Origin of the sequence: Streptomyces sp. NPDC006879 (genome assembly GCF_042869595.1) — a bacterium.
Lineage (GTDB): Bacteria > Actinomycetota > Actinomycetes > Streptomycetales > Streptomycetaceae > Streptomyces.
Map to the genome: position 1 here is coordinate 145,188 of NZ_JBIAGC010000008.1, position 51,307 is coordinate 196,494.

The 51,307-nt window shown below is 68.3% G+C and carries 45 protein-coding genes and 2 pseudogenes (1 of these 47 running past the window's edge); 22 read left to right on the plus strand and 25 right to left on the minus strand.

Annotation, left to right across the window (positions count from 1 at the left end):
- From ACFYMC_RS09385 to ACFYMC_RS09400, 4 genes are all read left to right on the plus strand, one after another.
- Window positions 1–401, plus strand: the 3' portion of a protein-coding gene (locus ACFYMC_RS09385; protein ID WP_388521266.1) for a hypothetical protein. Its footprint begins 58 nt before the window's first position; only the last 401 of its 459 coding nucleotides appear in the window; its start codon lies beyond the left edge, outside the window; the stop codon is at window positions 399–401.
- A gap of 272 nt (window positions 402–673) precedes the next feature.
- Window positions 674–1,243, plus strand: a complete 570-nt coding sequence (locus ACFYMC_RS09390; protein WP_388521269.1) for a class F sortase — start codon at window positions 674–676, stop codon at window positions 1,241–1,243.
- A gap of 146 nt (window positions 1,244–1,389) precedes the next feature.
- Window positions 1,390–2,214 carry an inositol monophosphatase family protein gene (locus tag ACFYMC_RS09395; protein WP_388521272.1) on the plus strand — a complete coding sequence of 275 codons (825 nt, stop codon included), beginning with the start codon at window positions 1,390–1,392 and terminating at the stop codon, window positions 2,212–2,214.
- Window positions 2,215–2,530: 316 nt separating this feature from the next.
- Entirely contained in the window at window positions 2,531–6,043 is a 3,513-nt protein-coding gene (locus ACFYMC_RS09400) for a M28 family peptidase (protein WP_388521274.1), read from the plus strand.
- Between the two features lie 82 nt (window positions 6,044–6,125).
- Here the strand turns inward: ACFYMC_RS09400 and ACFYMC_RS09405 are convergent, their stop codons facing one another.
- Entirely contained in the window at window positions 6,126–7,691 is a 1,566-nt protein-coding gene (locus ACFYMC_RS09405; protein ID WP_388521277.1) for a hypothetical protein, read from the minus strand.
- A 386-nt stretch (window positions 7,692–8,077) separates the two neighbouring features.
- Here ACFYMC_RS09405 and ACFYMC_RS09410 point away from each other — a divergent pair, with 386 nt between their 5' ends.
- The gene (locus ACFYMC_RS09410; protein WP_388521280.1) at window positions 8,078–8,977 is read left to right on the plus strand and encodes an aminoglycoside phosphotransferase family protein; all 900 of its coding nucleotides are present in this window, start codon (window positions 8,078–8,080) and stop codon (window positions 8,975–8,977) included.
- A gap of 22 nt (window positions 8,978–8,999) precedes the next feature.
- Here the strand turns inward: ACFYMC_RS09410 and ACFYMC_RS09415 are convergent, their stop codons facing one another.
- Window positions 9,000–9,194: a hypothetical protein gene (locus ACFYMC_RS09415; protein ID WP_388521283.1), complete on the minus strand. Its 195-nt coding sequence runs from the start codon at window positions 9,192–9,194 to the stop codon at window positions 9,000–9,002.
- A gap of 278 nt (window positions 9,195–9,472) precedes the next feature.
- Between ACFYMC_RS09415 and ACFYMC_RS09420 the strand changes: the two genes are divergently transcribed.
- Window positions 9,473–10,711, plus strand: a complete 1,239-nt coding sequence (locus ACFYMC_RS09420) for an IS256 family transposase (RefSeq protein WP_388521286.1) — start codon at window positions 9,473–9,475, stop codon at window positions 10,709–10,711.
- A 57-nt stretch (window positions 10,712–10,768) separates the two neighbouring features.
- On the opposite strand, the gene ACFYMC_RS09425 is transcribed toward ACFYMC_RS09420, so the two are convergent.
- The 14 genes and pseudogenes from ACFYMC_RS09425 to ACFYMC_RS09490 form a co-directional block, all read right to left on the minus strand.
- Window positions 10,769–11,428, minus strand: coding sequence for an ABC transporter ATP-binding protein (locus tag ACFYMC_RS09425; RefSeq protein WP_388521289.1), 660 nt, complete (start codon window positions 11,426–11,428; stop codon window positions 10,769–10,771).
- Window positions 11,421–12,353: an ABC transporter ATP-binding protein gene (locus ACFYMC_RS09430; protein WP_388521400.1), complete on the minus strand. Its 933-nt coding sequence runs from the start codon at window positions 12,351–12,353 to the stop codon at window positions 11,421–11,423. The genes ACFYMC_RS09425 and ACFYMC_RS09430 overlap by 8 nt, the downstream gene beginning before the upstream one ends.
- A gap of 122 nt (window positions 12,354–12,475) precedes the next feature.
- On the minus strand, window positions 12,476–13,342 hold the full coding sequence (locus ACFYMC_RS09435; RefSeq protein WP_388521292.1) for an ABC transporter permease: 867 nt from the start codon (window positions 13,340–13,342) through the stop codon (window positions 12,476–12,478).
- Complete coding sequence (locus ACFYMC_RS09440; RefSeq protein WP_388521295.1) at window positions 13,335–14,327, minus strand: ABC transporter permease; 993 nt, start codon at window positions 14,325–14,327, stop codon at window positions 13,335–13,337. The genes ACFYMC_RS09435 and ACFYMC_RS09440 overlap by 8 nt, the downstream gene beginning before the upstream one ends.
- Window positions 14,324–14,539, minus strand: a pseudogene (locus ACFYMC_RS09445) (ABC transporter substrate-binding protein); the annotation flags it as partial. The pseudogene ACFYMC_RS09445 and the gene ACFYMC_RS09440, both read right to left, overlap by 4 nt.
- Window positions 14,461–15,846, minus strand: coding sequence for an ABC transporter substrate-binding protein (locus tag ACFYMC_RS09450; protein ID WP_388521297.1), 1,386 nt, complete (start codon window positions 15,844–15,846; stop codon window positions 14,461–14,463). The gene ACFYMC_RS09450 and the pseudogene ACFYMC_RS09445, both read right to left, overlap by 79 nt.
- A 113-nt stretch (window positions 15,847–15,959) precedes the next feature.
- A pseudogene (locus tag ACFYMC_RS09455) lies at window positions 15,960–16,118 on the minus strand (transcriptional regulator); the annotation flags it as partial.
- Between the two features lie 517 nt (window positions 16,119–16,635).
- Window positions 16,636–17,766: an acyl-CoA dehydrogenase family protein gene (locus tag ACFYMC_RS09460; RefSeq protein WP_388521403.1), complete on the minus strand. Its 1,131-nt coding sequence runs from the start codon at window positions 17,764–17,766 to the stop codon at window positions 16,636–16,638.
- An 11-nt stretch (window positions 17,767–17,777) separates the two neighbouring features.
- The gene (locus ACFYMC_RS09465) at window positions 17,778–18,986 is read right to left on the minus strand and encodes an acyl-CoA dehydrogenase family protein (RefSeq protein ID WP_388521300.1); all 1,209 of its coding nucleotides are present in this window, start codon (window positions 18,984–18,986) and stop codon (window positions 17,778–17,780) included.
- Window positions 18,983–19,954, minus strand: a complete 972-nt coding sequence (locus tag ACFYMC_RS09470) for an NADPH:quinone oxidoreductase family protein (RefSeq protein ID WP_388521303.1) — start codon at window positions 19,952–19,954, stop codon at window positions 18,983–18,985. The genes ACFYMC_RS09465 and ACFYMC_RS09470 overlap by 4 nt, the downstream gene beginning before the upstream one ends.
- Window positions 19,955–20,233: 279 nt before the next feature.
- The gene (locus ACFYMC_RS09475; protein ID WP_388521305.1) at window positions 20,234–20,968 is read right to left on the minus strand and encodes a PIG-L deacetylase family protein; all 735 of its coding nucleotides are present in this window, start codon (window positions 20,966–20,968) and stop codon (window positions 20,234–20,236) included.
- 218 nt (window positions 20,969–21,186) lie between these two features.
- Window positions 21,187–22,491, minus strand: a complete 1,305-nt coding sequence (locus ACFYMC_RS09480; protein ID WP_388521308.1) for an alpha/beta fold hydrolase — start codon at window positions 22,489–22,491, stop codon at window positions 21,187–21,189.
- Between the two features lie 167 nt (window positions 22,492–22,658).
- The gene (locus ACFYMC_RS09485; RefSeq protein ID WP_388521310.1) at window positions 22,659–23,744 is read right to left on the minus strand and encodes an S-(hydroxymethyl)mycothiol dehydrogenase; all 1,086 of its coding nucleotides are present in this window, start codon (window positions 23,742–23,744) and stop codon (window positions 22,659–22,661) included.
- 222 nt (window positions 23,745–23,966) lie between these two features.
- Window positions 23,967–24,389 carry a DUF350 domain-containing protein gene (locus ACFYMC_RS09490; RefSeq protein WP_388521313.1) on the minus strand — a complete coding sequence of 141 codons (423 nt, stop codon included), beginning with the start codon at window positions 24,387–24,389 and terminating at the stop codon, window positions 23,967–23,969.
- Between the two features lie 46 nt (window positions 24,390–24,435).
- On the opposite strand from ACFYMC_RS09490, the gene ACFYMC_RS09495 reads away from it, so the two are divergent.
- From ACFYMC_RS09495 to ACFYMC_RS09505, 3 genes are all read left to right on the plus strand, one after another.
- Window positions 24,436–24,696 (plus strand): hypothetical protein, encoded by a 261-nt coding sequence (locus ACFYMC_RS09495; RefSeq protein WP_388521315.1) that lies wholly within the window; start codon window positions 24,436–24,438, stop codon window positions 24,694–24,696.
- An 11-nt stretch (window positions 24,697–24,707) separates the two neighbouring features.
- Window positions 24,708–25,139, plus strand: a complete 432-nt coding sequence (locus tag ACFYMC_RS09500; RefSeq protein WP_388521318.1) for an ankyrin repeat domain-containing protein — start codon at window positions 24,708–24,710, stop codon at window positions 25,137–25,139.
- Between the two features lie 255 nt (window positions 25,140–25,394).
- Window positions 25,395–26,360, plus strand: a complete 966-nt coding sequence (locus ACFYMC_RS09505; RefSeq protein WP_388521321.1) for a pirin family protein — start codon at window positions 25,395–25,397, stop codon at window positions 26,358–26,360.
- Between the two features lie 67 nt (window positions 26,361–26,427).
- On the opposite strand, the gene ACFYMC_RS09510 is transcribed toward ACFYMC_RS09505, so the two are convergent.
- From ACFYMC_RS09510 to ACFYMC_RS09530, 5 genes are all read right to left on the minus strand, one after another.
- Window positions 26,428–27,540: a M14 family metallopeptidase gene (locus ACFYMC_RS09510; protein WP_388521324.1), complete on the minus strand. Its 1,113-nt coding sequence runs from the start codon at window positions 27,538–27,540 to the stop codon at window positions 26,428–26,430.
- A 241-nt stretch (window positions 27,541–27,781) separates the two neighbouring features.
- Window positions 27,782–28,492, minus strand: coding sequence for a hypothetical protein (locus ACFYMC_RS09515; protein WP_388521327.1), 711 nt, complete (start codon window positions 28,490–28,492; stop codon window positions 27,782–27,784).
- Window positions 28,493–28,557: 65 nt separating this feature from the next.
- On the minus strand, window positions 28,558–29,286 hold the full coding sequence (locus ACFYMC_RS09520) for a hypothetical protein (protein WP_388521330.1): 729 nt from the start codon (window positions 29,284–29,286) through the stop codon (window positions 28,558–28,560).
- Between the two features lie 52 nt (window positions 29,287–29,338).
- Window positions 29,339–30,439: a hypothetical protein gene (locus ACFYMC_RS09525; protein ID WP_388521332.1), complete on the minus strand. Its 1,101-nt coding sequence runs from the start codon at window positions 30,437–30,439 to the stop codon at window positions 29,339–29,341.
- Between the two features lie 216 nt (window positions 30,440–30,655).
- Window positions 30,656–31,744, minus strand: coding sequence for a hypothetical protein (locus ACFYMC_RS09530; RefSeq protein ID WP_388521335.1), 1,089 nt, complete (start codon window positions 31,742–31,744; stop codon window positions 30,656–30,658).
- A 454-nt stretch (window positions 31,745–32,198) separates the two neighbouring features.
- Here ACFYMC_RS09530 and ACFYMC_RS09535 point away from each other — a divergent pair, with 454 nt between their 5' ends.
- The 11 genes from ACFYMC_RS09535 to ACFYMC_RS09585 all read left to right on the plus strand — a co-directional run bounded on the left by ACFYMC_RS09535 (window position 32,199) and on the right by ACFYMC_RS09585 (window position 44,283).
- Entirely contained in the window at window positions 32,199–33,551 is a 1,353-nt protein-coding gene (locus ACFYMC_RS09535; protein ID WP_388521338.1) for an MFS transporter, read from the plus strand.
- Window positions 33,552–33,602: 51 nt separating this feature from the next.
- Window positions 33,603–34,838: an ATP-grasp domain-containing protein gene (locus ACFYMC_RS09540; protein ID WP_388521340.1), complete on the plus strand. Its 1,236-nt coding sequence runs from the start codon at window positions 33,603–33,605 to the stop codon at window positions 34,836–34,838.
- A gap of 252 nt (window positions 34,839–35,090) precedes the next feature.
- The gene (locus tag ACFYMC_RS09545) at window positions 35,091–36,371 is read left to right on the plus strand and encodes a hydroxyacid-oxoacid transhydrogenase (protein ID WP_388521343.1); all 1,281 of its coding nucleotides are present in this window, start codon (window positions 35,091–35,093) and stop codon (window positions 36,369–36,371) included.
- A 134-nt stretch (window positions 36,372–36,505) separates the two neighbouring features.
- On the plus strand, window positions 36,506–37,963 hold the full coding sequence (locus ACFYMC_RS09550; RefSeq protein WP_388521346.1) for an aldehyde dehydrogenase family protein: 1,458 nt from the start codon (window positions 36,506–36,508) through the stop codon (window positions 37,961–37,963).
- Between the two features lie 4 nt (window positions 37,964–37,967).
- Entirely contained in the window at window positions 37,968–38,546 is a 579-nt protein-coding gene (locus tag ACFYMC_RS09555) for a response regulator transcription factor (protein ID WP_388521349.1), read from the plus strand.
- 87 nt (window positions 38,547–38,633) lie between these two features.
- Complete coding sequence (locus ACFYMC_RS09560; RefSeq protein ID WP_388521352.1) at window positions 38,634–39,596, plus strand: GlxA family transcriptional regulator; 963 nt, start codon at window positions 38,634–38,636, stop codon at window positions 39,594–39,596.
- A 47-nt stretch (window positions 39,597–39,643) separates the two neighbouring features.
- Window positions 39,644–40,696, plus strand: a complete 1,053-nt coding sequence (locus tag ACFYMC_RS09565; protein WP_388521355.1) for an aspartate-semialdehyde dehydrogenase — start codon at window positions 39,644–39,646, stop codon at window positions 40,694–40,696.
- Window positions 40,693–41,874: a hypothetical protein gene (locus tag ACFYMC_RS09570; RefSeq protein WP_388521358.1), complete on the plus strand. Its 1,182-nt coding sequence runs from the start codon at window positions 40,693–40,695 to the stop codon at window positions 41,872–41,874. The genes ACFYMC_RS09565 and ACFYMC_RS09570 overlap by 4 nt, the downstream gene beginning before the upstream one ends.
- A 205-nt stretch (window positions 41,875–42,079) precedes the next feature.
- A complete protein-coding gene (locus ACFYMC_RS09575; protein WP_388521361.1) occupies window positions 42,080–42,418 on the plus strand; it encodes a TfoX/Sxy family protein in 339 nt (112 codons plus the stop codon).
- A 131-nt stretch (window positions 42,419–42,549) separates the two neighbouring features.
- Complete coding sequence (locus ACFYMC_RS09580) at window positions 42,550–42,939, plus strand: tetratricopeptide repeat protein (protein WP_388521364.1); 390 nt, start codon at window positions 42,550–42,552, stop codon at window positions 42,937–42,939.
- Window positions 42,940–43,050: 111 nt separating this feature from the next.
- Entirely contained in the window at window positions 43,051–44,283 is a 1,233-nt protein-coding gene (locus ACFYMC_RS09585) for a methyltransferase (RefSeq protein WP_388521367.1), read from the plus strand.
- Window positions 44,284–44,415: 132 nt separating this feature from the next.
- Here the strand turns inward: ACFYMC_RS09585 and ACFYMC_RS09590 are convergent, their stop codons facing one another.
- The 4 genes from ACFYMC_RS09590 to ACFYMC_RS09605 all read right to left on the minus strand — a co-directional run bounded on the left by ACFYMC_RS09590 (window position 44,416) and on the right by ACFYMC_RS09605 (window position 48,762).
- Window positions 44,416–45,864: a dihydrolipoyl dehydrogenase family protein gene (locus ACFYMC_RS09590; RefSeq protein ID WP_388521370.1), complete on the minus strand. Its 1,449-nt coding sequence runs from the start codon at window positions 45,862–45,864 to the stop codon at window positions 44,416–44,418.
- Between the two features lie 64 nt (window positions 45,865–45,928).
- Window positions 45,929–46,369 (minus strand): thioredoxin, encoded by a 441-nt coding sequence (gene trxA / locus ACFYMC_RS09595; protein ID WP_388521372.1) that lies wholly within the window; start codon window positions 46,367–46,369, stop codon window positions 45,929–45,931.
- A gap of 51 nt (window positions 46,370–46,420) precedes the next feature.
- The gene (locus ACFYMC_RS09600) at window positions 46,421–47,608 is read right to left on the minus strand and encodes a thiolase family protein (RefSeq protein ID WP_388521374.1); all 1,188 of its coding nucleotides are present in this window, start codon (window positions 47,606–47,608) and stop codon (window positions 46,421–46,423) included.
- Window positions 47,609–47,739: 131 nt separating this feature from the next.
- Window positions 47,740–48,762, minus strand: a complete 1,023-nt coding sequence (locus ACFYMC_RS09605) for a LacI family DNA-binding transcriptional regulator (RefSeq protein WP_388521377.1) — start codon at window positions 48,760–48,762, stop codon at window positions 47,740–47,742.
- A 231-nt stretch (window positions 48,763–48,993) separates the two neighbouring features.
- Here ACFYMC_RS09605 and ACFYMC_RS09610 point away from each other — a divergent pair, with 231 nt between their 5' ends.
- Both ACFYMC_RS09610 and ACFYMC_RS09615 read left to right on the plus strand, forming a co-directional pair.
- On the plus strand, window positions 48,994–50,508 hold the full coding sequence (locus ACFYMC_RS09610) for an amidase (protein WP_388521380.1): 1,515 nt from the start codon (window positions 48,994–48,996) through the stop codon (window positions 50,506–50,508).
- 179 nt (window positions 50,509–50,687) lie between these two features.
- Complete coding sequence (locus ACFYMC_RS09615; RefSeq protein ID WP_388521383.1) at window positions 50,688–51,149, plus strand: type II toxin-antitoxin system PemK/MazF family toxin; 462 nt, start codon at window positions 50,688–50,690, stop codon at window positions 51,147–51,149.
- Window positions 51,150–51,307 lie beyond the last annotated feature (158 nt).

Sequence of the window (51,307 nt, forward strand, 5' to 3'; positions counted from 1 at the left end):
GCTCCCCTGCCGCGATCGCCGTGGAGGTGGCTTCCGACGGGGACAGCCACTCCTCCAGCCGCGACCGCGAGGAGCACGACCGGGGATCCAAGGGCGATCACGACAAGCCGCACGGTGGGGTCCACACCGGCGGCGGAGCCCTCGCGATGACCGCGGACCGGGACGGCGAACACGGCCGGGGCCAGTCCGACCGGGGTGAACACGGCAAGTCGGACCACGAGGACCGCGACTCCTACGGATCCGGAAACTACGACAAGCCGCGAGGTGGCGTTCATACGGGCGGCGGCGCTCTGGCCAGTGGCAGCAGCCTCGCGGCCGGGTCGGTCCTGCTCTTCGGCGGACTCGGCACCATGGCGTACAAGGTGCGCCGCCGCACCGGGGCCGGTGCGGCGGCACTCTGACCGTAGCCGCACCGCCCGGTACGCCCTCGCCGCGGTCGGCTTCCCTTGACGGGATCGACCGCGGCGAGGTGTTTACCCCCGCAGGCCGGTCACCACACGTGCGTCACTTCCCGGATCAGCCGTTGCTCCCGTATGTGAAAGGCGTATGACTCATGGCCGTGCACCATCGGGGCGAAAGCCCCTCGCCTCGCACGTCCTTCGGCCGAACGCTGTTGTGGCCGACCGTCACAGCTGGCGTGGGTCTGTGTCTGGTGCTCAGCAGTCTCGGTGTCATGGGGACGCAGCAGCCGCCCTCTCCCGCGCCGACGCCCACCCCGGTGGCAGCACGGGCGCCACAGGCCTCGCCCTCGGCGGGCCCGGTGCTGCAGCGCTCCGTTCCCAAGCGGCTCAAGATCGCGGCCATCGCGGTGGACGCCCCGTTCGTCCCTCTCGCACTCGGCGTATCCGGCCAGTTGAACGCCCCGCCGTCGGAGGACTCCAATCTGGTCGGCTGGTTCGAGGGTGGCCCCACCCCCGGTGAGCTGGGCACTTCGATCATCGCTGGGCACTTGGACACCAAGCAGGGACCCGCGGTCTTCATGTACCTGTACGCGTTGAAGCCGGGCAGCAAGGTGGAGGTACAACGGACGGACGGCACCACCGCGACGTTCGCGGTCGATTCGGTGGAGACCTTCAGCAAGGAGGAGTTCCCCGACGAACGCGTCTACGCAGATGCGCCGAGCGCACAACTGCGCCTGATCACCTGTGGTGGCGACTACGACACGAAGGCCAAGGACTACAAGTCGAACACGGTGGTCTTCGCCCACCTCGTCTCATCATCCGACACCACGGCCCAGAAGTAGTCGACTTGAACTGACGCACCGTCAGTCATCTTGCGAAGCAGCTGGCTTCAGACGCCCCTATGCACCCTGGGTCCGACTGCGCTGGTCTTCGAAGACTCCGGCCCCTCAGCCCGTTCGACTGTCGCCGCCGTCGCTATGCTGACTTCGTGATCAACTCTCTGACGGGACTTGGCGATGTAGAAGTCGCCACGGCGGCGGCACGCGCCGGCGCGGACGTGGTGCGCGCCATGTACGGACAGCGGCACACCCGCATCAACAAGGGGGCAGGGGACTTCGCCACCCAGGCCGACGTGCGGGCGGAGGAGGCTATCCTCGATGTCATCCGCGCTGCTCGGCCCGGCGACCGCGTACGCGGCGAGGAAGGTGGGCAGCGTGGCGCCGCCGGGACCGGTCGCCAATGGTTGGTGGACCCCTTGTGCGGCACGCTGAACTACGCGGCCCAGAGCAGGTTGGTGGCGGTCAACGTGGCCCTGGTCGGGGCAGCCGCGGCAGTGGCCGACCCCTTCAGCGATGAAGTCTTCTTCACCGACGGCGAGATCGCACGGGTTCGACAGGGCCCCTCCGAGCGCCCGTTGGCTCCCACATCCGACAGCGGATTGGTGGACGTCAACCTCGACCCGCCATTCCCCAGTTCACCCGCGTTCCGGGCGGTGGAACTGCTGGCCCACCCAAGGTTCATCGAGCGGTTCCGCCCCCGGGTCCTGTCCACCACACTGGCGCTGGCCTGGGTCGCTGCGGGCAGGCGCGCCGCCTATGTCAGCGACGGCGGCGACTTGTCCAAGAGCGTGCACTTCGCCGCCGGCATCGCTCTGTGTCGAGCCGCGGGCTGCACGGTCACGGGGATTGACGGGGCGCCGCTCGGGCCGGCCGGCCGAGGACTCCTCGTGACCGCCGACGAGGAGGTCCACGCGCTACTGATGTCGATGATCAGCAGCCAGACCCCCGACCAAACCCGGCGGACTCTCCCCTGAGGGCAGTGGGACTGCCTGCCGACACCCCGTGGGCTCGGTCGCCCACCCTCACGATGAAGCATCCCGCGAGGAGTCCGCGGTCGCAAAGAGGGTTCCTCCCAGCAGTCCGCCGCTGACCGAGCCCGCGCCCTTGGCACCTCTGGCCGCAGCCGAACGGGACGGCGCCTCAACTGGACCACTGCAGCGCGGTCGGGCGCGGACCGGGGCCAGTCCACCATCACATGTGTCTTATGCCCGAACGATATGGGCCCGTTAGTCATGTCCACGCCCATACTCGGCGACGACCCACCCCTCTCCCCCACGATCGGAGTGGACGTTGCACCCCACCAGATTCACCGCGGCGTTAACGGCGTTGGCGCTCACCGCCGGCCTCGCCGTCACCCTCGCCGGACCGGCCTCGGCCGACTCGTCCGACCGACCAGAACCACCCCGCCCCGGCGCCTCCGCCGCACGCGCCGTAGCCGCCGCCGACCGGGCCGTGGACAGCGGCCTCGACTCCCTCGTCAACTCCGCTCAGGAGCAGTACGAAAGGCGCATGGTCACCCCTTGGGTGAAGGACCTCTTCTCCGTCGCCTACGAGCGCAGCTACCGCGGCCTGCCGGTCGTCGGCGGTGACGCCGTCGTCCTCGCGGACGGCGAAGGAAAGGTGCGCGCCGTCCAGTCCGCCTCCGCCAGGCGCATCGACGTGGCTACCGAGCCCAGCGTCAGCGCGAAGCGGGCCAAGGCCGTTGCCCGAGCCGAGCTGAGCAAGGTGGACGAGGTCCTTGAGAACCGACTGGTCATCAAGCTGTCTGCCACCAAACAGGTGCTGGCCTGGGAGACCGTACTCAGCGGACGCACCGGGAAGGCACCGAGCCGCCTCCACGTCTTCGTGGACGCCCGCACCGGCAAGGTGATCGACCGCTACGACGACGTGGTCGCCGGCAGCGGTAACAGCAAGTGGAACGGTCCGAGCCCCCTGAGCATCGACACCACCGGCTCCGGCGGCAGCTACTCCCTGCGCGACCCGTCCAGGCCGGGCCTGAGCTGCGCCGACTACAGCACCGGCGCGGTCTTCACCAAGTCTTCGGACTCCTGGGGCACAGGCAACCCCACCAGCAAGGAAACCGGCTGCGTGGACTTGATGTTCGCCGCCCAGAAGCAGTGGGACATGCTGGACCAGTGGCTCGGCCGCAACGGGGTGGACGGCAACGGTCGCAGTTTCCCGGCCAGTGTCGGCCTGCCCCAACTGAACGCGTACTGGGACGGCAGCCGGGTCACCATCGGACGCAACAGCGCCGGCGAGTGGATCGCGGGCGTCGACGTGGTCGGCCACGAGTACGGACACGCGATCGACAGTTACACGCCCGGCGGCACCGGTGGTCAGGAATCGGGCCTCGGCGAAGCCACAGGCGACATCTTCGGTGCCCTCACCGAGGCCTACGCCAACCAGCAAGCCCCCTACGACACCCCCGACTACACCGTCGGTGAGGTGATAAACCTCCAGGGCCGCGGCCCCATCCGCAACATGTACAACCCGCCGGCGGTAAACAACGACCCGGCCTGCTATAGCTCCGCGATACCCGGCACGGAGGTGCACGCGGCGGCCGGACCGATGAACCACTGGTTCTACCTGTTGGCCGAAGGCACCAACCCAGGAGGCGGCAAACCCAACAGCAGTACCTGCAACGGCACTTCACTGACCGGCGTGGGCATTCAGGACGCCGGCAAGATCTTCTACGGCGGCATGCTGCTGAAGACCAGCAGCATGTCCTACAAGAAGTACCGGACCGCGACGCTCAGCGCCGCCAAATCGCTCGACCCCACCACCTGCACCCTCTTCAACAAGACCAAAGCGGCCTGGGACGCGATCAGCGTGCCTGCCCAGTCAGGTGACCCGTCCTGCACGCCCTCGGGGCAGAACGACGACTTCTCGATGGCCCTGAACCCTTCCGGCGGCACCGTTCAACAGGGCGCCTCCGTGAACACCACGGTGGTCACCAACACCACCACCGGCAGCGCCCAGCAGATCACCCTCAGCGCCAGCGGACTGCCGTCCGGAGTCACCGCCTCCTTCAACCCGACGACCGTTCAATCCGGACAGTCCTCGACCCTGACCCTCTCGGCCACCGGTAACGCGGCTCCCGGCTCCTCCAACGTCGTCATCAGAGGTCAGAGTTCGACGCGCAGCCACACCGTGGACTACGCGTTGAACGTGGGGGGCACGCCTCCGGGCAGCGACCCGCCGGACATCAGCGTCGTCAACGTCCAAGCGCACCTGACCCAGTTGAACGCCATCGCCAGTCAGAACGGCGGCAACCGTCGGGCCGGTAGCGCCGGCTACAACCAGTCACTGGCCTATGTGAAGGGCAAACTCCAGTCCGCCGGCTACACCGTCACCGAACAGTACTGCTCGACCTGCACATACCCGTCGAACAACCTGATCGCGGACTGGCCCGGCGGCCCCGCCGACCAGACCGTCATGTTCGGCGCCCACCTCGACGGCGTCTCGGCCGGACCCGCGATCAACGACAACGGCTCGGGCTCGGCGACACTCCTGGAGAACGCGCTGGTCCTCGCACAGAAGAACCCCACCATGACCAAGCACGTACGCTTCGCCTGGTGGACCGACGAAGAGCAGGGCCTCAACGGCTCCGAGTACTACGTCAGCCAGCTGAACAGCGCCCAACGTGCCGCCATCAAGGGCTACTACAACTTCGATATGGTCGGCTCTCCCAACGGCGGCTACTTCATCAACAACCTCAACTCCACCACGGCGGCACCGCTGAGGGCCTACTGGACCTCACTGAACCTGGCCCCCGAGGAGAACACCGAAGGACGTGGGCGCAGCGACGACGCCTCCTTCCAGTCCGTCGGCATCGCCACGTCCGGGTACGCCGCGGGAGCCAGCGCCCGCAAGACCTCGGCGCAGGCGACCAAATGGGGTGGCACCGCCGGCGCCGCCTATGACTCCTGCTACCACAGCTCCTGCGACACCACGAACAACATCAACACCACCGGGCTCAACCGTAGTGCCGACGGTGTGGCGTACGCCCTGTGGAACCTGGCTGTCGGCAGCGACGTCCCCGCGCGGGACTTCTCCCTCAACACCAGCCCGTCCACTGGCAGCGCGACCCCCGGCGACACCGTCACCTCCACGGTCCGGACCACCACGGTCAGCGGCGACCCGCAGACGGTGTCCCTCACCGTCTCCGGTGCGCCCGCCGGGGTGAGCACCACTGTCACCCCCAGCTCAGTACTCTCCGGCTCCTCCTCCACCCTTTCCGTCCGGGTGGGCGACAACGCCACACCGGGCACCTACACGCTGACGGTCACCGGCACCGGCACCGTCAGCCACAGCACCACCTACACACTGACCGTCGGCGGCGGGAACACCTGCACGCCACGTCAGCTCGTGGTCAACGGCGGTTTCGAGAACGGTTCCAGCCCGTGGTCGGCAACCTCCGGCGTCATCACCAGCCAAGCCGGACAGGCACCGCACAGCGGCAACTACAAGGCGTGGTTGAACGGCTGGGGCTCCCCTCGCGTGGACAGTGCCTCGCAGGCGCTGAACATCCCCGCCGGCTGCTCCACCTACCGGCTCTCCTTCTACCTGCACATCGACACCGACGAGGGCCCGTACGTGGCCTATGACCGCTTCACCGTCTCGGTGGGTGGACAGACCCTGGAGAGCTTCTCCAACCTGGACTCTCGGCCCGGCTACCTACACAAGTCCTACGACCTCGCACGATTCGCGGGTCAGAGCGTCACCCTGAAGTTCAACGGCGTGGAAGACCAGTACCTCCAGACCTCCTTCGTGGTCGACGACGTCACACTCCAGATCAGCTGACTCAACCCTGGGCGCATCGCGCTCAGCGACACCGCCCGGCCCGGGCGAGATCCGGGCCGGGCGCCTCGGCATACCGTCGCGTTCAACGACCGTCGCGGACGGCGACGATGCCGTTGAAGACGCCTACGTATGCGGTGGCGTCGGGACCGATGGTGATGGGAGCCCAGTTGTTGTCGTACGCGTATCCCGTACCGGTCAGCTGGCGCCATCTGCGCTCTCCGGTGCGGAAATCAACGGCAGTCAGGTACCAGGCATCGATGCCGCGGGAGTTGGGTTCCTTCTCATAGAAGTAGAGCAGCCCGTTGGTGGTGGAGAGTTTGGGCACCGTGGAGGGAGATCGGACCTCGCTCTCCCAGACGGTGTCACAACCGCCACCGTCCTCTCGCACATCGATGCGAGTAGCTCCGCCGATCACCGTGCGGCCGAAGAGGAGTGAAAACAGGTTGCGATAGCCATAGTTGTTCTCCACGACGAGGCTGTTGCCCCAACTGACCATCGAGTTGTCGGTGGTCGAAGCCCCGAGGCCGAAAACCGGCACCTTGCACACCAGACGATCTCGCGCGCTCACGTGCACACCCCGTCGCAGGACCAGCACGTTCATCCTCTCGTCGGCGTTGTCGGTGATGGCCACGTAGCCGTCACCGAAGAGATCGGGGGTGGTGCCCGAACCCTGGTTGACCGAACCGGGTTTGGTCCCGGTGCCACGGTCATAGGGGTAGCGCCACAGGATCTCGGGTATCCCCTCGGCGTCGGCACGGAAACTGTAGAGGGCGTGGTCCGTAACGATGGAAACACCGTCCTGCGCCACCGAGAAGGAGTTCTGGATCTCCTCCCCCGCCAACCGCGTGACGCGGATGCGCCCGCTCCTCGGATCCAAGGTGCCCACCCTGCCCTGACGGGTCACCCACCAGATGCGCCCGTCCCAGTCCGGCATGACGGACGTGATGGGATCGCAGGGTCCGGTCGGACGGAGCCGGGTCCACCTCACGCAGTCGTGCGGTACCCGGGAGGTCAGGTCCCAGTCGTCGTCGACGACGAACTCCCACTCCCCTGACCGATCCTGTCGGTGTGCGATACGAAGCACGTGCTGACGGGAGTCGGCGAGGACCACCCGGTCGCGGTCGTCAAGGTAGAAGTAGGCTCCTCCTGAGGTGTCCTTGAAGATCTTCTCCGGGTCGAGCGTGGTGAGCGCTGCGATGGTGGACGCGCGCTGCGGCAAGCGGTACTCCGCGAGCACGGACAGCGAGCGGGGTTCCAACAGTTCGAGCCGGAAGCCGCCGAAGGTTCCGCAGACCGTCAGCAGGAGCCCCTTGCGGTCAAAGGCAGCCGTGGCGCATTCGCCCCCCGCTCTCGCGATGCGGCGACTGGTGACCTGCGGGTCACGTCCGAGCGGGCCCGAGTGGGGATAAGTGCCACTGCCCGCGGCGTCCGCGTGCATCCCGCTACGGCCGTTGGGAGCAAGGTAGGGGTGCTGAGGCGGAGCCTGGCCGGCGAGGGGCGAAGGTGCTACAGACCTCCCCTCGTACGCCCGCACGAGGCGGTGACCAGCCGTCTGCGGGATCGTGGTCGAGCCTGCGAAGCTCGCATGGAGCGCCGCCAGCGCGAGCAGAACCGGCAGAACGGCGCAGTAGGGCGGTCTGGGCAGCATGGACGGTCCCTCCGCAGCCGGTCGGTGCGCACCGCTGCCCGACGTTAGAACCGGTTGCCTGAGGTGTCCATGTACGTGCGTCGGATCTGTGGGCTCAGATGCATGCCGTCCAGGCCGCCCGCAGCAGCCAGCGCCCGCATGAGGCCCCGAGCGGCAGCCCCACGGGAGACCGAACCGTGCTGCAAGTCCCCTCTACCATGCCAGCTTGGAATGAGCGCTGTTGATGTGATCGGGCGAAGTCGACTGCGACAGCGGTTATTTCACCGACTCGACTCCTCACCTCTTCAACAAGCCGCAAACGTACGGTCGTTCGGCAGCGTGTCGCTTGAAGGAGCCCGCTGGAAACTTGTTTGACGCCCCCAGGTGGACGGTGATCAACTGCCGTCATGACCGCTGGGCAGGTTCACGCTGGTATGCCACCGATTGACGACGACCTCGTGCGGCGATTGATCGCAGGGCAGTTCCCCAAGTGGGCTGGGCTCACCGTGGGACGGCGTCCGATCTCCGGCACGGTCAACGCCATGTACCGACTCGGTGAGAACATGGCCGTGCGACTGCCGCTGGTGCCGGGCGGAGCAGCGGACGTGTCGACGGAGCAGCACTGGCTGCCCCGCCTGGCACCGCACCTGCCGACATCCGTCCCGCAGGTTCTCGCAGCCGGGCAGCCGGCCCATGGCTATCCGTGGCGGTGGTCGGTTTACGGATGGCTTACAGGAGCTCACCCCGAAGCTGAAGCACTTGAAGAGCCCCTCCTGCTGGCCAAGGACCTGGCCGCATTCGTGGCGGCCATGCGGAGCATCTCTCTTTCGGATGCGCCCCGGGCCCACCGCGGCGGACCGCTGGCCTCGCTCGACGCGCAGACCCGTGCGGCGATCGAGGAGCTGCGTCAGATCCCTGATGAGGGTGTGGACTGTGACGCCGTGGCCGCGGTGTGGCAGGACGCCCTGCGGGTTCCCGAGTGGGGCGGTCCGCCGGTTTGGTTGCACGCCGACCTGATGCCGGGCAACTTGTTGGTCGTGGGCGGCAGGTTGACGTCGGTGATCGACTTCGGCTGCGCAGGGCGGGGAGATCCGTCCTGCGACCTCTTCCCCGCGTGGAACCTCCTACCGCCCGCCGCCAGGAAAGCCTTCCGTGATGCGCTGGCCGTGGACGAGGCGACCTGGACCCGGGGCCGCGGCCGGACACTCTCGCAGGCATTGGTCGCGCTGGCACACTATCGAAAGACCAATCCCGCGATGGCACACAACGCCCGGCATGTGATCCGGGCGGTGCTGGCCGAGCGCTGAGATAGGCCCCCGGGCCGACCCCTCAGGGGTTGAGGCTTCCCACCACGTGAGCCGTGGCCGCGAGCCCGTCCTCGATGGTCGGAGCCATACTGGAACTGGCGAGGAAGAATCCAAGGAGCATGCACACCAGGGCATGACCGACCTTCAGTCCGCCGCTCCGCAGAAAAACGACCATGAGAATGAGCAGCAGTAGGACCGCTGAAATGGAAAGGGCCATCGGTGTCCTCCTCGTCGGCGCCCCATCCTGACGTGATGCGCGGGCCTTTCGGAGGATCGGCCTGTCCGCCGAACGAGTGTCGAACGGCCCTTCCCCACCTCGCACTGGGTCTGGAGAGCACGAACCGCCCTTGCGCCTCAAGGGGGTTGCGTCCTGGGAAGTGGTGTACGGGCTGAACCTGATCCGGGGGTTTGCTCCGGCGTCGGGGTGAGGCCCGCATAGACGAACGGCCACCGGCTGATCTTCGAAGTGTCGAAGCCTCGAAGGAGATCAGCACGATGACCGCACCAGACAGTCTGCCCCTGCACGCCCTCGCCGAGAACAACCTCGCTGCGGCGAGTCCCGATCTGCTGCGCGCGATGATCAAAACGTTCGCCGACGCGCTCATGTCAGCGGAGGCCGACGCGCTCTGCAACGCCGAATACGGGCAGGTCAGCGAGGAACGCGTCAACCACCGCAACGGCTACCGCCCGCGCGAGTGGGACACCCGCGCCGGGACCGTCGAGCTCGCCGTCCCCAAGCTGCGGCAGGGCAGCTACTTCCCGCACTGGCTCCTGGAGCGCCGCCGCCGAGCCGAACAGGCCCTCATCTCCGTGGTCGCCACCGCCTACCTCCTCGGCGTCTCCACCCGACGCGTCGAGAAACTCGCCGAGTCCCTCGGCGTCACCCAGCTGTCGAAGTCCCAGGTCAGCGCGATGGCCAAGCACCTGGACGAACAGGTCGCAGCCTTCCGCAACCGGCCACTGGACGCCGGCCCGTACTCGTTCGTCTGGGTCGACGCGCTCACCCAGAAGGTCCGCGAAGGCGGCCGCATCATCAACGTCCACGCGCTGATCGCGGTCGGCGTCAACGCCGACGGACACCGCGAGATCCTCGGCCTGGACGTCGCGACCGCCGAGGACGGCGCCGGCTGGCTCGCCTTCCTCCGTTCCCTGATCGCCCGCGGCCTCACGGGCGTCCAGCTCGTCGTCTCCGACGCCCACGCCGGCCTCGTCGACGCGATCGGCGCCACCCTTCCCGGCGCGTCCTGGCAGCGTTGCCGCACCCACTACGCGCGGAATCTGCTCAGCCAGGTCCCCAAATCGGCCCAGCCGTGGGTGGCCACGCTCCTGCGGACCGTGTTCGAACAGCCCGACACCGACGCGGTGAAGGCCCAGATGCGACACGTCCTGGACGCGCTGGAAGCCAAGTTCCCCAAAGCCGCAGCCCACTTGGACGCCGCCCAGCACGACCTGCTGGCCTTCACCGCCTTCCCACGCGAGATCTGGAAGCAGATCTGGTCGAACAACCCGCAGGAACGGCTGAACAAGGAGATCCGCCGCCGCACCGACGTCGTCGGGATCTTCCCCGACCGCACCGCCGTGATCCGCCTGGTCGGAGCGGTCCTGGCCGAGCAGAACGACGAATGGACCGAAGCCCGCCGCTACATGGGCCGCGAACTCCTCGCCAAGGCCCGACTCCACCCGATCGAGTCAGAAACCAACGAAACCACCATCCCGACCGAACTCACCGCATAGCCTCAAAGGCGAGATCACCGAGTGGCCGTCGATACACCACTCCAGCGGACGTGACCCTCAAGGGGTCGTGATCTCGCTCCAATGGGCAGTACGTTCACACCAACGTTGCAACAACACCCGGTCATGGCCGATCGCGAGGAGTGCAGCTCCCGTTTCGCCCCGATACTCCTCGACCACACCGACCAGTGCCGCGGTCGTGGAGGCGTCCAGCATCGCCGTCATCTCGTCACACACCAGCAAACGGGGACGGAGCACCAAAGCCCGGGCCAGGCAGGCTCGCTGCAACTGGCCATCACTGACTTCGTGCGGTCGCCTGTTGAGGAGGTCCGCTCCGAGGCCCACTCGATCGCTCAACTCCGACGTCGCACGGCGGGCTTCGGCGCGTCGTCCGACGGCACGCAGGGGTTCTGCGATCAGGTCCCGTAGCCGAAGCCGGGGGTCCACCGAGGTGCGGGGCTGCTGGAAGACCACTCCAACACAAGTGCGTTGGGAGCGCGGTGCGTGGTGGCGCCAGCGGCTGACGGGGACGCCGTCGAGTACGACCCTGCCGTGCTGGGGCTCATGGAGCAGGCTTGAGACCCGGGCCAGCGTGGACTTTCCACAGCCGCTGGGGCCCAGGAGCCCCAGTGAGGTGCCCGGCGCCAGCCTCAGGTTCGCGCCGCGCACCACCGGGTCCTTGGGGCCGTATCCGGCCGTGACGTCGGTGAGTTCAAGCACGTGGCTGCTCCGGATGGTGACAGGCCAGATCTCCGGCGAACTCGGGTCGCGTGACGCAGCGGGTGTCCGCTCTCGGGCACCGCTCAGCGAAGGCGCAACCGGAAGGGAGTGAGGTGAGCGGCGGCGGGGTTCCGGGTATCGGGGTGAAGGCTCGCTCGGGCAGGGCGTCGAGGAGCGCGCGGGCGTAGGGGTGACGTGGACCGGGGTCACCAAAGAAGCGGTGCGCCTTGGATATCTCCACGATGCGACCGGCGTACATCACCGCCACGTTGTCGGCGATCCGAGCTGCCGCAGCGAGATCGTGGGTGATCATCAGTAGCCCGTGGCCACGGTCCGCGTGCGTACGCAGTTCGTCGACGGTGCGCTCGACCAGATCGCGGTCCAGACCCGTGGTCGGCTCGTCGGCTATGAGCAAGGGCGCCTCGCCGACCAGGGCCAAGGCGGTGGCCGCACGCTGTGCGAGACCACCGGAGAGCTCATGCGGGTAGCGGTCCAGGTGGTCCAGGGGGTAGGCGGCTCGCGTGGCGGCGGCTTCGACGGCAGGCCGAAGTCCCGCCCTGCGAACGCCGGTCAGGGCCCGGACCGTCTCCTTCATGTGGGCGCGCACGGTGCGCACCGGCGTGAGGTGGGTCGCGGGGCTCTGCGGCACCAGTCCGACGCGCCGGCCTCGTACCGTGCGGGCGAGGATGCGCTCCCCTGCGGTGGTCAGGTCAAGGCCGTCCTGGAGCACGGCCCGGCCGGCGACCTCAGCGTTGCGCGGTAGCAGGCCCAGGAGCGCGGAGGCCAGTACCGACTTCCCGCAGCCGCTCTCCCCGACGAGGGCAAGGCACTCGCCGGCGGCCAGATCGAACCGGGCGTCGGTGACGGCAGCGACCTGGCGCCCACCAGCCGCGCGAAAGCGCACGGACAGTCCTTGGACCGACAGGACGCAAGATTGGCCCTCGTGGGTCGGCGACGCCCCTTGAGTGCTCCGCGACTGGGTACGGCGCGGCCCGCTGGAGTGCGGCGGGGCGGCGCCTCGGTGTGTCTGGTCCTGTTCGGGAGGGGTCACAGCATCAGTTCCGATCGGCGTCGCGGGTTGATCCTTTCGCGCCAGGCGCTGGCCAGGCCCGCGAGCGCGAGAGCGGGAAGGATCAGGAGGAGACCGGGGAAGAGGGTGGGCCACCAGTCGCCGGCGAGGAGCGGCCCCCTGGCGTCCTGCACCAGGGTGCCGAGGCTGGGCTGGTGGGCGGGCATGCCGAGGCCGAGGAAGGACAGCGCCGACTCGTGCCACATGGCGTGCGGCACCATGAGCACCGCGGCGAGGCCGGCCTGAGGCAGTACGGCGGGCAGGAAGTGTCGGACGGCCACGCGCGTGCGCGAGGCGCCGCCGGAGATGGCTGCGTCGATGAAGGGGCGCGTCCGCAAGGTCAGCACTTCGGCACGGACGATCCGCGCCGTGGAGAGCCAGTGGGTCACTGCGACGGAGGCCACCACGGGCCACAGGCCGGGGCGGAAGAGAGCCACGATGAAGATGCCGAGCAGCAGGTGGGGAACGGCGGAGAGGCAGTCGACGGCACGCATCAGGAGCCGGTCGGTCCACCCGCCCCGGGCGGCGGCTGCCACTCCCACGGCGGTGCCGAGGAGGGTCGCCACCGCTGCGGCGACCACTCCCACGAGCAGGGAGATCCTCAGACCATGGGTGCTGCGCAGGAGGAGGTCGCGGCCGAGCCCGTCGGTACCGAAGGGATGCACGCAGGAGGGCGGCTGGAGCCTGGCCGCGAGGTCGACGGCTTCAGGGTCGAACGGGACCAGTGGTGGTACCAGCGTCACGGCGAGCACGAGGAGACCCATGACCGCGGCTGACGCGCTGACCCGCAGGGTGTGGGTGCTGCGAAGGCTGCGCCCGGCCGGGCGCCAAGTGGGCTCAGCCATCGAAACCCACTCGCGGGTCCGCGAGGCCGTACAGCAGGTCTGACAGGAGGTTGCCGGCGAGTACGGCAGCGGTGGCCAGTACGGTCAGGGCTGCCAGCAGCGCGAAGTCCACGGAGACCGCGGCCTGGACGGTTGCTGCGGCTATGCCGGGCCAACTGAAGACGGTCTCAACCAACAGGGCCCCCGTGATCAGCTCTGGGACTCGGGAGCCGATGAGCGTCAGCATAGGAAGCATTCCGCAGCGCAGGGCGTGGCGTAGCAGGACGGTCCACTGGTTCAGGCCACGGGCGCGGGCGCCCCGGACAGAGTCCTCTTCGAGGGCGTCGGCCACTCCCTGGCGTACGTAGAAGAAGAACCAGGGCAGTTGGGAGATGCCCAGCACCGAGGCAGGGAGAACAAGGTGGGATGTCACCTGTGCTGTCGTAATGCCATCGCTATCGAGATCGGTGAGCCCGCCTGCGGGCAGTACGTCCATGTGCACTGCGAAGAACCAGATGGCCAGCAGCCCGACCCAGAAGACGGGTGAGGCCTCCAGGGTGTAGGTGACGGCGGAGGTCAGCCGGTCGAGCCAGCCGCCGGGGTTGCGGGCGGCGGTGACGCCAAGGAGCGTCCCGCAGGTGAGGGCGAGGACGAAGGCGGTGGCGGCGAGCAGGGAGGACCAGCCCAGGCGTTCGGCGATGACCTCGGCAACAGGTTGCCTCAGCACGGTGGAGTGACCGAGGTCTCCCGTCGCGGCAGCGTTGACCCAACCCAGCCACCGTCTGATCACGGGCTGGTCCAGGCCGAGGTTGACACGCAGTTGATCGAGGTCGGCTTGTGAGGAGCTGAGCCCTGCGGCTCCTGCGTACGCCTTGACGGGATCGAGGGGGGACAGAGCGGCCAGGGCGAACACGCCGAAGGTGACGACCACGAGGACAGGGGCGGCGAACAGGGTTCGTCGCCCCGCCATCCGTGCCATCGCCCCCCAGGGGAGGCGATGCGTCATGTCCCGGGCGTCCGCATAGTCTTCGCGGCGGCTTCGGGGTCGGGCTGCCAGTCCTCCACGTTCCACCACGGCCCGGTTGCCAGGCCGTGGTCGTGTGGTTCCACCTGGGTGGTCAGGCCCCGCCAGGAGTCGTTCATGACGTAGAGATGGTCGATATGAGTGAGGAAGGTGTACCCGGGGTTCTTCTGGAGCTCGCGTTGGACGATGTCGTAGTGGTCAGCAACTGGTACTGGTCGAAGTCCGGGTCCGCCGGTGATCCCCCGCCGGCCAGCACGGCATCGGTCCTCATCCGCGGTTCGATGGCCTCCCAGGCACCGGCCTCGGTCCTGATCTCGATGCCCACCTTCTTGGCGTCCGAGGCGTAGGCCAGTGCATGGTCCTGACGTAGTTCGTCACCACTGGGGTACCAGAGCGGGAAGGAGGCACGCAGCCCGTCTCGTTCACGCACACCGTCCTTGCCGGGCTGCCAACCGGCGGCGTCCAGAATCCTCTTGGCCGCATCCAGATCACGGGTCCGCTCGGTGCCGGGGGTGAACCACGGGCTGTCGGTGGGAACGGGACCGTACGCGGGCTTGCCCGCTCCTTCGAGGATCGAGTCGACCATCGCCTGGCGGTCCACAGCCACATCCAGCGCCTTTCGCACTGCAATGTCACCAGTGACCTTGTTGTGTGTCGGGAGAGTAACCGTCCGATAGTCGAAGGACTTCGCCGCGTACGTCACCCTGCCGTGCCCACGGAACCCGGACGCCAGATTGGGCGGCAGAACGGCTCCGTCGAGCTCGCCGGAACGCAGTCGGGTGGCACGCACGTCATCGTCCTTGATGACCGCCATGGTGAACTTCCGCACCGCCGGCTCGCCTCGCCAGTAGTGGGGGTTGGCAGTGAAGCCCAGCTTCTCCCCCTTGCTCCAGGTGCTCAGCAGGTAGGGGCCGGTGCCGACCGGTCTGGTGGAGAAATCACCGCTGTTGACGTTCTGCCGTGCGGCGATGTGCTCGGGCGCGATGGGCAGCACGGTCCGCTCGGCGAAGGGTGCGTACGGGTACTTGAGCGTGAAGACCACCTCGCCCTCGCCCCGCGCCTCGACGCGCTCGACGGCGTCGAGTTCCGTCTTCGACGGATTGTTCGTGCCCTTGTCCAAGATGGTGCGGTAGGTGAAGACGACGTCCTTGGCACCGAAGGGCTCGCCGTCGCTGAACTTCACACCGCGACGCAGCGTGAAGGTGTAGGTGAGCCTGTCCGCCGAGACCCGGGGCAACGCCGTCGCCAGGGCCGGCTGGAGCTTCATCTGCGCGTCACGGGTCAACAGGCCGTCGAAGATCTTGGAGTTGCCGTCCTTGCCGTACCCAAGGAGTGGACTCAGGGTTTCCGGTTCATGGGCGATACCCACCACCACCGAGTCCTTGCGACCCCCAACAGCCGCAGCACCGCCCCCATCCGAGCGCGAACACGCCCCCGCGCTCGTGACGAGTGCGAGGACGAGCGCCGTGGCGACCGCCCCTCTTGCCGATCGGGCCGTCATGCAGTGCACATCCTTGGAGCCTGGGGAGCCAGCGGGCTGTCCCGAATCAAACGCTATTGCAAACTAGTCGCAATTAAACCGCATGGATCGGCCTTGCCCTCCATCGGGAGGAATCAGCCCGAGGTCGTCACCAGGAGCTCGCCCACTTCGGTGCGGTGGTAGAGCACCGAACACCCCGCCCTTCGACGCTCGACGAGCCGCGCCTCACGGAGCACCTTCAGATGCCTGCCGACGGACCCCAGCCCCTGACCGTTGAGCGCCACGAGCTGCGTTCCTCTTGTGGCAGGAGCAGCTCCTGGTACGGGTGCCGTACTAATCGGCCGGTCACGCACTCGGGCTGCACGCATCAGGGGAGCAAGCCCCCGGCGGGACAGCCCTGAGGAGCACGTCCTGGCCGGGGTGCTTTCGAGCACGAAGTCCCGCTCCTGCCAGACACCAGCTGCGAGTTGACGAATCGGGACGCGAACCGGGGGACGACTGTTGCCCATCCCCCGTCAGGAGAAGCAACCCGCAGCTGTGCTCGCAGGACAGCCCGAGCCCTCCGGCGCCGTGCACCCGAAGGCGCCGGAGGGCTCGCTCGTCGGTCCTGGATCTGCCGACAGCGCGGCCACGTGCTATTCCAGGCGCGCGGGTCCGGCCGGGACCTGAAGGGACGGCCTGGGCCAGCGAATCAGGCCAGGCCAAGCCCAACTCCTTCGTGCAGGAGGACTGCAGCGGAGCTGAGGGGCGCCTGTCCACGGGACCGGACTAACACCCCGAAGGGCGCGCAGCCCCAAGAGCGTGCCCCGCTCATGGAGCGGGTAGTGCCATCAGGCCCGCCACGGTCTCCCGGTGGCGGCCGGGCGCTCCCAGGGCAAGCACATCGGCCTTCGCCCGCTTGAGGTAGAGGTGGGCAGGGTGCTCCCAGGTCATCGCGATGCCTCCGTGCAGTTGGATGCACTCCTCTGCCGCGTGAACAGCCACCTGTGCGCAGTAGGACTGGGCGACCGCGACCGCGAGCGACGCACCGGGGCTGGCTGTGGCCAGCGCGTCCGCGGCGCTGCGCGCCGCTGCCCGAGCGGAAGCGACCTCAAGCCACAGCTGGGCCAACCGGTGTTTGACCGCCTGGAAGGAACCGACAGGCCGGTTGAACTGATGACGCTGCTTGCTGTAGAGAGCTGTCTCAGCCAAGCACCACTCTGCCAGGCCGAGTTGTTCGGAGGCCAGGAGCCCGGAGCCCGTCAGCAAGGCTCGCGAGACCGCCGAGCGGCCGGTCCGTGGTCCTGCCAGCAGCACACCCCGGGCCCCCTTCAATTGCACGGTGGCGAGCGGTCGGGTCAGGTCAAGGGAGGTCCGCGGGGTGATCACAGCGGCTGAAGCCGCCACCGCGTGGAGCCCGCTGTCCGCGAGGACCAGCAGCACGTCCGCGGCCACCGCATCGGCCACACCCGTGATGGTGCCTTCCAGTACGCCGCCACCGAGGTCCCGCACCACCGGGTTCGGCTCCGCGGTGGGAGCGGTCGTCAGCGGGATGGCCGGGACGTGCACCGACTCGCCTGAGGCCAACTCCCTTAGGTGGCCCACGACGGCCGGGCGGGCGCTGTCGCAGCCGAGGAGCATCTGTGCTGCGAGGACAGCGCAGGTCAGGTACGGCGTGGGAGCAACGGTTCGGCCGAGTTCCTCCAGGACGACAGCGACTTCCCGGTGCGTTGCCCCCTGGCCGCCCCACTGCTCGGGCACCAGGAGACCGGCGGTACCGGTCTCCACAGCGAGGGTTTGCCACAACGCCGGGTCATGCGGGCGATCACCCTCAACGCGGCTGAGGATCTTGGCGGGAGTAGCACGCTCGGACAGCAATGCCCTTACAGCTGCGCGCAGTTCGTTCTCCGTCTCGGAGTAGAGGAGGTCCGGTGCGGCATCGGGCGCGGTGGTGTCGGCCATCGGGTTCCGGTTCAACGAGCCAGGTCCTTCCAGGGAACGTCCTTGTCTTCACGGGGTTCGGACGGCAAGCCGAGGACCCGCTCGGCGACGATGTTGAGGAGGATCTCCGAGGTGCCGCCCTCGATGGAGTTGCCTTTGGCGCGCAGGTAGCGGTAGGCGGGGTCGCGTCCGGTGAAGTCGACGCCCTCAGGCCGGCGCATGGTCCAGTCCTCGTAGAACAGGCCTTCCTGGGCGCACAGTTCCAGCTCCAGTCCGCTGATCTCCTGGTTCAGTCGGGCGAAGGTGAGCTTCATGCCGGAGCCCTCGGGCCCGGGTTGACCGGCCGCGAGCTGCTGGCGCAGCCGCTCGGCGGTCAGGCGTGCGACCTCCGCCTCCACCCAGAGGGTCAGCAAGCGCTGATGCAGATCGTGGCTGCGCAGGTCAGGGCGTTCGCGCCAGGTCCGGGCGACGGAAGCGATCATCCCACCCTCGCGCGGCAGGCGCGCCCCGCCGATGGAGACCCTCTCGTTCATCAAGGTGGTACGAGCGACCTGCCACCCTTGCCCGACTTCGCCCAGTCGATGGGCGTCGGGAATGCGTACGCCGGTGAGGAACACCTCGTTGAACTCTGCCTCACCGGTGATCTGGCGTAGCGGGCGTACTTCCACACCAGGGTCTGACATGTCACATAGGAAGTAGGTGATGCCCTGGTGCTTGGGCAGTTCGGGGTGGGTGCGGGCGACAAGGATGGCCCACTGCGCGGCATGGGCCCCCGAGGTCCAGACCTTCTGCCCGTCCACGATCCAGTCGCCCCCGCAGACGTCCGCTTCCAAGACCGCGCGGGTGCCAAGAGCGGCCAGGTCGGAACCCGCCCCGGGCTCGCTGAAGAGCTGGCACCACACCTCCTCCCCGAGCCAGAGCGGGCGCAGGAAGCGTCGCTTCTGCTCCTCGGTTCCATAGGCCAGGATGGTGGGTGCGGCCATCCCCAACCCGATGCCGATCCGACGGGGGTCATTGTCGGGTGCTCCGGCAGCTTCGAGTTCGGCGTCGACCACCCGCTGGAGGGAGCGGGGGGCGCCGAGGCCCCCGAGACCGCGCGGATAGTGCACCCAGGCGAGTCCGGCGTCGAACCGGGCCTGGAGGAAGGTGGCCCGATCCGTCCTGGCTGGCGGATGAGCGACCAGCAACTCCTTGGTGCGGTGGCGCAGGTCCTGCGCGTCGAGGGTGTTCTGCGCGGTCAACGGGAGCCGCCCAGAGGGGGCAGGACCACGATCCGACCTGTGCTGTGGCCGTCCGCGACCCGCTGTACCGCGTCAGCTGCACCTTCCAACGGCACGCGTTCGCTCACCAGAGGTCGTAGGGCCCCCTGCGCGGCCAGCTTGGTCAACTCCTCGTGGCAGACGCGGACCGCCACGGGGTCGTGGGTGTTGTACAGGCCCCAGTGGAGCCCCAGGATCGAGTAGTTCTTCACCAGGGCGTGGTTGAGGGCAGGGGTGGGCACCGTGCCGCTGGCGAAGCCGACGACCACGATGCGCCCCTCGAAGGCCACGCTCTTCGCCGACTGGGTGTACGCGGCGCCGCCCACGGGGTCGTAGGCCACGTCCACGCCTCGTCCCCCGGTGAACTCCTTCACCCGTGCGACGACGTCTTCGGTGCGCCGGTCGATCACCAGGTCGCAGCCGAGACCAGCTGCGACCGCGGCCTTCTCCGCACCCCCGACCACGCCGATGACCGTCGCCCCGGCGGCTTTGCCCAGTTGCACGGCGGCACTGCCGACGCCGCCGGCCGCGGCATGCACCAGCAAGCTCTCGCCCGCTTCCAGGTGTGCCCGACGGTGCAGTCCGAACCAGCCGGTCTGGTAGCCGATGTGGAGCGCAGCCGCCTCGGCGTCATCGAGGGATTCGGGTGCCGGCAGCAACGCCGCCGCTTCGGCGGTGACGTGTTCGGCGAATCCGCCGAACGGAAGACGGGGGTTGGCGATGACACGCCGACCGTCCTCGGTCTCACCGCAGATCTCCACCCCCGGCGTGAAGGGCAGGGGTGGCCGGAGCTGGTACTGACCACGGCACAGAAGCGCGTCGGGGAAGTTGACGTTGGCGGCCAGGACCCTCAGCCGTACCTCTCCGGCGGCTGGCTCCGGATCTGGTGTCTGTTCGAGCCGCATGACCTCACGCGGTTCGCCGTTCGTGTGCACTCGCCATGCCTGCATCCGGGGGCCTCCAGCCGCCGTCGTCGGACCGTGCCGAGACGCATACTAAGCGGTCGCTTGTCGAGCGCACCAGAGGAGGGCGGCGCCCACCGCACACCCGAGCGGAACAGCCTCGTTCCTTCCCGGGAGCAGCGCCGCGGGGTGCTGCACGCGGCTGAGCGCCCCCTGGACCACATCCGTCCGACAGCACGCACAGCCGCCAGGGCCCACGCCCCTGCCCACACCTGGATCCACCCGCCCCAGGACGGCCCGGCCATGTGACAGGGGCACCGGGTCAGATCAGCGGGGGAAGAGTTCGAAGGGCACCGCCGGCTTGCCTCCGAAGCGATCGGCCACGGAGTGGGCGTTGGACGTCAGGAAGTTCCGTACGTAGGCCTCCGGATCCTCCTTTGTCAGCACCTCGATGTACGCACGGTGCTCCAGCAGGGAGAGCACCGAACGCTCCAGTCCCGCCGTGGCGTCGGCTGCGTGCGTAGGCGAGGAGGAACCGGACACGGCGACCCAGCGCACCCCGTTCCACGGGTCCAGACCCTGCTCGGCCAGTTCGGGGAAGATCCACCGGTTCCCGGCGTCGGCCGCGGCGTCCAGGGTGGCCCGCCCCACGGCCCGGTGGTCCGGGGTGTTCCAGGCGACGCCACCCCAGGTGTCCCGGTGGTTCAGGGTGATCACCAACTCGGGACGGTGCCGCCGGATCGCAGCTGCGATGTCCCGACGCAGGTCCAGACCGTACTCGATCACACCGTCGCGGTAGTCCAGGAACTCGACGGTGTCGACCCCGACAACGGCCGCGCTGGCGCGCTGCTCCGCCTCCCGTACCGGAGCGCAGGTGACCGGGTCCATGGTGTCGATACCCGCCTCGCCCCGGCTGGCGAGCAGGTAGACGACCTCTCGACCGCCGTCCGTCCAGTCCGCGATCGCCGCGGCGCATCCGTACTCGAGGTCGTCGGGGTGAGCGACCACGGCGAGGGCGCGCCTCCAGTCGCTGGGCATGGGTTCCAACTGTTGGTCAGTCATGATGCGCACAATAGGCGACCGGAACCATCAAACGGCTGTCCCGTGGTCCGTGGTGGATCAGCGTGCGGCATCAGTTGCGGTACCTGGCGAGGCGCACGGGCGTCCTCGCACCGGGCGCATTCGAGTCTGCGACGAGGCAGCGAGGTGTCGGAGCTGCCTTCGTGCGCCCGTCGGGTCTGCGGGACACCCCTGAGCGCGGCCGAACACTTGCCCCCTCGTCAGACCTCGCCTCTCACGAGGCTGAGCAGCCGGTCCAGGACCTGCGTGCCGCTCGCGCGCAGGCCGTCATGCTCGTACTCGTCAGTGACCCACAGGCGCAGCCCGCCGATGGCTCGGGCAGTGGCCAGGGAGTGGGCGGTGTCGACGTACATGTCATCGTGGTACACCACGGCGGCCACCGGGGTGGTACAGGCAGCGAGGGTCCGGGCGTCGTACAGGGGTCCCCAGCCGGTGCGTTGGGCGATCAGTTCTGCCGTTCCAGCCAGTGGGACGAGAGCCGGGTCGGTCGTGAAGTGCCAGGGATGGATCGTCTCGCCGCTGAAGAGCAGGGGCCCGTCTCCGGCGAGACTCTTCACGGCGTCGAAGAGCGGGTACTCCGCTCGGACGCCCTCGGCCGCCCATGCGGTGGGACTCGCCGGGTCCTGGGCGTAGATCGCCTCGTGGAGCAGGGCGTACAGCGGGTGCCCGGCGAACGAGAGCTCGGCCCGCACCTGCTCCTCGAAGGCGTCAGCGAGTACCGGACCGCCAGGCGTCTGGACGAACGCCTCCTCCAGGAGGAGGTGCAGGCGGTGGCTGCCTTCTCCCGTACCGAGCATGAGCCCCAGGGACTGGAAGGCTTCGAGGGTCAGGGGGTGGCCGCCGCTCAGCACGGGGCGCCGTTCGGCGATGTACTCGGCGATCTGGCGGGCACGGTCGACGTCCATGGGGTAGCGCGTGTAGTGCTCCTGGTTCTTGCGCTCGATGCGCGAAAACGCCGCCCGGTAGACTTCCGGTGCCGTGGCGTCCAACGAGGGCAGCCCGCCGGCGATCATGGCGGCTTCGACGCCTTCGGGAGCGGCGCAGAGGTAGTGGACGGTGCAGAACCCACCGAAGCTCTGCCCCAATACCGTCCAGGGGCCGCCACCAGTGACGGTCGGCCGAATGAGTTCGCAGTCCCGGACGATCGCGTCGGCGCGGAAGTGCGTCAGATACTCGGCTTGCCGGGCGGGCCCGCCGCGCGGCGGTAGCGTCTGGCGGTTTGCCGGGGTCGAGCGCCCCGTTCCCCGCTGGTCGAGGAAGAGGACGCGGTAATCGCGCAGGGCACGGTCGAGCCAGGCCTGGCGACCGATGAAACGGCGGGCCCCGAAGCCCGGCCCTCCTTCGAGGTAGAGGAGCCAGGGCAGAGCACTCGCGTCCTTCTCTGCGGCGCGGGCTTCGCGGGCGTAGAGCTCGATTTGTTCGCCCTGGGGGTCAGTGTGGTCGAGCGGAACGGTGAAGTGGTGGTCGGTCAGAACCACGCCGGGCTGACGGTAGGTGAGGTTCACGGTGCTCCACGGGACTCGGTACGGTGGGCTGGCGACTGTGGCCCGCCGTCAGCCGATTTCACATCCCAACCTGGCGTGCAACATGTCACGGCGCGCCGCCTGGCGTCGCAGCTGGCGCCTACCGCCGCAACGCCAGGGGCCCATGCACCCGCAAGTCCACTGCCTTCTCAGAACTCCACTACAGAACGCAGGACTTCGCCCCGCTCCATGCGACCGAACGCCGCCTCGACGTCATCGAGCCGGATCCTCTCGGAGACGAAGGCGTCCAGATCCAGACGCCCTTGCAGGTAGAGGTCGATGAGTTGGGGGAAGTCGCGCTCGGGCAAGCAGTCGCCGTACCAACTCGACTTCAGCGCCCCACCGCGGCCGAACACGTCCAGCAACGGTAGTTCCAGGCGCATCTGCGGTGTGGGCACACCCACCAGCACCACGGTGCCGGCGAGGTCTCGTGCGTAGAACGCCTGCTGGTAGGTCTCCGGCCGCCCCACGGCGTCGATGACCACATCGGCACCGTTCCCGTCCGTCAGCGCCCGCACCGCCTCGACCACGTCATCCTTGCGACCGTTGACTGTGTGCGTGGCCCCCAACCCGCGTGCCCACTCCAGCTTCTTGTCGTCGAGGTCAACAGCGATGATCTTGGCCGCTCCGGCCAGTCGGGCACCCGCCACGGCCGCGTTGCCCACGCCGCCGCAGCCGATGACGGCGACCGAATCACCTCGTCCGACCTCAGCGGTGTTGAGCGCGGCACCCAGCCCCGCCATCACGCCACAGCCGAGGAGACCTGCGGCGGCGGGCGAGGCCGCCGGGTCCACCTTGGTGCACTGCCCGGCGGCCACCAGGGTCTTCTGGGCGAACGCCCCGATTCCCAGCGCGGGCGAGAGCGGCGTGCCGTCCTCCAGGGTCATGGGCTGGGAGGCGTTGTGGGTGGCGAAGCAGTACCAGGGCCGTCCCCGCCGGCAGGCTCGACAGTTCCCGCACACGGCACGCCAGTTCAAGACCACGAAGTCGCCGGGCCCCACCGAGGTGACTTCCGGGCCGACGGCTTCCACCACGCCGGCCGCCTCATGACCGAGCAGAAAGGGGAACTCGTCGTTGATCGCGCCTTGTCGATAGTGCAGATCGGTATGGCACACCCCGCACGCCTGGACCTGTACGAGGGCCTCACCCGGCCCGGGATCCGGGACCAGGATCGTGGTCGTCTCCACCGGCGCGTCCTTTGAGCGCGCGATGACACCTCGTACGTGATGGGTCACAGTACAACCGCCTTCGTCTCCGTCGACCAGGGCTACCGAACGTAGCAGCCGCCTTTGGCCCTCCGTCGTCGAAGCGCTCAGCTCGATCGAAGTGGGTATCGAAGCCCCTGGGAGCCCACGTCCTGAGATTCCCGGACACGGACTCCACTCACTCTCACGCGCCCGAGACGGCACCCGGCTCATCCCGGTGCCGGCAGGGTTCCTTGCCCGGCCGCGCCCCGGTCAGGCGATGGACGCCGAAACGATGGCCGCGACCGCGATGTTGCAGGAGGCAGTCACCCACACGGCAGGATGCGACTCGTCCTCGACGAGCGTGGCTCCGAGCTTCCCCGGTGTGACGATGTCGACCACCCAGAAGGCCAGGGCCATCATCACCAGGCACAGAAGACCGAACGCGGCGGTGGAGAGCAGCCCCTTGCCGAACTCCTCGTAGGTCGTCCAAATCGAGGTGAACACGATGCCGCCCACGCCCAACAGTGCGGAACTGAGCAGGACGGCGGCGTTGCGATTGCGCTCCTGCCATATCTGCCGGCCGAGCTTGCCCGGGGTGAGCGCATCCACCAAGACGATGCCAAGGACGAGCAGGACCACGCCCACAGCGCCGTAGGAGGCGGCCCGTCCCAGGCCGTTGATGATGTCGTTCATGAAAGCCGCGCTCCGCAAGTAGCTGGTCGTGGTGGGAGGAAGGGCAATGTATCGCACACCCGACCGGATGGGCGGGGCAGCCGGACTCGCAGGTGCCCGCCGTGCTCAGCCCGCGATCCGGCGGCGCGGACCGCTGCGGGCACTCCCCTTCGGCCAGGTGCGCAGGGACCTCGCCCGCACGGTGGCCACGGCCGGCGCAGCCGTGGCCGGGCGGGGCGACGGCGGCCGGCGCCGGCAGAGCACTGCCCGGGACACAGTGCCCGCAGCGGGACGCCCCCTACGGTCCGGCCCACGGCCGGGCGCGTAGTCTCCACCAGCATGAACCGCAGGCGCCGCAAGAAGCTGTCAACCCTCCTGGTCGCGGCTGCGTCATCCGGCACCCCTTCCGAGATCCGGGCCCTCCTGCTTCGAGGAGCCCAGCTCGAACTACCGGACCGCGACGGCACCACCCCGCTGTACGCGGCGGCGGTCCAGGGTGCCACGGACAACGTCCGCTGCCTGTTGGCGGCGGGAGCCACACCCGACGCGCAGAGCGGTCGGGGAGCTGAGGGCACGCCCTTGTGCGGTGCCGCCTGCTGGGGGCACACCGCAGTGGTGCAGGAGCTACTGCGGCACGGTGCCGACCCGAACCTCCGTGAAGACCACGGCACGGGCAACACCGCCCTGTACTGGGCGATGCGCGGCCCCCATACCGATACGGTCGCCGCGCTCCTGGAAGCGGGCGCTCGGCCCGTTGCGGCAGCTGACTGATCTTGCACGGCTCGCATGCCACCAATGACGGGGCTGGACACTGCGCCGGTCCCACCCGCACGGTTGGCACCCGGGCGTGTTGCGAATGCCCCGCCTGCCCCGCGGACAGACGGCGCTACCTTCGCAACACGCCCTGGCGGTCGTACCAGGTGCGCCGACCGGGTCATCTGAGCGGCTCTGGCGGTCGGCGCCCCCGGACGGCGCGGGGCGCGTTGGTGCCTCCCGTTGCGGCTGCGTGGCAGCTACGTTGGCGCCATGAGCAATCTTGATCGTCAGGCCACGCCCACCGTGTGCGGGGGCCGTGGCTTCGTCGTCGCGGAGCCGGTGCGCGAGCTGCTGAGTCCTCGCCGCGTCGCACTGGGCGAGTCCACGGAAGTCCGCAGGCTGCTGCCGAACCTCGGGAGGCGGATGGTCGGCGCCTGGGCCTTCGTCGACCACTACGGGCCGGACGACATCGCGGACGAGCCGGGCATGCAAGTGCCGCCGCACCCCCACATGGGACTACAGACGGTCAGTTGGCTGCACGAAGGCGAAGTGCTGCACCGCGACAGCACGGGCAGCTCAGAGGTCATCCGCCCTCGCCAACTGGGTCTGATGACCTCCGGACGGGCCATCAGCCACTCCGAGGAGAGCCCGAAGAGCCATGCCCGCCTTCTGCACGGCGCACAACTGTGGGTGGCGCTTCCCCAGGCCCACCGGAACGTGGAGCCTCATTTCCAACACCACACCGACCTGCCCCGTGTGCTCGGCCCGGGCCTGACGGCCACGGTGATCCTGGGAACCCTGGACGGGACCACCTCGCCCGGCTCCGTCTACAGCCCTCTCGTCGGCGCCGACCTCACTCTGACAGCAGGCGCCGAAGCACGTCTGCCGCTGGAACCGGACTTCGAGTACGCCGTCCTGTCGATGTCCGGCGAGGTGCACGTGGACGGGGTGCCGGTCCTCCCCGGGTCGATGCTCTACCTGGGCTGCGGGCGTCCTGAACTCCCCCTGCGCGCCTCATCAGACGCCGCTCTCATGCTGTTGGGGGGTGAACCCTTCGAAGAGGAACTCGTCATGTGGTGGAACTTCATCGGGCGCTCTCAGCAGGAGATCACCGAAGCCCGTCGGGACTGGACGGAGGGAAGCAGGTTCGGTGAGGTGAAGGGCTATGACGGCGCGCCGCTCGCTGCTCCGGAGCTGCCCCCCGTCCCGCTCAAGCCCAGGGGTCGGGTGCGCTGAGCCGGACCGGTTGGCCCGGGTGCACCTTGGAGGACTGGCATCGGGCTGGCGGCCGGCAGAAACTGCTTCACCTCTCTTCTTGGTGCGTGCAGTTGAGGCCGGCGAGCGCCTGGGAGAAGACCTCCCTGGCTCGCTGGAGCACCTGGGCGCGCCACTGCTGGTCCTCGACCGGGCTGAAGGCCGCACGGATCAGCGACTTGAGGTCCGACTGGACGGCCTTGACCGGATCCTCTCGCAGGTGGAGCCAGTTGTCCGCACACAGGGCCAGCAGTACCTCAGGGCCCGGTTGGGTACCGAACTCCAAGGTGATGGCCGTGAGTTCGCGATCGGCTCGCAGACCTTCGGCGACTGCGGTCGCGGTGTTGCCGACGATCGGCGTGGAGGAGGAGGTGCCCTCCTCAGATGCGGTCAACGCGGTCCCGTACCAGTGGCGCGCTCGGTGACGGGCTTCGCGGTCTGGGCCCCCTCGGAAGATGGGTTCCCCGTAGCCGCGTTCCCCGAGCCCGGTATGCAGGTCGATGTAGCCGATGCGGGTGGCTCCGGAGCCTTCGATCTGTTCCTCGACGACGGTCCGGAAGACCCGGTTGGACCAGCAAGGGCCTTCTCCACCGTAGAACAGGCCATCCGGGTGCCGGTACTGACCGTGCGTAACCGCCTGCTGTAGTACCTGTGGGCCGAGCTCGTCCCGCAGTCGCCCCAGCGCTACCGCCAGCTCCTGGGTGCGGAAGGCGTTGAGGTGGTGCGGGGTGAGCTGGCCGTGTACGCGCTCGTAGGGGTCGTTGTGGGGCGGACGGTGATGGTCGACGAAGTTGCGGTTGAGGTCGACGTTCTCCTCCGTCACGCGTCGCTGGTAGGCGAAACCATGGGGGTTGAGCGCATGGACCAACAACACGCCGGTGCCCTCGGCCGCCGCCGCCTGCGCCACCCCCTCCCCCAGCAGGATGCGGGTCTGACAGGCCGAACCGCAGAAGCCTTCGATGCCGTGGGTACCGGAGACCGTCACCAGGAGCCTCGTCGGGGTGGCGGGACCGAGGTAGGCGGTGTCGGTGCGCAGTTCCTCACCTGTGGGCCCGCGGTGCCCGGGCAGTAGGAAGCTGCGCATCCGCGCGCCGGCGTCCCTCGCGGCGTAGCGGAACTCCTGACGGGCCTGGGCGTAGTCGGTAGGAAATGCGTAGGCCATCGCCGTTGCTCGCTTCCGTATCGTCTTCGGGGTGGGGCTCGGCCCGAGCTCGCTCCTGTGACGCCTCCAGCGGCGCGCGGTCCCAGTGGCTTCGCTCGCAGGACGGAACGGGCGTCCTCGACTTGGCGCACGACGGCGTTGCAGCAATGCCCCGAGGCGGCGTTGACGTCGTACGCCCGCCCAGGAGTTCGAGAGCGCCCTGGGGTGTGGAGGCGGCCGTGCGGCCGGTGCGCGCTCGGTTTCAATGACGCCCGGACGGGAGCGGCACGCCCAGGGCGGCGAGGATGGCGTCCGCTCCCGCGCGGGTGGGGACGTGCAGCAGGCACAACACCCGGTCGCCCGGGGCCGCGTGTGCTTCGAAGTAGGCGTTCGTTTCGGGCAGGTAGCTGCGGGGGCGTTCCCGATAGAGGTCCACCGGGCGTCCGATGCCGCCCAGTAGGCCGAGCTCAGAATCGAAGGGCGCACCGGGAGCGAGCGCGTGGGCCACCTCCCTCGCCAGCGCCGTGCGGGACTGGTCCTTGCCAGCCAGGTCCGGGTACAGGGTGATCTCGGGATGGCCGCCGAATGCCGCCATCGCGCAGTGGACCACGGGGTTGTAGGTCTTGAGTGCGATGACTTCCGGGAAGGGGCGTCCGTCGGACAGGAGTCGGGCGAAGTGGGCGGCCCAACTGCTTCCGAAAAGGGCTCCGCCACGGTGGTCGTCTCCCACGAACTGGACCATGACGTGCAGGCATTGCCTACCGGAGGGAAGCCCAGCCCACCGGGAGGTGAGTAGGGACACCGCTCGGCCCCGGTCCACTCCGGCGATGACGTAGTCCGCCTCGGCCAGCATGTCGCGGCGCTGTGTGAACAGTTCCCGCATCCTTAGCCCCGGCATGGCCTCGACCAGACCGTCCACGATCCACTGTTCGGTCTCGGGCGGCAGGTCCGGGCCGGACGGCAGCGTCAGCACGCTGGCACTGCCGCCTGAACTTGACCGGGTCGTCCCGCTCTGGGCGTTGCGCATCGGGCTGCCGCTCAGGCCTTGGCCGAGGTGGGTAGGGGCACCTGACCGTCCGTCTGACCGAGCACGGTGAGTTGGTGGAGTTCCACAAAGTAGAGCTTCCACAGCCAGTAGATGTGACTGAGGTGCTCGACGACCTTCTTCTCGTCCTCCTCGTCGGAGACCAAGGTGGCCATCACCCGCCAGACGAAGTCGTCGTGGTCGTCGTCGAGGTCGGTGTTGACATGCGCCCGGGCGCCCTTGACCTGCTCCCGGCCCAGCACGTTCTCCAGGTTGTCCAGCCATTCCGGCTGGGTACGGGTGGTGACGTACTCAACGAAGTACACGCTGGTGATGAGCGCGAGGGGGCTGTCCTCGAACTCCATCCCGTACTGCAGGTAGCCCGTCAGGAGCTTGGTGGAGAGCAGCGGCTCGGTTGAGTAGATCTCCTCCTTGCTGACGCCGACCTTGGCGAGGTCGGCGGCGAAGAGCCGGTCATGCAGCATCTCGTCGTCGGTGTAGTGCGCCCACGCCTTGGCCTGGACGGGGTCCTTCTTGGTGAAGTACTTGATGGCGAGAGCGTCGATGGTCCGCTTGCGGCGCAGCCGCAGAATGGTCTCGATGTTGTGCCGCTTGTAGTAGCCCAGGTGGAGTTCGGCTGCTTCCTTCTGGTGCTGGGCGAAGGGGACGGTCTCGTAGAAGTCCTTGATGTAGGAGTCGAGGATGGCGTCGACTCGTTTGCGCAGTTCGGGGTTGGTCGTCATGACGTGCTTCCTCCTGTTGCAACCGCTGGCTCGTAACTGGTGGCGAGTCGCCTCAATGGCAGCCGCAGCTCGCACTGGAGGTCCGCTGCATCCGCCCGCGGCGCACCGCTTTGCGCTGACCGAGCACGGGGGCACCGTCCGAGGTCAGCAGCGAACTGCGCCGGCAGAGGAAGGCCAGGGCGAACCGTGTGGTGGGCGTGATCCCCAGTCCCAGGTTGATGCAGCCGGCGGGGCCCCCGTAGACCTCGTTGGGGCCGCAGTTCGCCGGGAGGACCTCGGTGGTGGCGTTGATGCCGAAGCCGAGTTCCCAGACCACCCGGTAACGCGGGTCGTCTTCGAGGAGCTGCTGGAGGGCCTCGGCGGCGGGTCGGCCGCCGGGTGTCGTCGGGGTGACCCCCTCGACCACCCCGGCCGCCACATCCAAAGTCACGGGGTGCGAAACCAACACGGAGAGGGCATCGAACAGCTTCTGCTGGTCGGCCGTGTCAGCGGGGTCGGCGTGGCGGTGCACGACGGGCCATCCGTGCATCGTCAACTTCCCGTTCAGACCGAGGAGTCGGGCGTGCGGGCTAAACGTGGTGATCTCGTCGGCCGTGACGCTTAGTTTGCCAGCGGGGAAGATCTGTTGTTCGCCTGCTTCCAGGGGGCCGGCCTGCTGGTTCCAGACGCACTCCCCGACCGTGTGGTCGAACTCGGCCTCGGTCCCGCTGGAATCATCGCTGATGGTCAACCGTGCGCTCGCCCCGACCTGCTCGAAGAAGTCTTCGGCGGTGCGTGCTTGCAGCTGCGGGTCGACGCGGAGCGCGGAGCGCAGGTAGTACTGGATCTGCTCGGCACCCAGCGGAGTGGACCCGGCGGGCATGACGGCCAGCTTGCGCCGACCGAGTTGCCTCGGTGTCGGCGAGTCAAGGAACCGGCCGGGGCAGACCGCCAGCACATGGGCCTCAGGCGGCACGCTCTGCGCCAGCAGTTCTCCCAGGCTCTGCCCAGGGGGCAGCGACAAAGAGAGCACTCGCGCGTATCTTCCGTTCTGCTCGGACTGTACGTGGAGGTAGCCGCCACTTTCCTCCGTGGTGATGAGGCAGAAGCTGTCGGACGGCTCCCCGAACATGCCGGACGAGGCGAAGGAAGAAGCGGTAAGTTCCAACGGCATCGGCACGAGAGCGCTCCCTCACACGAAGACTCGGTTCACCGGGGACAAGGAAAACCACGGGGATGACGGGGACCCCGCGGCAGGGCTGTTTCGCCCTGCCGCGGGTAGGTACTCAGCCGAGCAGCGTGCCCAGGTAGTTGCGGTTCTTCTGCACCTTGATCTTCTTCATGGCCTTCACCTCCTGTTGGGTCGTCGCTTCTTTTCACCCCGCCGGGTTCACTGGTCCTTCGCCGTCTGTGGAGCGGCGACGACCCTTTCCACCGTGGGGCGGTCTGGATGTCCGATCAGCGCCAGCCCGTTGCTGCTCAGGACGCGCGTGTCGGGCGAAATGATGTCGAGGTGGTATTGCGTGTACGGGGTGAGACCGAGTCCGTAGTGCAGGCAACCCTCGGTGCCTCCGTACACCTCGTTCATGGCGTGGTTGCCGGGCAGGATGTCCAGCGAGGTGTTGAGTGCGTGGCCGATCTCCCACACGATGCGATAGCGGGAGTCCACGGCGAACATGTGCTCCAGCATGGCGACCGCCGGTGCGGCCCCGGGGTCCAGCGCCTCCAAAGTGGTGATCTTGCCGTCCACCACCGTGGCCTTGATGGCGTTGTCCTTCATCGCCCAGAGCTGGGAGTGGATGCGCGCCTGGTCAGCGCGGGAGAAGGAAGGAGTTCCGTTGTGCAGGATCGGATAGCCCCGTAGGACGATCTCACCCTCCAGCGGCAGCTTCAGGTCCTCCCCGAACTCCCGGATCTCGACGGGCAGCACGCTCACTTCGCCGGAGGGCACGATCTGCTGGTCGCCCCAGTCCAGGGGGCCGGCCTGCTGGTTCCACACCAGGCCGTCCTGAAGGTGGTCGAGGACGGCTCGGGTGCCGTGTTTGAGGTCGGCGTAGACCAGATGCTCCGACTCCTCTGCGATTTCGAAGAACGTCTCGCAGAAGGCCTCTTGTTCGGCCGCCGAGGTCCGCTCCATCACCCCGAGGAAGTGTCGGATGTCATCCATGGTGGTGGGCGTCGAGTTACACGCCATGCCCATTATCTTCCGTTGACCCACCAGCGCGGGGTCTGGTGACTCGAAGAACCGGTGGGGCGAGATGACCAGAACGTGTGACGGTTCCGGGATGCTCTTATCCAGAAGATCCTCGAAACGGTCACCTTCTCCCATCGGAATGGTGAGAAAGCGTTCGTAGGAGGCGGTTTTCACCACCTCGATCTCGTCAACCAGTTCAGGGTTCGTGACCAGACAGAACGTACTGCCGATGGCCTCACCGAACTGGCTGAAGCGTCCGGGGTCGATGGAAATGCTTGCCGACATTTTCACTCCCGTCATGGCCTCTGAGGCCGGGCCTCGCCGTGGACATAACTCTGACGCCCGTCAGTGGTGGGCACCATAGGACGATGGTCCTGTAGGGACTTCTGGGCCGATGGGCTCAGCGCTTGAATTCGAGGCGCCCGGCACTCCTCGGCCAGCACCGCGGCCCACGCCTGCGACCTTCTCGGCGCGTCGCAGGCAGCGATCGGAAGCGGGCGGAACTGGAAGCCTTCCGCGGTGGGTGACCAGCCGGGCCCCGACATGTCGACATCCGCGCCCTGAGCTCCGCTTTCCGGCTGAGGGCGGCCCTCAAGATGCCTTCGACACCCCCGGTGGGCGCCCGGATCGACGATGAGGACGCGAGCGCCACTCCTTTGCACCACGCGTGGCAGTTATTCGTGGTTCTCGGTCAGTCTTGCCACTGTTGCGCCTGCGATCTCCACATCAAAGTGATCGTATGGCCAGTAGCGATACATCCACAGCGGGAGATGCGGAACAGCCGGCGAAAGCCGCTCACGCCGGAGTGAAACAGGTGTGGCGAGAGGCACCGACGGCCGTCAAGTCCCTGCTCGTCGGCACGACGGTGAACAGACTCGGCGGATTCGTCCAGGTCTTCATGGTGTTGTACATGACGCAGCGCGGATTCTCCGCGGCACAGGCCGGCGGTGCGCTCGGCCTGTACGGTGCGGGCACCGTGCTGGGGGTCCTGACCGGCGGATGGATGTCCGACAGGATCGGGCCACGACTGACGATCATGTCGACTCTGGTGACCTCGGCCCTCCTCCTGCCCACGGTGCTCTACCTGGAGAGCTACCCGGCCATCCTCGTGGTGATCGCGGTGGGTGGCGCGCTGAGCCAGGCGTACCGGCCGGCGTCCACCAGCATGATCAGCCAGCTCGTCCCGGCGGAACGCCAGGTCATGATCTTCGCGATGGTTCGGCTCGCCATCAATCTCGGCACCACCGCCGCACCCCTCCTCGGAGCCGCACTGGTACAGATCTCCTGGGACTTCCTCTTCTGGGGCGAGTCGGTGGCCATCTTGGTGTTCGCAGCAGTCGCCGCCACCACCTTGCCCCGCAGGCAGGACCCCTCCGGGTCCGCGATCGACCCGCAAGGCACGGCCGAGGCAATGACGGAAGGCCAACAGCCGGCGCGCAGGGCCAGTTACCTCACTGTGCTGTCGGACCGCCGCTACCTGCTGTTCCTGTTGGCCATGTTCGCCAGCTCGATGATCTACATCCAATACGTGTCGACCCTGCCACTGACGGTGCGTCATCTCGGGATGAGTACGGCGGTCTACGCGAGCCTCGTGGCGCTCAACGGCTTCCTCGTCATCACCTGCGAGCTCCTCGTGGCCAAGGTGGTGCAGCGCTGGCCGGCCAGGATCGCCGTTATCGCCGGCGTGGCACTGACCGGCATCGGCATGAGCCTGTATGCCCTGCCCCTGGGCCTGGCCGCCTTGGTGATCGCCACCTTGGTCTGGTCGTTGGGCGAGATCGTCGGCTATCCCACCCTCTTCTTCGCCTATCCGGCACAGGCGGGTCCGCCCGAGTTGCGCGGACGGTACCTGGGCGCCTCGAACTCCCTCTACGGCCTTGGTACGGCGCTGGGCCCCGTCCTGGGCGTGATGCTCTGGAACCGCTACGAGCAGGGGCTCTGGCTGGGCTGCGGAGCCGTGGGCCTGCTTGCCGTGGCCGCCGCCTGGTTCGGAGTACGGCCCGCGCAGGGCAAGGCCGAGGCCGAAACGGGCGCTGTGGAACAGCGTTCGGCGACCCGAGGCGACAAGGAGCGCACCGCGGTCGAGAACTGAGGCGGACTCCTACGAGCCATCAGCAGAGCAGGACTACAGAAGGGACCAGCCATGCAACGCCATGTCATTCTCGTCGACCCCTACTCCGGAGCGGCCGAGTACGCGAATGCCTTCCGGGAGCGCGGCATCGAACCCGTTGCCGTGCTGAGCACGCCCGGTCCACTCGACTCCTACCGTCGCACCTGGTCGCCGGACACCTTCTACCGCACCCACTGTTTCAACGGGAACCTCAGCGACCTCGTGGGCACCGTCAAGGACTACGATCCCGTCGCCATCGTGCCGGGCAACGAATCCGCGGTGATGTTGGTCGACCTGCTCGTGGCGGAACTGATGCCGGGCTCGGGCAACGTGCTGGAGCTGTCCGAGGCCCGGCGGGACAAATGGCCCATGGCCGAGGTGGTCGCCGCGGCGGGCATTCCCCACCTGCGGCAGATCGCGACGGCAGATCCACGCGAGGTCTCCACCTGGATCGACGAGAACGAGCTCCAGGGTTGGCCGTTGGTGCTCAAGCCCCGACGCAGCGGCGGCACTGACGATGTCCACAAGGTCGGCGCGGGCGAGGACTGGCGCCCGTACTTCGATCGCCTCCTCGGCTCCGTCAACCGCTTTGACATCAGCAACGACACCGTTTTGGTGCAGGAGTTCGCTCCCGGAAGCGAGTACATCGTCGATACCTACTCGGTCGACGGGAAGTTCGGTGTCGTCTCGGTCTCGCGCTACAGCAAGTCCGCGAAGTACGACCGCATCGGAATCTATGACGCGCTCGACTACCTGAGCCCCGAGGATCCGATCGCTCAGGAACTCACCTCCTACGCACGGCAGGTAGCCGAGGCCGTCGGGGTGCGCAACGGGGCGACCCACACCGAGATCATGCTTACGGACGAGGGCCCGCGGCTGATCGAGATCGCCGCGCGGTTGGCGGGCAGTTGCCTGCAGTACGCGGCCAGGTGTGCAACGGGGGACTCCCAGATCGACCGAACGGTCAGGCACTACCTGGACGGCGCCTTCACCCCCGGATACGAGATCGTCCGACCGGTACGCGTGGTGTGGCTCTCCAGCCCGCGGGCTGGGATCTTGTGCAATGCCGAGGTGCTCGACCAGGTAAGGGAGTTGGAGACGTTCCAGCGGCTCGGGACACCGTATGCCACGGGGGACGTGGTGCCCTGCACGGAAGACCTGTTCACTAGCTTGGGGTGGGTGATCCTCGGCGGAACCGATCAGGAGTCCGTCGACGCCGACACCCTGCGGGTCAAGGAGGTCGAGTCTCAACTCGTCGTGGAACCTTAGGCATTGGAGACATAGGCCATAGGTCCTTGACGCATGCATAGGACCACAGTCCTATGTCGGGGACGAAGCATCCTGAACTACAGTGGATCTCCAGTCAGCCGCAAGCGGTAACGAAACGACCAGAAGAGTAACTGCGCGGCTTTCAACCGAAAAGGTGCACCTTAATCGAAACTGTGGTTCTTGGTCGATCACCAAGTTCACCTGCGAGAGCGAGGGCAAACGGTGGAGCCGGTTGCGTCAGCGGGCGTCGACATGCCTGACCACGAGAAGATCATCGGCTGGCAGGCGCCACCGCTGAAGTTCGGTATCGGAGCCACCCGGGAGATCGGATACGAGCTGACCCGGGCCGGCATCCGCTCGGTCCTGCTGGTCACCGATCCGACACTCGCCGCTCTCGGGCTTCCCACACAGGTGGCCAAGTCGGTTGAGCAGGAAGGGATATCGGTCTCGGTCTACGACAGGTCCGCGGTCGAACCAACCGACCAGAGCTGTGAAGAGGCCGCGCGGGAGCTGGCCCGCCTCGAAGTGGATGGCTACATCGCTCTGGGCGGGGGCAGTTCCATCGACACGGCGAAGACGCTGAACCTGTTGCTCAGTCATCCCGGTCGGGGGGTACGGGACTACTTCAACGCACCCGTGGGCGCCGGCGCCCCCATACCGGGCCCGTTGAAGCCCCTGGTCGCGGTGCCGACCACCGCGGGCAGCGGCAGTGAATGCACGGCCATGGTGGCACTCGGCGTAACCGACCTACGAGTGAAGACGGGCATCAGCGACATTCGGCTGCGCCCGTCGTTGGCCGTCGTCGATCCCGCGAACACCTTCACCCTTCCCCCGGCCGTGACCGCCTCCTCCGGCTACGACGTGTTGACCCATGCCTGTGAGTCGTACACGGCCCGCCCCTACGACCGCCGCCCCGCGTACTCCTCCCCGGCGGACCGCCCCCTGTACGTGGGAGCGAACCCGATCAGTGACATCTGGGCGGAACAGGCGCTGCGACTGGTCGGTCGCTACCTCACGAGAGCCGTGCTGAACCCGTATGACGTGGAGGCCCGAACGGCGATGAGCCAGGCGGCCTGCTTCGCCGGGATGGGCTTCGGCAATGCCGGTACCCACATCCCGCACGCCTGCGCGTACCCGATCGCCGGGCTGGTCCGTGACTACCGTCCGGAGGGGTACCCTGCAGGCCACGCGATGGTGCCGCACGGCTCCGCAGTCATCGCCACAGCTGCCGCCGCCTTCGAGTTCACCTACCCCACTTTCCCTGAACGGCACTTACGGGCAGCCGAGTTGCTCGGCGCCAACCTCAACGGCGTCAGCACGGCGGGGGGCGCTGACGTGCTGCCAGCCACCTTGATGAGCATCGTCAAGGACACCGCGGGTCCGGCCGGCCTGGCTCACTTCGGGTACTCCCGCAAGGACCTCCCGGCGCTTGTCGATGGAGCGCTCAAACAGCAGCGCCTCCTGGTGTGTTGTCCCAGGAACGTCACACCCGAGGACTTGAAGCGGATTCTGACCGATTCCATGACTGGTTGAGCAACGCGCATTGAGATTGGCTGAGTACTTAGCTCTGGCTCAACAGGTCAGGCATCAAGGAGGCTGACGTCCTCATGAGCGAATCCGATGCACCGGACACATCAGGCGCACGGAAACCATCGGGATCACCGAGGATGCCGTTGGAGATGGCCCTCATCGACGGGAAGAGAGTCCCTACGAAACAGTGGATCGACGTGCTCGACCCCGCTACCGCCGCCGTCTTCGCCAGGGTCGCACGCTGCGGTCCGGCTCACGTCGAGGAAGCGGTGAGCGCGGCACGGTCCGCGTACGAGAAGAGCTGGCGCTTCACCACCCCCGCCGAACGGGCCCGCATCTGCCGCGACATTGCGCGGGGCATAGGTGCCGAACGAGCCAGACTCGCAGCGCTGGAAACCCGTGACACAGGCAAGCCGATCAGTCAGTCGTTCACGGATGTCGACGTCGCCGCACGCTACTTCGAGTTCTATGCGGGCGCCGTGGAGGCGCTGAGCGGCGAATCCTTTCTCCCCGAGCGGGACCTACTGGCCTTCACCATCCGTGAACCCTACGGCGTGTGCGGGCACATCATTCCGTGGAACTACCCCCTCCAGGTGGCGGCCAGAACCCTGGCCCCGGCACTGGCGGCTGGGAACTGCTGCGTGCTCAAGCCCGCCGAGGACGCACCGTTGACCTCATTGGCGCTGGGTGAGATCGCCTTGGCCGCGGGACTTCCTGCCGGAGTGTTGAACGTGGTTCCGGGCTATGGGGAGGAGGCCGGTGCAGCCCTCACCTCCCACCCGGACGTCGACCACCTGGCCTTCACCGGGTCCAGGGAGGTCGGTGAGGCCGTCATGACCGCGGCGGCACGGAACATCGTGACCGTCACCTTGGAGCTCGGCGGCAAGTCACCACATATCGTACTGCCAGACTTCGACGCCGAGCGGGCGGTACCACTGATCGTCGGCTCCATCACGGAACACGCCGGCCAGAACTGCTCGGCGGGGAGTCGGCTGCTGGTCCACGAGTCGGTGCACCAGGAACTGGTGACCGAACTGGCCTCTCATTTCGCCAGGTTACGGATCGGCCCCGGGAGCACCGACCCCGATCTGGGCCCCCTCATCTCCGCCAAACAGCGTGCGCGGGTGCTGGAGTACCTCGATCAGGCACGGCGCGAATGCGTTCTGGTCACGGGGGGCGGCCTCCCCAAGGGGGACGAGTTCGAGACCGGCTTCTACGTGGAGCCCACGATCCTCGATCAGGTTACGCCGGCGCACCGCGTGTTCAACGAGGAGATTTTCGGCCCGGTCCTGTGCGTATCGACCTTCGCCTCCCTGGAAGATGCGGTAGAACTCGCGGAGCACACCAGCTACGGCCTCAGTGCCGGGGTGTGGACCTCTGACGTGAGCACTGCCCACTGGCTAGCCCGGCGGCTACGCGTGGGACAGGTCTTCATCAACAACTACAGCGCGGCCGGCGGGGTGGAACTGCCGTTCGGAGGCTACCGGAGCTCCGGCATAGGTGTGGAAAAGGGCTTCGAGGCGCTACGTGAATACACACGGTGCAAAACGGTCGCGCTCCATACGGGAACTCGCCATTTATCGAGGGGGAAATGACCCCATGAAGCATGTCGAATCGAGGCCGGTCACCGATTCCAGCGGCCGGAGTTTCTGTCAGTCCTGCGGCCAGCCCGCGCAACCAGTTGCGGCCTTCGCGGAGAACGTCCAGCGCATCAACGTGGCACTCAGTGCGGTCCAAAACGCCCTCGACGCCCAAGAGCGGATGATAGAGGGCCTGCTGGTCGATCCGGCCGTCCCCACGCGCTCCCGATACAACCACGGCGGCGTCGACCGGACTCCCACCTCGGGATCGTCATCCTCCCGGCCGCTCGACGCGGCCCACCGGCAGGCGCTCGCCCTCCTCACGCCACGCGAGCGCGAGGTACTCGTACTGGTCGCCCAAGGCAAGTCGAACCGTCAGGTGGCCAACTTCCTACGCATATCCGAGAAGACCGTCAAGAATCACCTATCCGCACTATTCTCAAAAATAGGAGCCTCCGATCGCACTCAGGCCGTAGTGTTCGGCATCCGCGGTGGGGTCGTCACGATAGGCGAAAGCCCGGGCATCGTCCGGCCCTTCAGCAGTGCCCCAGAAGAACCGTGGGACGAGCGGTCAGACCCTCCGGGATCTCCTGTATGACGCATGTCTTTAGTGTGTGGGAGTTCATGGCCGATGGACAGTGGATGGACTGTCGTTGCACAACGAATCCCTGCCATATTGAGCCCCATGCTGAAGAACGTAGCCGCTGTGCTGCTCGACAACGTCCACCCCTTCGAACTCGGCGTCGTTTGCGAAGTGTTCGGTATCGACCGCCGGTCCGAAGGGCTCCCCGCCTACGATTTCGCACTTGTCGCGGCCGAGTTCTCATCGGTACGAGCCGTCCCGGGGTTCACCATCAGCACGCCCTACGGGCTCGACCGCCTGGAAGAAGCCGACCTCATCGCCATTCCGGTGGGAGACGACTTTCACACCAGGGAGTTTCCCCCCGCGCTCCTTGAGGCCCTGCGGCAGGCCGTGGCCCGCGGCGCACGGGTGCTCAGCGTCTGCGTCGGCGCCTTCGTCCTCGGCGCAGCGGGCCTGCTGGACGGCCGCCGGTGCACCACCCACTGGCGGTACGCACAGGCGCTCGCCGAGCGCTACCCGAAAGCCTGTGTGGAACCGAGCGTGCTGTACGTGGACGAGGACCCGATCTTCACCTCGGCCGGTACCTCGGCCGGCATCGACGCCTGTCTCCACCTGGTGCGCAAACTACAGGGCAGCGAAGTGACCAACGCCATCGCACGCCGCATGGTGGTCCCGCCGCACCGGGACGGAGACCAGTCGCAGTACATCGAGCGGCCCGTGGCGGAGTACCGCGAGGACGGGGTCCGTGACGTGCTCGCCTGGATGGAGCTCAATCTCGACCGTGAGCTGACAGTGGAGTTACTTTCGGCCAGGGCATGCATGTCGCCGCGCACCTTCGCCCGCCGCTTCCGCATGGAGACCGGCACCACCCCCTACCGGTGGCTGCTGGGACAGCGCGTGCTGAGCGCCCAGCGACTGTTGGAGAACACGGACGAGACCGTGGAAACCGTGGCGGTCCGTACCGGCTTCGCCAGCGCCGCAGCCCTGCGCCACCAGTTCGTGCGTTCACTGAACACGACACCCAACGCGTACCGGAGGGCGTTCAGGGGGCCGTCCCGGATCTGAGGGGACGGCACCCGTTGCGCACCGGCTCACCCACGGAAAGGACATGCATGTTACGCATCGCGGTCATCGGTGCCACCGGAGCCGTCGGCAGGGAGTGCCTCACGCTGCTCGACCACAAGATCGTACCGGTGGAGCGAGTGGTGCCGGTGGCATCGCGGCGTAGCCTCGGACGCGACCTGGGGGCCGAATGGGGACTGTCGGTCCCCATGGCCCCACTCGTCGCCGTCGAGGACCTGGACCCCGGGGCCGTGGACGTCGCCGTCCTGTGCGCCGGCGCCGAGGTGAGCCAGCGTGAAGGCGAACGGCTGGCGGCGGCCGGAGTGCTGGTCGTCGACAACAGCTCCGCCTTCCGCATGCGGCCAGACGTCCCGCTCGTGGTCCCCCAGGTGAATCCCGAAGCCCTCGCACAGCGGCCGAAGAGCAATCTGGTATCCAACCCGAACTGCTCGACGATCCAACTGGTGCGTGCGCTCCATCCCCTGCACGAACTGGCAGGCCTGGAGAGCGTGGTGGTGGCGACGTACCAGGCAGCTTCAGGTGGCGGCCTGCGCGGGCTCGCCGAACTCGCCGACGGATCCGCGCGCGCGTTGGCCGAGCCGGAGGCACAACCACAGCCCGACGGTGGTCGGTTCGGGCAGCCGCTGCCCTTCAACCTGATACCCGAGATCGGCCTGCAGGACGAGAGCGGGCTCAGTCACGAAGAGCGTAAACTCGTCCGCGAGCCACGCAAGATACTCGGTCTGCCGCAGCTGTCGATCAGCGCCACCGCCGTGCGGGTCCCGGTCTTCCACTGCCACTGCGAAGCGGTGCACGTCAAGCTACGCGAATCGGTCACCACAGGCGGGGTGGAAGAGGCATTGGCCGCCGCACCGGGCCTGCGGACCTACCTCCGTTCGCAAAGCCCCTCCTACCCCATGCCCCGCTCGGTCTTCGCCCGACCCGAGGACCGCGCTCTGGTCCACATCGGCCGCATCCGGGTCGATCCGCAGGACCGGAGATCGGTGGCGCTGTGGGTGGTAGCCGACAACCTATGGGTAGGCGCCGCCCTGAACGCCCTACAGATCGTCGAACTCGCCCAGCACCAGGGGTGGTTACGATGACCGGCCGGCTCCCGGTACTGATGAAGTTCGGGGGTTCTGCCTTCGTCGAACTGGACGGCTACGCCCGAGTGGCCCGCTACGCCGTCGAACGCCTCACCCGGGAGGGGCGCCCCCTGGTCATCGTGGTCAGCGCGATGTCCGGGACCACCACCCGACTGCGCCAGTTCCTCGACGCCCTGTCCGACGAGCCGCCCGCGGACGCGTCCGCCATGCTGCTGACCACCGGAGAGACAGTGAGTGTGGCGCTCCTGGCAACGGCGTTGGCCTCCCGAGGGGTCTTCGTTCGACCACTCTCGGCCCCGGATATCGGGCTCGTCGCCGACCGAGTGTCCGATCGTGCACGACTGCGTCGAGCCGAACCGGCGCCGCTGCGCGCAGCGTTACACGATGACGGTTGCCAAGCCGTGGTCGTACCCGGAGGGCAGGCCGCCGAAGCGGGCGGACGGACCGTCATGCTCGGCCGGAACAGCTCCGACCTCTCGGTGGTCGCCCTCGCCGGCGCACTGGGCGTCGACCACTGCGAGATCTACTCCGACGTGCCCGGCGTCTGCACGGCGGACCCGTATGTGGTGCCGAACGCCCAGGTCTTGGACCGGATCGGTTACCAGGGGTTGCGTCTCATGTCCTGGTACGGCGCGAAGGTCGTGCACGACAGCGCCATCGACTGGGCGGAGCGCACCGGTGTGCGGCTGCGCTGCCTGCCCTTCCCCTGGGAGAACGACACGGGGACAGGGACCCTCGTGGACCCGGACGGCCCCACCGCCCCGGCCGTGATCGTGCACGGATCCGGGGATGTCTGGCGCTTCCACGACACCGGCGAGCGCCGCCGAGCCACGCAGGCCCTTCGCGGTCAGGATCTGCGCACGACCCCGGTGGACACCCACGGCGGGACGTACCTGGTGGTGCCGCACGAGGGTGGGGATCAGTTGCGCTCACTCACCTCTGCCCGCTTGTGTGAGGATCTCCGCCTTGTCACCGTGCTCACCGAGAGCGGCGATCCGAGGTTCACTCTGGTGCGGCGTCCGGACGCCGAGAGCGAAGCCCAGCACCAGCACGACCTGCTCTACCCGCCCGGGCAGCAGGCTCGGACCGCCATCCGCGCCAAGTCCCGCTCTCCGCACAGCGCCGCCCTCATCGGTGGGCCGGACGGGCGGGGTCTCCTGGGAGAGGTCACCTGAGAACACGCAGTTGGGGCCGGGGGCCGCCCACACTCCGGCGCTGGAGGGGGACCGTCACCGTACCGGCGGCTCGACCGGCAGGTGGGTGGTGACACCGCACCCGGCCGCGGTCCGCGACCGGAGATCGCTTGAAGGAGGGCCCGGGGCACGCCGCACTACTCCCGTCCGAGCCGCGCCGCCGCGCATCCTGCGCGAAGGTGGAGGCATGACCTACGACGAAGGGCTGGCACGGCGGATCAGGGCACGTCTCGCCGCGCTGGAGGGCGTTGCGGAGTTCGATGAGAAACAGATGTTCGGAGGGCTCTCCTTCCTCGTCGACGGCCATATGGCCGTCGGCGTGATCAAGGGAGAGCTCATCGTGCGGGTGGGTCCCGAACACGCTGAAGAGCTGCTGGCCCGCCCGGAGGCCCGCCCGATGGACTTCACCGGGCACCCCATGCGGGGGTGGCTGACGATCGGCGGGGCTCCGCTCGCCGAGGATCCCGTTCTCGACCACTGGATCACGGCGGCACTGGACTTCACCGGCACGCTGCCCGCCAAGTAGCTCGGATCCCGAGCCCCGGCGCGTGACGGTGCCCTGGGGCTGCCGCATCGCGGCGATGTGGAATGTTAAACATCTTAGGTGTGTTACAGGGGTGACATTGCAACTTCATATATGAGGGAGCACACCACACCATGACCGGGCAGACGTCGTACTACGAGCACGGGACGGCAGCCGAGCGCTGGGCGCGGGCCCAGTTGTTCTTCGACGCGCGAGAGTACGCCGCGGCTGCCCGTGTCCTGTCGAACCTCGCCCCGGAAACACCCGAGCAGCTCGCCCCCCGCCTGCTGCTGGCGCGCGCCTACTACCACTCGGCCCAGTTGAGTCGGGCCGAGCGCGAACTCCGCGACATCCTGGAGCGCTGGCCGGTGGAGGACTACGCGCGGCTGATGCTGGGGCGCACCCTGGAACGCCAGGGCCGGGCGGCGGAGGCCGCTGCGCACCTGCGGATCGCCGGCGCGATGACGGGTACCTTCCGCGAGGGTCCGACGGTGACAGTGCCCGGAGGCGAAGGGGAGGCTTAAGCGCCGCAGACCCACTGACCATGGCCGAGCCGGGGCCGGACCCGGCATGAGACGTCGCGACGGGCGCCTCATGCCGGGGTCCGGGCCCGGCTCGGCTAGCCTGACTGCACGATGACTGGCAGCACACTGAACCGTTTCACGACGCCTTGGGGCGAATTCGGCCTGACCCGCTTCCCAGAAGACCCGCGAGATCGACTGCGCGCCTGGGATGCCGCCGACGAGTACCTGCTGCGGCGCCTGGCCGGCGATCCCGGCCCGGAGGGGGAACCCGTCCAACCTGTGGACACAACGGGCCACGTCACCGTGTTCGGTGACAGGTGGGGTGCTTTGGTCACGGCCCTTGCATCTGCCCGCACGGCCTCCGCCACCTCCGGGCAGCTCACCCAGATCACGGACTCCTACCTGACCCAGCAGGCGACCTGGTCCAACCTGGCGCGTTCGGGCAACCCTGCTGATGCGGCGCGACTGCTCAGTACCCAGGACGAGCCGCCGGCGCGGATCGACCTCCTGCTCGTTCGGGTCCCCAAGAGCCTGGCCCTCCTGGAGGACCAGCTACACCGGCTGGCGCCGTCCCTCCACGAAGGGTCGGTCATCATCGGCACCGGGATGGTCAAGGAGATCCACACCTCCACGCTCACGCTCTTCACCGACATCCTCGGGCCGACGCGGACCTCTTTGGCCGCCAAGAAGGCTCGACTGGTCTTCAGTACACCCACCCCCTCCGCAGGTCCCCAAGGTGACGTGCACCGGCAGAGCAATCGCTGGCCCGGGACGTACACCCTGGGCGAGGACGCCACGGCCGCAGCCGGGGTCACCGTCACCCAGCATGCCGGCGTCTTCTGTGCGGACCGGTTGGACATCGGCACCCGCTTCCTCCTCGCCCACCTCCCGCGCAGTCGGGGCGACGAGCGCGTGGTGGACCTCGGCTGCGGCAACGGCGTGGTGGGGACCGCACTCGCCCTCGCCAACCCCGAGGCCGAGCTGCTGTTCACCGATGAGTCGTACCAGGCGGTGGCCTCAGCCAAGGCGACCTACGAGGCAAACGTGACGCCCGGGCGCAGGGTCGAGTTCCTGGTGGGGGACGCCCTGGCGACGGTGGCACCCGGCTCGGTGGACCTGGTGGTGAACAATCCCCCGTTCCACTCGCATCAGGCGACCACGGACACCACGGCCTGGCGGATGTTCAGCGATGCTCGACGCGCCCTGCGGCCTGGCGGTGAGCTGTGGATCATCGGCAACCGTCACCTGGGCTATCACCTCAAGCTGCGACGGCTCTTCGGGAACTGTGAACTGATCGCCGGCGACTCGAAGTTCGTCGTGCTACGGGCGGCCAAGCGCAGCTGAACGCGCTTCTTTCGTCCGCGGTGGACCACCGCGCGCCAGGGGCTCCGGAGATCCCCAAGGGTTCCGTCGCCGCTCGTGGGCTGGCCGGCGGCGGGCCTCGCCGCCGGCGCCTCACCGTCCCTCCTACGCCTGCTACGGGCAGTGCGGGGCGGATTCGTCCCGGAAGGACTCCAGGAGTCGCAGCCAGACCTCGCTGATGGTGGGGAAGGCGGGTACCGCGTGCCACAGTCGCGAGAGGGGGACCTCGGCGGAGACCGCGATGGTGGCGGAGTGGAGGAGTTCACTCACGCCCGGTCCTACGAACGTGGCACCCAGCAGGACCTCTCGGTCGAGGTCGACGACCATCCGGGCCCGGCCGCGGTACCCGTCGGCATACAGACCGGCGCCCGAGACCTTCCCCAGGTCGTAGTCCACGGCACGCACCCGGTGCCCCGCGCGTCGCGCCTCGGTCAGGGTGGGTCCGACGGCCGCCACCTCGGGGTCGGTGAAGACCACCTGCGGGAGCGCGTCGGTGTCCGCGGTCGCCGCATGGGGCCCCCATCGCTGTGGCGTTGCCGGGGAGCCGGCAGCTCGGGCGGCGATGGCCGCACCGGCGATCCTGGCCTGGTACTTGCCCTGATGGGTGAGCAGTGCGCGGTGGTTGACATCGCCCACGGCGTAGAGCCAGTCGTGGCCCAGCACCTGGCAGCTGTCGTCGACGTCGAGCCAGCCGCCCGGTTCCAGCCCGATCGTCTCCAGGCCGACGTCCGCGGTGCGCGGAGCCCGCCCGGTGGCGAACAGCAGCTCATCGGCTTCGATAGATTCGCCCCCTTCAAGGACTACTGTCACCGGTGACATAGCACCATCACGCACGACGGCCTCTACTGCCACTGCAGTGCGTACCTCCGCCCCGGCGGCCCGCAGAGCTTCCAACACCAGCTCGCCGGCGAAGTCCTCCATCCGGGGAAGCACTCTCTCTCCCCGCACCAAGAGGGTGACGGCCGAGCCGAGCGCCTGCCAGGCGGTGGCCATCTCCACCCCCACCACTCCACCGCCGACGATCACCAACCGGTCCGGTACCCGCCGTGAACTGGTCGCCTCCCGGCTGGTCCAAGGATGCGCCGAGGCGATTCCGGGCAGTTGCGGGATCACCGCTCGGCTGCCGGTGGCGAGCACCACCGCGTGTCGGGCGGAGAGCACATGGTGCTCCCCCTCCGGGCTGGTGACCGTCACCTTCCCGATCCCGTACAGCCTGCCGTGCCCCCGGTAGAGATGGGCGCCGATGTCGTCCAGCCAGCCGAGCTGCCCCTCGTCCTTCCAGTGGGACACCCAGTAGTCGCGGTGTGCGAAGACCGCCTCGACATCCGGTCTCGGCGGTACGCAAGCCCGCAGACCCGGCACCGCCAGGGCCTCGGCGCGGGCCAACGCGGGGCGCAGCAGGGCCTTGCTGGGGACACAGGCCCAGTACGAGCACTCCCCACCCACCAGTTCGCTCTCGACCAGGGCGCAGCTCAGGCCAGCGGCACGGGCGCGGTCGACGACGTTCTCTCCGGCCGGTCCGCCGCCCACCACCACGACGTCGTACTCCATGGGTTCGGTCATGCGCACAGTCTCACGCGAACAGGGCGCGCCGAGCCAGAGCGAACCGGCCGTGATCGGCTACGTGTCAGGCGTCTGCGCCGGAGCCCCCGTCCGCGCCGGCCTCCGCGATCTTCGCGCGCACCTCGTCCATATCGAGCTCCCTGGCCTTGCCGATGAGTTCGGTCAGCATCGGCTCGGGAAGGGCGCCGGGTTGGGCGAAGACGGCCACCTGGTCCCGGACGATCATCAGCGTCGGAATGGACTGGATCTGGAAGGCCGCGGCCAGTTCCTGCTGGGCCTCGGTGTCGACCTTGCCGAAGACGAGGTCCGGGTTCTGTTCGGAGGCACGTTCGTAGACGGGCGCGAAACCTCGGCACGGACCGCACCACTGCGCCCAGAAGTCGATCAGGACGAACCCGTTCTCCGAAACGATCTGGTCGAAGTTTTCCTTGGTCAACTCGATGGTTGCCATGTGTGCCGTCCTTCGTCTCTCATACTGTCCGGCGCCTCTCCGGCGGGCGGTCACTGCTGTGAACGGCTCCGCCGGGACGGCTATTCCTGTGCGCTCCTACCCAGGTCAACGTTCCAGTACCAGGGCGATGCCCTGACCGACTCCGATACACAGGGCGGCGAGGCCGGTGCCGGATCCTGCTGCGGCCAGTTGGTGGGCGACGGCACCTGCCAGCCGGGCTCCGGAAGCACCCAACGGATGTCCCAGCGCGATGGCGCCGCCTCGCGGGTTGACCACCTCGGGGTCGAGTTCCGGCCACTCGGCCAGGCATCCCAAGGCCTGGGCGGCGAAGGCCTCGTTGAGCTCGAAGGTGGTCAGGTCCGCGAGGTCCCGCCCGGCCTTGGTCAGGGCGCGCCGTACCGCTTCCACCGGGCCCAAGCCGAACAGGTGCGGCTCGATTCCGGTCACCGCGCTGGCCCGGATCCGGGCCAGCGGTTCACGACCGGTGGCGCGCAGCCCCTCCTCGTCGACGAGGAGGAGGGCGGCGGCGCCGTCGTTGAGCGGAGAGGAGTTGCCCGCCGTGACGGTACCCCCCATCGGCCGGAAGACCGGCTTCAGCTTGGCCATGGCCTCTGGGGTGGATCCCTCCCGGATGCTTTCGTCGCGCTCCATCTCGACTCCGGGGTAAGCCAGTACCTCCGGGGTGTACAGCCCGTCGGCCCAGGCCTTCGCCGCCTTGCGGTGGCTCTCCAGCGCGTAGGCGTCCTGTTCCTGCCGGGTGATGCCGTGCCGGTCCGCCACGAGTTCGGCACCCTCGCCAAGTGAGACGGTCCACTGCGGTGACATCCGGGCATTGGTCATCCGCCAGCCGAGGGTCGTGGAGTACAGCTCCTGGTGGCCCGGGGCGAAACCCCGCTCGGGTTTGGGCAGCACCCAGGGGGCGCGGGTCATGGATTCGACGCCACCGGCGACGGCGACACTGCAGTCCCCGAGGGCGATGGCCCGCGAGGCCTGGATGACGGCTTCGAGGCCGGATCCACACAGCCGGTTGACGGTGACTCCGGGCACGCTGGTCGGTAGCCCGGCGAGCAGGACGGCCATCCGGGCGACGTCGCGATTGTCCTCGCCCGCTCCGTTGGCGTCACCGAAGACGACGTCGTCGATCCGTGCGGGATCCAGGTCGGGAGTGCGGTCGACCAGGGCACGCACGACATGCGCGGCCAGGTCGTCGGGACGGACGTTTGCGTAGGCCCCGGCGAATTTGCCGATCGGGGTGCGGACGGCGTCGACGATGTAGACGTCGCGGATGCTCATCGGGGTCTCTCCTGGGCGAATCCGTGGCCGTCGCGGCGGTACCCCGCCGCGGACGCGCGCCGGGTACGGCGCGCCCGCAGTCTCCGTCGGCGACCCCGGCCTGTCAACGCCCGGCCGGGGCCGGGTCGGGCTCAGCTGGATTCGCGTCGCAGCAGTCGGGTGGTCATCACGTCGTGGCACTCGGGGGTCTCGGGCTGCTCCCGCACGACCCGGTCGACCATGGCGGCGAGGTGGTCACCGGAGGGCAGGCCGATCTGTACGGTACTCAGCCGGGGGCGCAGGAGTCGGCCGACGACCAGGTCGTCCGCGCCGACGACGGCGCTATGGCCGGGGACCTCGACGCCGGCGTCCTTGAGTGCGCTCATGAGGAGCATGGCGTATTCGTCGTTGTAGGCGAAGACTCCATCGACCCGCAGGTCCGGCCAGCGAGCGGCCAGGGCGGCGGCCGACTCCTCGGTGTAGTCGAGCGGGAGGGGCAGCACCTCGGCGCCGAGGGGTCCTGCTGTGCGGCGTACTCCGTCCAATCGTGGGACGGAGAACAGCTCCAGGCCTGCCTCGCCGGGCATCACGACGCCGATGCGTCGGCAGCCGCGCGCGGCCAGGTGTTTTCCGGCGCAGGCTCCGACCTCCTGCTGGTTCATGACCAGTGCGTGCGCTCCGGGCACCGGACTCGGCCCCACGGTGATCACCGCACGGGCTCCGGCCCGCTTGAGGGTGGCCACGTTCCGTGCGGACAGGGTGATCTCGCCGAAGGAGATCACCGCGACGGGGCGCAGCTCGGCCCATGCCCTTGCCGCCTGGTCGCCACGGAGTCCGATGCTGCCGTACTGGACGACCGTGTAGTCCAGATGGCGCAGGGCTCCTTGGAGCTCGCTGAGGAACCGGCTGTAGAGGGGCCCGACGGGGATGTTCGAGGTGGGCAGGAGCACGATCTTGGTGTGGCCGGCTCTCAGGGAGCGGGCGGCGGCGTGCGGGACGTAGCCCAGTTCCTCGGCGGCCTCTCGGACCTTGCGGCGGGTGGGCTCGCTGATCCTTACGGCCGCGGCGTTGTTGAGGACGTAGGAGACGGTGGCGCGGGAGACGCCTGCCAGGCGGGCGACGTCCGCGCTGGTCGGCGCTGAGGGGGCGGCCGGCGGCTTCGGTGACTGTGACATTGCGTGGGCATCTTTCCAGACCGGTCCGTACGGAGATCCAGCGGATGGCCTGAAACGTTTGGTCTTCATCACTGACGCGCGTCAGTGACACGAGACATCGCACGCAGGAGTCTGGCTGAGCTCCGCAACATCACGCGACGGGCGGTGCCGGGGCCGGACCGCCGGACGTTTCGCGCGAAATCCGAACGTGAGACCGAGCCCTCGGCTACCCTCTCCTACCTGCGGGTAACAATGCGAGGTTGCCCGGGCCGGGAAAGGGGAGGTCTGGTGCCGCACCCACCAGCAGGACGATCCGCCGGACTGGTCGATACCGTCCGGGCGTTGGCCGAGGGACGGACCTCCGCGCGCCAGGAAACGCTGGCCGCCCTGGAGCGCGTCGAAGCCGCCCAGCCACACCTCAACGCCTTCCGCATCCTTCGACCGGAGGCCGCACTCGCCGAAGCCGAAGCGGCCGACCGGAGACTCGCGGCAGGCGAGCGCCTGCCGCTCCTCGGAGTGCCGTTGGCGATCAAGGACGACATGGATCTCGCCGGAGAGCCCACCGCCTTCGGCTGCCCCGGGAACTTCCCGCCCAAGACCTCGGACAGTGAAGCCGTACGCCGGCTGCGTGCCGCCGGGGCGGTCATCGTCGGCAAGACCAACACGCCCGAACTCGGGCAGTGGCCCGTCACCGAGGGTCCCGCCTTCGGTGCCACTCGCAACCCCTGGCACCTGGGCCACTCCCCAGGTGGTTCCTCAGGCGGTTCGGCGGCGGCCGTGGCGGCGGGTCTCATACCCGCCGCCCTCGGATCAGACGGGGCCGGTTCGATCCGCATCCCCGCCGCCTGGACCCACCTGGTGGGCATCAAACCGCAACGCGGGAGGATCTCCACCTGGCCGGAGGCGGAGGCCTTCCACGGGATCACGGTCAACGGCGTGCTGGCCCGCACGGTGGAGGACGCCGCCCTGCTGCTCGACGCGGCCAGCGGTCAACACCACGCGGAGAGATACCGGCCGGGGCACATCGACGCAACTGCCGCCGCCCGCCGTACACCACGCCGGCTACGCGTGGCCCTGTCGCTGCGAATGCCGTTCACCGCCTCCGTCAAGACCCTGGACCCTCAGGTGCGAGCGGCCGTGGAAGGGCTCGCGGAACGGTTGGAAGCACTCGGGCACGAAGTGCTGCCCGCAGATCCGCGCTACGGGCAGATCGGCCTGTCCTTCGTACCGCGGGCGACGACCGGAGTGCGCGACTGGGTGGCCCGGGTTCCCGATCCAACGCTCCTGGATCCGCGCACCCAGGAGGCGGCACGGATGGGCCGGGCACTGGGCGGCGCCCCGTTGCGGCTGGCTCGGCGCGCTGAGGGACAACTACGGCGACGGATCGGGGAGATATTCGATCGATTCGACGTGGTCCTCACCCCCACCACCGCCGCTCCCCCGCCACCGATCGGTTCCCTGTCGGGGCTCAGTGGCCTCCAGACGGACCGTGCCATGATCGCCGCCTGCCCCTACGCCTGGGCCTGGAACGTACTGGGCTGGCCCGGGGTGAACGTGCCGGCCGGGTGGTCGCCGAAGGGCCTTCCGCTCGGCGCCCAACTGCTCGGCCCCGCCCACAGCGAGCCTCTGCTGATCTCTCTGGCAGCGCAACTGGAGGCGGACCAGCGCTGGTACGAGCACTGGCCGACGGCCCCCCGGCAAGACGCCTGGACGTCAGCTGGTGGCAGCGGCCCGCAGCCGGAGTTCGAGGCGGACCGCACGACCTGACACAAGACGCGGACCGACCAAGCGTGCGCCGGTTGCCCACGGATCCGCTTCGGCGACCGGCGTACCGGCCTCCCGTGCGGCTGCACCGGCGTCGATCGGAGCCGGCAGAACGGGAATCGACCGGGCTCCGCGGCCGACCGCCGCCGCTGAACGATGCAGCAGGCCGTAACGTGACACCGGTGACTACCTCTCTCAACCAGACCAACGGCCAGGCCGACCTGCCCGGCAGCTCGGGCCCCAGCGCGACGACGGAAGCCGACCCGCATGCGATCGGCCCGGTGCGCACCTCCTACGCCCCCGACCCCGACGGCGATCCGGACCCGGGGGAGATCGTCTGGACCTGGGTTCCCTTCGAGGAGAACGACGGGCGGGGCAAGGACCGGCCGGTCCTCGTGGTGGCCCGCGAGTCGAGCGGCACCCTGCTCGCCGTACAGCTCTCCAGTAAGGAACACGACGGGGACCACGAGTGGGTCGCCATCGGCACCGGCCGCTGGGACGGCGCGGGCCGCGAGTCCTGGGTGGACCTCGACCGGGTACTGCGCCTGCACCAAGCCGGGATGCGGCGCGAGGCCTGTGCCCTGGACCGGGGTCGTTTTGATCGCGTGGTCGCGCGCCTGCGGGAACGCTACGGCTGGAGCTGAACTGCAGCCCGTGCTCGAAAGAGCGGCGGGGGGGGGGGGGGGGGGGGGGGGGGGGGGGGCGGCCGGGGCGGCGGCGGGGGGGGGCGGGGGGGCGCGGCGGCCCCCCCCCCCCCCGCGCCCCCAACACCCCCAAACACAAACCAAAACCAACACCAAAC

Excerpts from the sequence above, each read along its gene's own strand:
- ACFYMC_RS09420 (WP_388521286.1), top strand. The coding sequence starts at position 9,473 with ATGACCGCACCAGACAGTCTGCCCCTGCACGCCCTCGCCGAGAACAAC.
- ACFYMC_RS09490 (WP_388521313.1), bottom strand. The coding sequence starts at position 24,389 with ATGAACGACATCATCAACGGCCTGGGACGGGCCGCCTCCTACGGCGCT.
- ACFYMC_RS09535 (WP_388521338.1), top strand. The coding sequence starts at position 32,199 with ATGGCCAGTAGCGATACATCCACAGCGGGAGATGCGGAACAGCCGGCG.
- ACFYMC_RS09435 (WP_388521292.1), bottom strand. The coding sequence starts at position 13,342 with ATGGCTGAGCCCACTTGGCGCCCGGCCGGGCGCAGCCTTCGCAGCACC.
- ACFYMC_RS09540 (WP_388521340.1), top strand. The coding sequence starts at position 33,603 with ATGCAACGCCATGTCATTCTCGTCGACCCCTACTCCGGAGCGGCCGAG.
- ACFYMC_RS09525 (WP_388521332.1), bottom strand. The coding sequence starts at position 30,439 with ATGCCGTTGGAACTTACCGCTTCTTCCTTCGCCTCGTCCGGCATGTTC.
- ACFYMC_RS09530 (WP_388521335.1), bottom strand. The coding sequence starts at position 31,744 with ATGTCGGCAAGCATTTCCATCGACCCCGGACGCTTCAGCCAGTTCGGT.
- ACFYMC_RS09580 (WP_388521364.1), top strand. The coding sequence starts at position 42,550 with ATGACCGGGCAGACGTCGTACTACGAGCACGGGACGGCAGCCGAGCGC.
- ACFYMC_RS09590 (WP_388521370.1), bottom strand. The coding sequence starts at position 45,864 with ATGACCGAACCCATGGAGTACGACGTCGTGGTGGTGGGCGGCGGACCG.
- ACFYMC_RS09495 (WP_388521315.1), top strand. The coding sequence starts at position 24,436 with ATGTATCGCACACCCGACCGGATGGGCGGGGCAGCCGGACTCGCAGGT.
- ACFYMC_RS09605 (WP_388521377.1), bottom strand. The coding sequence starts at position 48,762 with ATGTCACAGTCACCGAAGCCGCCGGCCGCCCCCTCAGCGCCGACCAGC.
- ACFYMC_RS09600 (WP_388521374.1), bottom strand. The coding sequence starts at position 47,608 with ATGAGCATCCGCGACGTCTACATCGTCGACGCCGTCCGCACCCCGATC.
- ACFYMC_RS09560 (WP_388521352.1), top strand. The coding sequence starts at position 38,634 with ATGCTGAAGAACGTAGCCGCTGTGCTGCTCGACAACGTCCACCCCTTC.
- ACFYMC_RS09475 (WP_388521305.1), bottom strand. The coding sequence starts at position 20,968 with ATGACTGACCAACAGTTGGAACCCATGCCCAGCGACTGGAGGCGCGCC.
- ACFYMC_RS09565 (WP_388521355.1), top strand. The coding sequence starts at position 39,644 with ATGTTACGCATCGCGGTCATCGGTGCCACCGGAGCCGTCGGCAGGGAG.
- ACFYMC_RS09410 (WP_388521280.1), top strand. The coding sequence starts at position 8,078 with ATGACCGCTGGGCAGGTTCACGCTGGTATGCCACCGATTGACGACGAC.
- ACFYMC_RS09470 (WP_388521303.1), bottom strand. The coding sequence starts at position 19,954 with ATGCAGGCATGGCGAGTGCACACGAACGGCGAACCGCGTGAGGTCATG.
- ACFYMC_RS09545 (WP_388521343.1), top strand. The coding sequence starts at position 35,091 with ATGCCTGACCACGAGAAGATCATCGGCTGGCAGGCGCCACCGCTGAAG.
- ACFYMC_RS09505 (WP_388521321.1), top strand. The coding sequence starts at position 25,395 with ATGAGCAATCTTGATCGTCAGGCCACGCCCACCGTGTGCGGGGGCCGT.
- ACFYMC_RS09550 (WP_388521346.1), top strand. The coding sequence starts at position 36,506 with ATGCCGTTGGAGATGGCCCTCATCGACGGGAAGAGAGTCCCTACGAAA.
- ACFYMC_RS09415 (WP_388521283.1), bottom strand. The coding sequence starts at position 9,194 with ATGGCCCTTTCCATTTCAGCGGTCCTACTGCTGCTCATTCTCATGGTC.
- ACFYMC_RS09390 (WP_388521269.1), top strand. The coding sequence starts at position 674 with ATGGGGACGCAGCAGCCGCCCTCTCCCGCGCCGACGCCCACCCCGGTG.
- ACFYMC_RS09440 (WP_388521295.1), bottom strand. The coding sequence starts at position 14,327 with ATGACGCATCGCCTCCCCTGGGGGGCGATGGCACGGATGGCGGGGCGA.
- ACFYMC_RS09575 (WP_388521361.1), top strand. The coding sequence starts at position 42,080 with ATGACCTACGACGAAGGGCTGGCACGGCGGATCAGGGCACGTCTCGCC.
- ACFYMC_RS09510 (WP_388521324.1), bottom strand. The coding sequence starts at position 27,540 with ATGGCCTACGCATTTCCTACCGACTACGCCCAGGCCCGTCAGGAGTTC.
- ACFYMC_RS09500 (WP_388521318.1), top strand. The coding sequence starts at position 24,708 with ATGAACCGCAGGCGCCGCAAGAAGCTGTCAACCCTCCTGGTCGCGGCT.
- ACFYMC_RS09555 (WP_388521349.1), top strand. The coding sequence starts at position 37,968 with ATGAAGCATGTCGAATCGAGGCCGGTCACCGATTCCAGCGGCCGGAGT.
- ACFYMC_RS09460 (WP_388521403.1), bottom strand. The coding sequence starts at position 17,766 with ATGGCCGACACCACCGCGCCCGATGCCGCACCGGACCTCCTCTACTCC.
- ACFYMC_RS09520 (WP_388521330.1), bottom strand. The coding sequence starts at position 29,286 with ATGACGACCAACCCCGAACTGCGCAAACGAGTCGACGCCATCCTCGAC.
- ACFYMC_RS09570 (WP_388521358.1), top strand. The coding sequence starts at position 40,693 with ATGACCGGCCGGCTCCCGGTACTGATGAAGTTCGGGGGTTCTGCCTTC.
- ACFYMC_RS09585 (WP_388521367.1), top strand. The coding sequence starts at position 43,051 with ATGACTGGCAGCACACTGAACCGTTTCACGACGCCTTGGGGCGAATTC.
- ACFYMC_RS09450 (WP_388521297.1), bottom strand. The coding sequence starts at position 15,846 with ATGACGGCCCGATCGGCAAGAGGGGCGGTCGCCACGGCGCTCGTCCTC.
- ACFYMC_RS09610 (WP_388521380.1), top strand. The coding sequence starts at position 48,994 with ATGCGAGGTTGCCCGGGCCGGGAAAGGGGAGGTCTGGTGCCGCACCCA.
- ACFYMC_RS09405 (WP_388521277.1), bottom strand. The coding sequence starts at position 7,691 with ATGCTGCCCAGACCGCCCTACTGCGCCGTTCTGCCGGTTCTGCTCGCG.